51 protein-coding genes and 9 pseudogenes (1 of these 60 only partly in view) are annotated in these 56,100 nt (G+C 61.4%); 27 read left to right on the top strand and 33 right to left on the bottom strand.

The window, feature by feature from the left end; translation table 11 throughout:
* A protein-coding gene (gene ligD, locus E2I15_RS01715) for a non-homologous end-joining DNA ligase (protein ID WP_137482899.1) crosses the window boundary here: on the top strand, positions 1–850 show its 3' portion. The gene continues 74 nt to the left of window position 1, outside the view; the window shows 850 of its 924 coding nt (coding positions 75–924); its start codon lies off the left edge, out of view; the stop codon is at positions 848–850.
* A gap of 415 nt (positions 851–1,265) precedes the next feature.
* On the opposite strand, the gene E2I15_RS01710 is transcribed toward ligD, so the two are convergent.
* Positions 1,266–2,273, bottom strand: a complete 1,008-nt coding sequence (locus E2I15_RS01710) for a PAS domain S-box protein (RefSeq protein ID WP_137482901.1) — start codon at positions 2,271–2,273, stop codon at positions 1,266–1,268.
* A 154-nt stretch (positions 2,274–2,427) separates the two neighbouring features.
* Between E2I15_RS01710 and E2I15_RS01705 the strand changes: the two are divergent.
* Positions 2,428–2,971: pseudogene (locus E2I15_RS01705) on the top strand (ATP-binding protein); the annotation flags it as partial.
* Positions 2,972–3,143: 172 nt separating this feature from the next.
* On the opposite strand, the gene E2I15_RS01700 reads toward E2I15_RS01705, so the two are convergent.
* The 3 genes from E2I15_RS01700 to E2I15_RS39075 form a co-directional block, all read right to left on the bottom strand.
* Positions 3,144–4,406, bottom strand: a complete 1,263-nt coding sequence (locus E2I15_RS01700) for an alkaline phosphatase family protein (protein WP_246668354.1) — start codon at positions 4,404–4,406, stop codon at positions 3,144–3,146.
* 811 nt (positions 4,407–5,217) lie between these two features.
* Entirely contained in the window at positions 5,218–6,165 is a 948-nt protein-coding gene (locus E2I15_RS01695) for an NAD(P)/FAD-dependent oxidoreductase (protein WP_210241907.1), read from the bottom strand.
* Between the two features lie 2,191 nt (positions 6,166–8,356).
* Entirely contained in the window at positions 8,357–9,613 is a 1,257-nt protein-coding gene (locus tag E2I15_RS39075; protein ID WP_246668355.1) for an adenylate/guanylate cyclase domain-containing protein, read from the bottom strand.
* Positions 9,614–9,676: 63 nt separating this feature from the next.
* Here E2I15_RS39075 and E2I15_RS01685 point away from each other — a divergent pair.
* A pseudogene (locus E2I15_RS01685) lies at positions 9,677–9,796 on the top strand (IS110 family transposase); the annotation flags it as partial.
* 1,005 nt (positions 9,797–10,801) lie between these two features.
* Here E2I15_RS01685 and E2I15_RS38580 read toward each other — a convergent pair.
* Positions 10,802–10,969: a hypothetical protein gene (locus E2I15_RS38580; RefSeq protein WP_170991754.1), complete on the bottom strand. Its 168-nt coding sequence runs from the start codon at positions 10,967–10,969 to the stop codon at positions 10,802–10,804.
* A gap of 514 nt (positions 10,970–11,483) precedes the next feature.
* Between E2I15_RS38580 and E2I15_RS01675 the strand changes: the two genes are divergently transcribed.
* A complete protein-coding gene (locus tag E2I15_RS01675) occupies positions 11,484–11,666 on the top strand; it encodes a hypothetical protein (protein WP_155262170.1) in 183 nt (60 codons plus the stop codon).
* Positions 11,667–12,607: 941 nt separating this feature from the next.
* Positions 12,608–13,420 (top strand): thioredoxin domain-containing protein, encoded by an 813-nt coding sequence (locus tag E2I15_RS01670; protein WP_137482905.1) that lies wholly within the window; start codon positions 12,608–12,610, stop codon positions 13,418–13,420.
* On the opposite strand, the gene E2I15_RS01665 is transcribed toward E2I15_RS01670, so the two are convergent.
* From E2I15_RS01665 to E2I15_RS01640, 6 genes are read right to left on the bottom strand one after another with little or no spacing between them, the layout of a single operon-like run.
* A complete protein-coding gene (locus E2I15_RS01665; RefSeq protein ID WP_137482906.1) occupies positions 13,368–14,459 on the bottom strand; it encodes a hypothetical protein in 1,092 nt (363 codons plus the stop codon). The two genes, E2I15_RS01670 and E2I15_RS01665, sit on opposite strands and share 53 nt — an antisense overlap.
* A complete protein-coding gene (locus E2I15_RS01660) occupies positions 14,456–14,926 on the bottom strand; it encodes a c-type cytochrome (RefSeq protein ID WP_502707166.1) in 471 nt (156 codons plus the stop codon). Before E2I15_RS01660 ends, E2I15_RS01665 begins: the two co-directional genes overlap by 4 nt.
* A 56-nt stretch (positions 14,927–14,982) precedes the next feature.
* Positions 14,983–15,513 carry a DUF3341 domain-containing protein gene (locus E2I15_RS01655; RefSeq protein WP_137482908.1) on the bottom strand — a complete coding sequence of 177 codons (531 nt, stop codon included), beginning with the start codon at positions 15,511–15,513 and terminating at the stop codon, positions 14,983–14,985.
* Positions 15,506–16,861 (bottom strand): NrfD/PsrC family molybdoenzyme membrane anchor subunit, encoded by a 1,356-nt coding sequence (gene nrfD, locus E2I15_RS01650; protein ID WP_137482909.1) that lies wholly within the window; start codon positions 16,859–16,861, stop codon positions 15,506–15,508. The genes E2I15_RS01655 and nrfD overlap by 8 nt, the downstream gene beginning before the upstream one ends.
* Positions 16,858–19,764 (bottom strand): TAT-variant-translocated molybdopterin oxidoreductase, encoded by a 2,907-nt coding sequence (locus E2I15_RS01645; RefSeq protein ID WP_137482985.1) that lies wholly within the window; start codon positions 19,762–19,764, stop codon positions 16,858–16,860. Before E2I15_RS01645 ends, nrfD begins: the two co-directional genes overlap by 4 nt.
* Positions 19,761–20,417, bottom strand: a complete 657-nt coding sequence (locus E2I15_RS01640; RefSeq protein WP_137482910.1) for a cytochrome c3 family protein — start codon at positions 20,415–20,417, stop codon at positions 19,761–19,763. The genes E2I15_RS01645 and E2I15_RS01640 overlap by 4 nt, the downstream gene beginning before the upstream one ends.
* Positions 20,418–20,534: 117 nt before the next feature.
* Here E2I15_RS01640 and E2I15_RS01635 point away from each other — a divergent pair, with 117 nt between their 5' ends.
* From E2I15_RS01635 to E2I15_RS01615, 5 genes are read left to right on the top strand one after another with little or no spacing between them, the layout of a single operon-like run.
* On the top strand, positions 20,535–20,888 hold the full coding sequence (locus E2I15_RS01635) for a hypothetical protein (RefSeq protein WP_137482911.1): 354 nt from the start codon (positions 20,535–20,537) through the stop codon (positions 20,886–20,888).
* 40 nt (positions 20,889–20,928) lie between these two features.
* Positions 20,929–21,867, top strand: a complete 939-nt coding sequence (gene coxB, locus E2I15_RS01630; RefSeq protein ID WP_137482912.1) for a cytochrome c oxidase subunit II — start codon at positions 20,929–20,931, stop codon at positions 21,865–21,867.
* Positions 21,864–23,471: a cytochrome c oxidase subunit I gene (gene ctaD, locus E2I15_RS01625; protein WP_137482913.1), complete on the top strand. Its 1,608-nt coding sequence runs from the start codon at positions 21,864–21,866 to the stop codon at positions 23,469–23,471. The genes coxB and ctaD overlap by 4 nt, the downstream gene beginning before the upstream one ends.
* Complete coding sequence (locus E2I15_RS01620; protein WP_137482914.1) at positions 23,464–24,108, top strand: cytochrome c oxidase subunit 3; 645 nt, start codon at positions 23,464–23,466, stop codon at positions 24,106–24,108. The genes ctaD and E2I15_RS01620 overlap by 8 nt, the downstream gene beginning before the upstream one ends.
* A complete protein-coding gene (locus E2I15_RS01615) occupies positions 24,105–24,380 on the top strand; it encodes a cytochrome C oxidase subunit IV family protein (RefSeq protein ID WP_137482915.1) in 276 nt (91 codons plus the stop codon). The genes E2I15_RS01620 and E2I15_RS01615 overlap by 4 nt, the downstream gene beginning before the upstream one ends.
* 2 nt (positions 24,381–24,382) lie before the next feature.
* Here E2I15_RS01615 and E2I15_RS01610 read toward each other — a convergent pair whose 3' ends face one another.
* The 4 genes and pseudogenes from E2I15_RS01610 to E2I15_RS01595 all read right to left on the bottom strand — a co-directional run bounded on the left by E2I15_RS01610 (position 24,383) and on the right by E2I15_RS01595 (position 28,919).
* The gene (locus E2I15_RS01610) at positions 24,383–25,612 is read right to left on the bottom strand and encodes a c-type cytochrome (RefSeq protein WP_137482916.1); all 1,230 of its coding nucleotides are present in this window, start codon (positions 25,610–25,612) and stop codon (positions 24,383–24,385) included.
* Complete coding sequence (locus E2I15_RS01605; protein WP_137482917.1) at positions 25,605–27,383, bottom strand: GMC family oxidoreductase; 1,779 nt, start codon at positions 27,381–27,383, stop codon at positions 25,605–25,607. The genes E2I15_RS01610 and E2I15_RS01605 overlap by 8 nt, the downstream gene beginning before the upstream one ends.
* Positions 27,384–27,393: 10 nt before the next feature.
* On the bottom strand, positions 27,394–28,080 hold the full coding sequence (locus E2I15_RS01600; protein WP_246668357.1) for a gluconate 2-dehydrogenase subunit 3 family protein: 687 nt from the start codon (positions 28,078–28,080) through the stop codon (positions 27,394–27,396).
* Positions 28,081–28,776: 696 nt separating this feature from the next.
* Positions 28,777–28,919: pseudogene (locus E2I15_RS01595) on the bottom strand (CsbD family protein).
* A gap of 171 nt (positions 28,920–29,090) precedes the next feature.
* Here E2I15_RS01595 and E2I15_RS01590 point away from each other — a divergent pair.
* From E2I15_RS01590 to E2I15_RS01570, 5 genes and pseudogenes are all read left to right on the top strand, one after another.
* Positions 29,091–29,579: a YciE/YciF ferroxidase family protein gene (locus tag E2I15_RS01590; RefSeq protein ID WP_137482919.1), complete on the top strand. Its 489-nt coding sequence runs from the start codon at positions 29,091–29,093 to the stop codon at positions 29,577–29,579.
* Positions 29,580–29,590: 11 nt separating this feature from the next.
* Complete coding sequence (locus E2I15_RS01585) at positions 29,591–30,127, top strand: DUF4142 domain-containing protein (protein ID WP_137482920.1); 537 nt, start codon at positions 29,591–29,593, stop codon at positions 30,125–30,127.
* 102 nt (positions 30,128–30,229) lie between these two features.
* A complete protein-coding gene (locus E2I15_RS01580) occupies positions 30,230–31,435 on the top strand; it encodes an MFS transporter (RefSeq protein WP_246668358.1) in 1,206 nt (401 codons plus the stop codon).
* Between the two features lie 77 nt (positions 31,436–31,512).
* Positions 31,513–33,300 carry a thiamine pyrophosphate-requiring protein gene (locus E2I15_RS01575; protein WP_137482921.1) on the top strand — a complete coding sequence of 596 codons (1,788 nt, stop codon included), beginning with the start codon at positions 31,513–31,515 and terminating at the stop codon, positions 33,298–33,300.
* Between the two features lie 122 nt (positions 33,301–33,422).
* A pseudogene (locus tag E2I15_RS01570) lies at positions 33,423–33,578 on the top strand (DUF72 domain-containing protein); the annotation flags it as partial.
* A 368-nt stretch (positions 33,579–33,946) separates the two neighbouring features.
* On the opposite strand, the gene E2I15_RS01565 reads toward E2I15_RS01570, so the two are convergent.
* Both E2I15_RS01565 and E2I15_RS01560 read right to left on the bottom strand, forming a co-directional pair.
* A complete protein-coding gene (locus tag E2I15_RS01565; protein ID WP_246668369.1) occupies positions 33,947–35,239 on the bottom strand; it encodes a PQQ-dependent sugar dehydrogenase in 1,293 nt (430 codons plus the stop codon).
* A 50-nt stretch (positions 35,240–35,289) separates the two neighbouring features.
* The gene (locus tag E2I15_RS01560; RefSeq protein ID WP_246668359.1) at positions 35,290–35,763 is read right to left on the bottom strand and encodes a DUF2231 domain-containing protein; all 474 of its coding nucleotides are present in this window, start codon (positions 35,761–35,763) and stop codon (positions 35,290–35,292) included.
* A gap of 252 nt (positions 35,764–36,015) precedes the next feature.
* Here E2I15_RS01560 and E2I15_RS01555 point away from each other — a divergent pair, with 252 nt between their 5' ends.
* The 3 genes from E2I15_RS01555 (at position 36,016) to E2I15_RS01545 (ending at position 37,002) form a co-directional block, all read left to right on the top strand.
* Positions 36,016–36,231, top strand: a complete 216-nt coding sequence (locus E2I15_RS01555) for a hypothetical protein (RefSeq protein WP_137482923.1) — start codon at positions 36,016–36,018, stop codon at positions 36,229–36,231.
* A gap of 37 nt (positions 36,232–36,268) precedes the next feature.
* Complete coding sequence (locus tag E2I15_RS01550; RefSeq protein WP_246668360.1) at positions 36,269–36,466, top strand: hypothetical protein; 198 nt, start codon at positions 36,269–36,271, stop codon at positions 36,464–36,466.
* Positions 36,467–36,798: 332 nt separating this feature from the next.
* Positions 36,799–37,002: a cold-shock protein gene (locus E2I15_RS01545; protein ID WP_038383590.1), complete on the top strand. Its 204-nt coding sequence runs from the start codon at positions 36,799–36,801 to the stop codon at positions 37,000–37,002.
* Between the two features lie 326 nt (positions 37,003–37,328).
* Here the strand turns inward: E2I15_RS01545 and E2I15_RS01540 are convergent, their stop codons facing one another.
* From E2I15_RS01540 to E2I15_RS01530, 3 genes are all read right to left on the bottom strand, one after another.
* Positions 37,329–37,520 (bottom strand): hypothetical protein, encoded by a 192-nt coding sequence (locus E2I15_RS01540; protein WP_137482925.1) that lies wholly within the window; start codon positions 37,518–37,520, stop codon positions 37,329–37,331.
* A gap of 329 nt (positions 37,521–37,849) precedes the next feature.
* Positions 37,850–38,158 carry a response regulator gene (locus E2I15_RS01535; protein ID WP_338134497.1) on the bottom strand — a complete coding sequence of 103 codons (309 nt, stop codon included), beginning with the start codon at positions 38,156–38,158 and terminating at the stop codon, positions 37,850–37,852.
* Between the two features lie 138 nt (positions 38,159–38,296).
* Complete coding sequence (locus E2I15_RS01530) at positions 38,297–38,659, bottom strand: PRC-barrel domain-containing protein (protein ID WP_137482926.1); 363 nt, start codon at positions 38,657–38,659, stop codon at positions 38,297–38,299.
* On the opposite strand from E2I15_RS01530, the gene E2I15_RS01525 reads away from it, so the two are divergent.
* The gene (locus tag E2I15_RS01525; RefSeq protein ID WP_137482927.1) at positions 38,652–39,173 is read left to right on the top strand and encodes a hypothetical protein; all 522 of its coding nucleotides are present in this window, start codon (positions 38,652–38,654) and stop codon (positions 39,171–39,173) included. The genes E2I15_RS01530 and E2I15_RS01525 overlap by 8 nt on opposite strands.
* 20 nt (positions 39,174–39,193) lie before the next feature.
* Here E2I15_RS01525 and E2I15_RS01520 read toward each other — a convergent pair whose 3' ends face one another.
* From E2I15_RS01520 to E2I15_RS01505, 5 genes and pseudogenes are all read right to left on the bottom strand, one after another.
* The gene (locus E2I15_RS01520; RefSeq protein ID WP_137482928.1) at positions 39,194–39,598 is read right to left on the bottom strand and encodes a hypothetical protein; all 405 of its coding nucleotides are present in this window, start codon (positions 39,596–39,598) and stop codon (positions 39,194–39,196) included.
* A gap of 18 nt (positions 39,599–39,616) precedes the next feature.
* Positions 39,617–39,818: pseudogene (locus E2I15_RS39070) on the bottom strand (hypothetical protein).
* A gap of 624 nt (positions 39,819–40,442) precedes the next feature.
* Positions 40,443–40,766, bottom strand: a complete 324-nt coding sequence (locus E2I15_RS01515; RefSeq protein WP_137482929.1) for a hypothetical protein — start codon at positions 40,764–40,766, stop codon at positions 40,443–40,445.
* 79 nt (positions 40,767–40,845) lie between these two features.
* Positions 40,846–41,298, bottom strand: coding sequence for an Hsp20 family protein (locus tag E2I15_RS01510; RefSeq protein ID WP_137482989.1), 453 nt, complete (start codon positions 41,296–41,298; stop codon positions 40,846–40,848).
* A gap of 181 nt (positions 41,299–41,479) precedes the next feature.
* On the bottom strand, positions 41,480–41,653 hold the full coding sequence (locus E2I15_RS01505; protein ID WP_155262169.1) for a hypothetical protein: 174 nt from the start codon (positions 41,651–41,653) through the stop codon (positions 41,480–41,482).
* A 707-nt stretch (positions 41,654–42,360) separates the two neighbouring features.
* Here E2I15_RS01505 and E2I15_RS01500 point away from each other — a divergent pair.
* Positions 42,361–43,380 (top strand): ATP-dependent DNA ligase, encoded by a 1,020-nt coding sequence (locus E2I15_RS01500; protein WP_137482930.1) that lies wholly within the window; start codon positions 42,361–42,363, stop codon positions 43,378–43,380.
* 105 nt (positions 43,381–43,485) lie between these two features.
* Here E2I15_RS01500 and E2I15_RS01495 read toward each other — a convergent pair whose 3' ends face one another.
* From E2I15_RS01495 to E2I15_RS01480, 4 genes are all read right to left on the bottom strand, one after another.
* Positions 43,486–43,710, bottom strand: a complete 225-nt coding sequence (locus tag E2I15_RS01495; protein ID WP_137482931.1) for a KGG domain-containing protein — start codon at positions 43,708–43,710, stop codon at positions 43,486–43,488.
* 401 nt (positions 43,711–44,111) lie between these two features.
* Entirely contained in the window at positions 44,112–45,386 is a 1,275-nt protein-coding gene (locus tag E2I15_RS01490) for a DUF892 family protein (protein WP_137482932.1), read from the bottom strand.
* 414 nt (positions 45,387–45,800) lie between these two features.
* Positions 45,801–46,883, bottom strand: coding sequence for an NAD(P)/FAD-dependent oxidoreductase (locus E2I15_RS01485; RefSeq protein WP_246668370.1), 1,083 nt, complete (start codon positions 46,881–46,883; stop codon positions 45,801–45,803).
* A 175-nt stretch (positions 46,884–47,058) separates the two neighbouring features.
* Positions 47,059–48,564 (bottom strand): FAD-dependent oxidoreductase, encoded by a 1,506-nt coding sequence (locus tag E2I15_RS01480; protein WP_137482933.1) that lies wholly within the window; start codon positions 48,562–48,564, stop codon positions 47,059–47,061.
* Between the two features lie 172 nt (positions 48,565–48,736).
* Here E2I15_RS01480 and E2I15_RS01475 point away from each other — a divergent pair, with 172 nt between their 5' ends.
* From E2I15_RS01475 to E2I15_RS01465, 3 genes and pseudogenes are all read left to right on the top strand, one after another.
* A complete protein-coding gene (locus E2I15_RS01475) occupies positions 48,737–49,252 on the top strand; it encodes a YciE/YciF ferroxidase family protein (protein ID WP_137482934.1) in 516 nt (171 codons plus the stop codon).
* A gap of 69 nt (positions 49,253–49,321) precedes the next feature.
* Positions 49,322–49,837 carry an inorganic diphosphatase gene (locus E2I15_RS01470; RefSeq protein WP_137482935.1) on the top strand — a complete coding sequence of 172 codons (516 nt, stop codon included), beginning with the start codon at positions 49,322–49,324 and terminating at the stop codon, positions 49,835–49,837.
* 506 nt (positions 49,838–50,343) lie between these two features.
* Positions 50,344–50,541, top strand: a pseudogene (locus tag E2I15_RS01465) (DUF6496 domain-containing protein); the annotation flags it as partial.
* Between the two features lie 74 nt (positions 50,542–50,615).
* Here E2I15_RS01465 and E2I15_RS01460 read toward each other — a convergent pair.
* From E2I15_RS01460 to E2I15_RS38575, 3 genes are all read right to left on the bottom strand, one after another.
* Positions 50,616–52,016 (bottom strand): carbohydrate porin, encoded by a 1,401-nt coding sequence (locus tag E2I15_RS01460; protein ID WP_137482937.1) that lies wholly within the window; start codon positions 52,014–52,016, stop codon positions 50,616–50,618.
* A gap of 170 nt (positions 52,017–52,186) precedes the next feature.
* Positions 52,187–52,597: an isochorismatase family protein gene (locus E2I15_RS01455; protein ID WP_246668361.1), complete on the bottom strand. Its 411-nt coding sequence runs from the start codon at positions 52,595–52,597 to the stop codon at positions 52,187–52,189.
* Between the two features lie 85 nt (positions 52,598–52,682).
* Positions 52,683–52,907: a phosphatase PAP2 family protein gene (locus tag E2I15_RS38575; RefSeq protein WP_170991755.1), complete on the bottom strand. Its 225-nt coding sequence runs from the start codon at positions 52,905–52,907 to the stop codon at positions 52,683–52,685.
* 701 nt (positions 52,908–53,608) lie between these two features.
* On the opposite strand from E2I15_RS38575, the pseudogene E2I15_RS01445 reads away from it, so the two are divergent.
* The 3 genes and pseudogenes from E2I15_RS01445 (at position 53,609) to E2I15_RS01435 (ending at position 55,693) form a co-directional block, all read left to right on the top strand.
* Positions 53,609–54,883 (top strand): annotated as a pseudogene (locus tag E2I15_RS01445) (NRAMP family divalent metal transporter).
* 22 nt (positions 54,884–54,905) lie between these two features.
* Positions 54,906–55,244, top strand: a pseudogene (locus tag E2I15_RS01440) (DUF3147 family protein).
* A 143-nt stretch (positions 55,245–55,387) separates the two neighbouring features.
* Positions 55,388–55,693 (top strand): hypothetical protein, encoded by a 306-nt coding sequence (locus tag E2I15_RS01435; RefSeq protein WP_246668362.1) that lies wholly within the window; start codon positions 55,388–55,390, stop codon positions 55,691–55,693.
* Here the strand turns inward: E2I15_RS01435 and E2I15_RS01430 are convergent.
* Positions 55,683–55,853: a DUF2934 domain-containing protein gene (locus tag E2I15_RS01430; RefSeq protein WP_137482938.1), complete on the bottom strand. Its 171-nt coding sequence runs from the start codon at positions 55,851–55,853 to the stop codon at positions 55,683–55,685. The genes E2I15_RS01435 and E2I15_RS01430 overlap by 11 nt on opposite strands.
* Positions 55,854–55,998: 145 nt before the next feature.
* Between E2I15_RS01430 and E2I15_RS39060 the strand changes: the two are divergent.
* Positions 55,999–56,100: pseudogene (locus tag E2I15_RS39060) on the top strand (non-homologous end-joining DNA ligase); the annotation flags it as partial.

The following is a 56,100-nucleotide window of genomic DNA, read 5'->3' as shown; positions in this document are numbered from 1 at the left end:
GGCATCGCCGATCGATAAAGTGCCGAGCGGCACACGCTGGATTCATGAGATTAAGTTCGATGGCTACCGGGTCCAGACTCACATCGCCAACGAAGAGGTGAAGATCTACACCCGGCGTGGCAACGACTGGACCAGGCGGTTCAAGAAGGTTGCCGACGACGCCTGGCACATTTCCGCATCGTCGGCCATCATCGACGGCGAGATCGTTGTTCCCTCGGCAGACGGTACGACCGACTTCGCGGTGCTGCAGAACGAGCTGCGCGGCAAGTCGACCAGGATCGTGATGGTGGCCTTCGATCTTTTGTACCTCAACGGCCGCGGTCTCCGGAAGCTGCCGCTGGTCGAGCGCAAGACCGTGCTGAAAAAGCTGATCGCTGGCACCGCCTTCCAGTTCAGCGAGAGCTTCGAGGTCGACGGCCCCAAGATGTTCATCCATGCTTGCAAGCTTGGCTATGAGGGCGTCGTGTCGAAAGTGGGCAACGGCGTCTATCCCACCGGCATCCGCAGCCGAGACTGGGTCAAGAAGACCTGTGCCCAGCGCGAGACCCTGACCGTCGCGGGCTTTGTGCTCGACGGCAATGAATGGGACGGCATCTATGTCGGTCGGCGCAAGGGTGACGACTTGATCTATGCCGGTAAGGTCGACCACGGCTTCGATAAGGCCTCGGTCGCCGACCTCCGCAAACGCCTGACGCCGCTGATCCGCAAGACGCAGCCCTACACCAAGCGCATTGCACCCAAGGCGATCTGGGTCGAGCCGAAGTTGCTTGCCGAGATCGAGTACCGCGCCAAATCCGCCGAGGGCAAGGTACGGCACCCGTTCTTTCGTGGTGTACGGGAGGATCTGTGACCGAGCCGGCTTGCAAGCTTTGCGACGATACCGGATGGGTCTGCGAGAACCATCCGGACCAACCGTGGACTGGCAATCACGCATGTAGGTGCGGCGGCGCCGGCGCGCCTGCCCGAAGTGCAATAGGCCGAAACCGGATGATGAATTTCCGCGGCTGCCCTTATGGCGGGGCGATGTTGCGGTCGTAAAACCTCAGCGTCGCAACGGGGACTACGTGAAGATTTGGACCAGCGCCAAGGCGGCCAACCGTCGTTCCGCTTCCCCCTCCACCGAATCGGCACCCAGAGCCCTCATTAGGAAGCGGGCCGGCGCTGCCTTCCGTGAATCGCGGTCCAACGCGTAGGAGGTTTGCCCCTCGAACTGATGCCGCCCAATCGTTGCAGTCAGCACAATTGACGAACCTCAACTTCTTATCTTACCCAGTCGAGGTCTTGTTGTGCCCGCGTGAGACCGGGAGTGCGATTTCGCAAACAAGTCCGTCTTTGCGCCAATCAAAGCGAACTTTCCCCTTTAGCTGAGTAATCATTGCATCAATGATACGGCTACCGACACCCTTTCGCGTAGGTGTCTGCGCGGCCGGACCGCCTGTCTCTGTCCAGCGAAAACGCAATTGACCGTCAGCCGTGTGCGCCCATTCCAGATGGACATGGCCTTGGGATTGGGACAAAGCACCGTACTTTGCGGCGTTGGTGGCCAGTTCATGCAGCGTCATTGCCATCGCCTGAGCTACGCCCGGTTCTAATACGATTTGCGGTCCGTCTATCAGCACTTGCTTCCCGGAATAGGGAGCCAGTTCCTGTGTCGCGATTGCCGATAGATCGGCACCGATCCAGCGCGTCGCGACAAAGAGTGAGCAAACATTCGCAAGCGCCTCGATGCGCCCAACGATTGTCTGTTTAAGGTCATCCGACGAAGTTGATTGAGTAAGATTAACCGCAGCCAGAACGCTCGAAAGCATGTTTTTGCTACGGTGCTCTGCCTCGCGTGCCAATGTCGCGATCAGCTCCTGATTTCTCTTTTGCTCAGTAATATCTCTCGCAATCTTTGATGCGCCGACGATTGTGCCGTTGGCATCCTTGACGGGAGAGACGGTTAGCGAAACGACGATCAGGCTGCCATGCTTAGTCCGCCGGAGAGTCTCAAAATGGTCGATGCGATCACCTCGTTTGATGCGCGTTAAAATCTCGCGTTCTTCGCTTTGCCGGTCCCCTGGGATAACAAGCGTAATGGGCTGACCAATCGCTTCGCCCGGTGAGTAACCGAAAATGCGCTCGGCACCTCCGTTCCAGCTCGTAATAATGCCATCGAGGGTTTTGCTTACAATCGCGTCGTCGCTGCACTCGACTATGGAAGCAAGCCAGCGCAATCGCTGCTCACTTTCGTGAAGCGCAGTCTCAATCTCAAGCGCGTTCTTCCGTTCCATAGTTCCTACGACTGTGTTACGTCATTAGGATGTAGATGAGCCCGGCCTAGCCAGATCTGCGAGAGATAGAAGTAGAGTGTATCGCGGCTCACGCTCGATCCGTCTTCGGGCGAACCGAGCGTACGGCACAAATTGAATATAGGCCATAAAGAAATTGGTAATTGGGGGCAGGACATCCGATGATCGCCCCAGCAATCCTGCCGAGAACAAGCGCCAGCACGAACCCCAGCGCATCGTCGGCGATCTGCTCAACGCCGAGATCAACGAGAAGCAAGCCCGGTCGATCAAGTACCAGTCACCATAGCCAAACCACCACTCGCCAAGGATATCGCCGACTTGCGGTTCGACGGCACACCGATCAAACAGACGCTCGTCAATGACCTCGCTGGCGGCGGCTTCGTCGCTCAGCAACGCAACGTCGTTCTGGTGTCGGCGGCACCGGCATCCGCAAGACCCACCTTGCCATCGCAATCGCAAGGAACTGCATCAGATCCGGTGCCCGTGACCGCTTCCGGCGGCCAGCTGCTGTTCCATCTCGTCAGCAGGCTCTACGAGTGCGCCTCCGTCATCGTTACCACCAACCTCGCCTTCGGCGAATGGCCGGGCGTGTTTGGCGACGCCAAGATGACCACCGCCTCGGCCGGCTGACCCATCACTGCGACATCGTCGGCAACGAAGGCTGGCGATTCAAAAGTCGCGACGACAATCATATAGCTGCCGAACCGACGGCTCGCGAGAGTCCGCTGTGCTCTGGCAGCGAATCAAATTTCGCATCGCTGCGAAATGACGCGATGGGACCATCAGGAGGCATGCCGATCAACTCGGTTTCTGACCTGCAGCATGATCAATCGCGGGAGCTACGCTAACGAATCAGTGGGCGGGTCCGTACAGATCGAGGCTGTTGAGCAGGTCGTTGGCGCGGGCGTCGCGCTCGCCAAGCGGCGCTAAGTTGTAACGGGTCTCGATCATCTTCAAGATCGAGGTGGTGTCGTAGAACGTGTGATCCACGAAGCCGTGCCGAGCGAACGGAGAAATGATCAGGGTTGGCACGCGCAGTCCGGGTCCCCACCGATCCACGACGGGAGGCGGCACATGATCCCAGAAGCCACCGTTCTCGTCATAGGTCACGACGATTACTGTGCTGGACCACATCGGACTTCGTTCGATCTTGGAAATAATGTTCGCGACGTGCTGATCGCCCGACAGGACGTCGGCGTAGCCGGGATGCTGGGTCTTGGGCCCGATCGGCTTGTAGAATGCGACAGCCGGCAGGTTATTGCTCTCGATGGCCTTCATTAGGTCCACCTCATCCTTTAAGTGTTCACGTTTGGCCTCGGTGCCGTCCGCGTACTGCTTGAAGTAAGCAAAGGGTTGGTGAGGGAACTGAAATAGTGGGTCCGCGTTACCCGCCAGGGCATCATTCCAGCCACTGGAGTACCAGGCCCAGGAGATGCCCTTTTCCGTGAGGCGGTCCCCGACGGTCGGCATGGTCTCAGGGGGCATCAGGAGACTGATATCTTTCACAGTAGCGGGATGGGGCGCATTCACCGAGAAGACCGTGAACACGACCCGGCCGTCCGGCGTCACCGCGCCGTCCTTGACCAAGTTGCCCTTCTCATCCAGCACCGCTCGGATGGCGGGCGGCGCGTTGTCGAACCGCGGTGTGCAAGCGCAGATCAGCCAAAAGTGGTTCAGCAATGAGCCTCCGAACGCTGCGTGGAAAAAGTTATCGCACAACGTGTGGTGCTCGGCATAGCGGTACAGGGCCGTCTGACTGATATCATGGTAACCCATGGTTAGGCCCGAGCCGGAAACGGCGACAAAGCGATCCATCTTTCCACCATGGATCTGCTGTTGCTGCCTATAGTAGCTGCGAACTAGATCATCCGCATGCTTCTCGTGGATCGGCACGTAACGGTCTATAAGAAACGGCGCGTTCGGAAGGTTCGCGGGAAAGCGCTTGTCGGGCTCAGGCGGCTTGGTGCGATCGCTCATTACCGGCGGAAGAGTGGCGTAAACCTGCCCTTGGGAATCGGCCTGCATTGCCGACTTGCTGGCATCATGCAGTCCGTTGGCCCCGGGGAAATGGCCGTACAGGTTATCGAAGCTGCGGTTCTCCAGATAGATGACCACAATGTGCTCGATCCGCTCTGGCCCCCGGGTCTGCGGGTCTGCCGCCCACGCCCATGGGTCTACAGCGGCTAGCAACGCGAGACCTAGCGTCGGACCGATGAGGGCCCATCGCGTTAGCATTATCGATCTCATGTGCGTCCCCTCCCTTTTTCGAGAGATTAGGAAAGTCACGCAAGTGAAAGAACGAATTGCAGCTAAAGGATACCATATCGGCCACGGTGATCTAGGGGCTTGAAATAGGTGGGGAGGCTGCAATGAGCTCTTCTGCGCGCCGCGTGTCGGTTTAGGGTCACGAGCGTCGCCTCTGCAACAGATGGCCACTGTCAACTTCCGCTTTACCCCGTTTACGACCGAGGTCGCGCGGCGGCGCAATATGTCGCGAAGGCACATGAACAGACATCGTGATCTCCTGATGGGCGCCGAACAGAAATGGGCTTTCTTCGAGATTGGAAGGAAATTGAAAATCCCGGCCGACTAGCGCGTCGCGTCAATAGTGCTGGGTTGATTGCTTGTGCGTGGCACCGAGCGCATGGCGCGCGTTCACCCACAATGCGCGCGCCAACGCATCGGGGCGGAGAAATCGGCTGACGCCGATGCAACGGCTTCCGAATGCCGCGAAAGTGTCAGCGCAGACCGGATCGCGTGCCGCAGCCGAAAACGCCAAGCGTTCGAGGAAATTGAATCGACGCCCGGTGGAGAAGTCGCCGATCAGGAACTGGTATCCGGCCAGTTCCGACCGGTGCCGTTTTGCATATGCGGACAGACCGCGATCGAGGTCAGGCGGACTTGTCCATGCGCGGCCAACGGCTTCTTACAGCCACTCGGCGGATTGCAACGCCCAGCCACACCCGACACCCCACAACGGATCGCTCGATAAAGCTGCGTCCCCGATCAGCGCCAAACCGGGTTTGGACACGCCGCGGTGAAGGTTCGGATACTCGATCATTCCCATGAATGGGGTCACTCGCTGCGCCTGCGGCAGGGACGGCGCGCGCGGCAAGCGCTCAAACAGGCGCGTCATGGCCGCTTCCGGATCCGCCTTCCATTCCGCAGCCTTGGCGCGCGCAGGCATTGCTGCCACAAGCGTTACGCCGTCGTCGTTGGGAAAGGTGTAGGCGACGTCCGGGTCCAGGAACCAGAGTTGCGACCGTGTGCCACTCGCTAGCGGCAAATTGCGGTAGTGCGCGAAATAAAAAATGCGACCGTTTGGCGTCTCTTTGGCAGGCAAGCCAGCAAGCTCTGCAACACGCGAATTTCGTCCGTCCGCGCCGACGACGAGCTTTGCCACAATATCCAGTTTGGAGTCGCCTTCTCCTTGCGCCGATACGCCGCAAATTCGTCCTTGATCGGCCCGCAATTCTCGAGCCGAGAGCCCTCGCAGGAATTCGACGCCACCTGTTTGTGCCGCTGTCTTCCGCAGCATCGGGTCCAGCGTCGAGCGTCGGATGTTGTACCCATAGGCGGGGCGACGGATCGTCTGTTCAGAGGGCGCAACTATCCATCCCCAACGCGTGAAGACTTCCGCATCGTTCCGAACGCCACCGGCGTCCTCGATTGCCCTCGCAAGCCCCAGCCTCTCCAATGTCGGAGTGGCGCTTGCCTGAATGTAGTGGGTGCAGAGTTTCTTGTAACCCGCGGGATCGCCATCACGCTCGATCAGCGCGACGCGGGCGCCGGCCCGGCCGAAGAATATCGCCGCCGCGCACCCGGCAATGCTCGCTCCAACGATTGCGACGTCGTACTGGGAGTGTGAAGGCATAGTTTATCTCCGCTAGGCCCTCACGGGCGCTTCTTCGGCTCGGGGGCCATAAGCTGACGTTCCACGCTGGCCGCAACCACAAGCATCCCCATCACGCTAGCTCGTCGAGTAAGGCCTTGGCCTGCTTCAAGTCCAACGTGTCGAGGCCCTCGGTAAACCAGCCGTAGACCGGCGCGAGGAGATTGCGCGCTTTGCCATGTTTGCCCTGGTCGCGCCAGAGAAGGGCGAGGCTGTACGCTGCGCGCAGCTCCAGCAGGCGCGCATTTTGGCCGCGTGCGATTTGGAGCGCGTGGCGGTAACTGCCTTCCGCCTCGGCAGCGTTCCGTCCGCCAGTGCCAGCAGCACGTCGCCGTAACACCGATGCACCTGGGCATCGAAAACGCGCTCCTCGGATCGTTCGATGCACGCGAGAGCCTCCGTAACGGCCGCGAGCGCATCGTTAGCCTGTCGCGCTCTCAAGCATGCCTCGGCCAACACCACGAGATGCATGGGCATGAGCAGCGCCGCTTCGGCTGCTCGCCATTTGGCAAGTCCGTCACGCAGCTGTTTCAGCCCGGCCTCGACGTCGCCGCCTTCCACCTTCGACCAGCCGGCATAAATGCCGCCGCCCGCGAGCCAAAACGCGAAACCCTGTTTCGAGCATTCGGCGATCAGGGCCGCCGCGCGTTGGCCGAGCAGCCGTTCGTCGCGACGGAAGAAATGGCAATAGCACGCGTGCAGCAACGCAAATGCCGTGCTGGGGCGATGCGACAGGGTTTCGGCATGCGCGACCGCCTCGTCAATTCTCCGGAGCGCCTGATCGAGATACCCCATCTGCGTCAGCGTGAGCGACGCCAGATAACCTTTGCACGCGACCAGCGGATCGTAAGCGTATCTAAACGCGAGATCGCGGTGGGTGGCAGGGTCATAGTGTCCGATCGCCTGCTCTAGATGCTTGCGCGCCGCGTCAAGTTTACCGAGATGGATCAGACTGATGCCCACCGAGCGGTGGCCAATCACCAGCGCGGTGGCATCGTGCGTGCGTTGCGCGGCGCCGAGCGCCTTCTGGGCCACCTCGTGGCTCGCTCTTAATTCGGCTCGAACGAGGTGAAACACGTATTGGCCATACAGCGCTGGGAGAAGCTGAGACGTATCCCGAAGCCGTTCGCAAAGCTCAAGGGCACGCGCGAAAGCTGATCCGGTCTCAGGCGCCGCCCAACCTCTGGTCGCGATCAGAGTGCCGCCCAACGCGACTTGAAGATCGAGTTCCAACCGAGGACGCTCCGGCGTCTCCAGCAAGGTGCCGAGAAGCGACAAAGCGCGCGTCAATTGGGTCCGCGCCTCGACCATTGCCGATCGCCGGATGGCCAACTGGGCCGCCTTGCCCAAGTACACAGCCGCCTCGTCGATTGCTCCCGCTTCGGCGCAGTGATGAGCGAGCAATTCTGGCCGCGCCTCGACCTTCTCCGGGAACCGCTCCGCCAAACCTCGGGCAACGCGCGCATGGAGGTCCTGCCGCGGTTTTCGCAACAGGGTAGCGTAGACCGCATCCTGCAGCAGCGCGTGCTTGAAGAGATAGGTGGCCTGCGGCGGCGCACCTCGCCGAAACACCAGCCCGGCATCGGCGAGCTGATCGAGCGCGGCATGCAATTCGGCGTCGCTGCGATCCGCCACCGCTGCGAGCAGCTCGTAGGAGAAATCCCGGCCGATCGTGGCGCCGATCTGGGCGATCTCCTTGCCCCAGGGACCGAGCCGATCGAGCCGTGCCATCAGCGAGGCGTGCAGCGTCGCCGGGACAGCAAGCGCTGGGTGTGACGCTCTGGCTATGAAGCTCACGCCATCGTTCGCGCCGCTTTCGAGCGCCGACTTTGTCAGCTCCTCGACGAACAGCGGGACACCGTCGGTTCGTTCCACGATCTCTGCCACGATTTCATCCGGCAGTTCCTTGTTGCCCGCGATCCGCCGCACCAGCGCGACGCTCTCTGCTCGATCCAGCCGATTGAGTGTCAGTGTCGTGACGTGCGCCTGGCCAACCCACGGCGGCGCATATTCGGGGCGGAACGTGACGACTAGGAGAATGGGCAAGCCGCGAACCTGGTCGACGACGTGATCGAACAGCTCCCGGGAGCTCGGATCGCTCCAGTGCGTGTCCTCCAAGATCATCAGCACGGGGTGCTGGCGAGCCAAGCCCTCGAGTTGCCGGAGTAGCGCCTCAAACGTCTTCTCTTTTTTTTTCTTGTGGCGCGAGCGAAAGAGGCGGGAAGCGGCCTTGAGTCGGTAGTGACAGGACTTCGACCAGCAGCGCCTCTTCTTCTGGCGGCGGCGCGACAGGGGCAAGCAGCGCCGCCAACTTCTCAAGCTTTGCCTCGGGCGTGTCCTCACGCGCGAAGCCAGCAGCCCGTTCGAGCTGCGCCATGATGGGCTGCAACGCGCTGTCCTGATGGTGCGGTGAGCAGAAATAACGCAACCGCGTGTGCGGCTCGAAAGCAAGTCGTTCGACGACTGCTGCAGTGAGCCGTGACTTGCCAATGCCCGGTTCGCCGGAGAGCAACACCACTTGACCCTGGCCGGTCTTCGCTTTCGACCAGCGCCGCAGCAGCAGTTCCAGTTCTTCTTGGCGGCCGATGAGTTCAGTCAGTTCACCTGCGTGTAGGGCCTCGAAGCGGCCCTCGACTAAAGAAGGTCGTAGCGCTGTCCAAGCTCTGATGCGGCCCGGAATGCCTTTGAGTTCGTGAGGTCCAAGGTCCTTTAGTTCAAACAGATTGCCGAGGAGCCTTCGCGTGTTCTCGGCAACGATCACCGCGTTCGGCTCAGCCATGGCTTGTAGGCGCGCGGCAAGATTGGGGGTTTCTCCGATGATACCGCGCTCTTGTGCCTCCCCCGATCCGATCAGATCGCCAACAACCACCAGCCCGGTCGCGATACCGACGCGGGCTTGCAGCGGAACGGAAAATTTGAGCGCGCCCACTGCAGCAATCGCTTCCAGTCCTGCGCGCACGGCCCGCTCGGCGTCGTCCTCGTGCGCCTGCGGATAGCCAAAATAAATCGGCACGCCCTCGCCCATGTATTTCGCGACGAAGCCACCGAAGCGGCGCACACTATCGGCGACGCACGTCTGATAGGCGGAAATGATCCCCCGCAGGTCCTCGGGGTCCATACATGCGGAGAGCGACGTCGAACCGACAAGGTCCGAAAACATCACGGTGACCTGGCGGCGCTCAGCGGTGTCCCTAACGGCTTTGCGACTTTCCGGAGGAGCGTCGGACAGGGGCGCCGGTGCGCCCGCTTCAGCGCGCAAAGCGGCGATGGCGTCTAGCAGCTTACGGCGTTGCCCGACAAATCCGACACCAAGCTCCTTCAAGTCCTCAGCGGTCAAATTCGGCAGGACCGTGTCGTCGATTTCATTGTCGCGGAATACGGCCTCATACTGTTCGAGGCCAAGCCTCCGTAGCCAACCTCCGACGTCCATGGCGGCCGCCCTAGTTCGCCTAACGCTGCATGATCCCTCAGGCGAGACCACCTGTCTAGGGTTCAGATCCGCGCCTTCCTGCTGGAGCGGAGTATTGTAGTCCGGCAAGGGCTGCGTTTCCTGCGCGCCGAGCTGCCAGGCCTCCTGGCGACGCGAACCGATGTCCTGTCGCCCCGCATGGTGCGCTCCTAAGCCGTCCCTACCGGCCAAGCTGGAGACCCAGCTTGCGTATTTTCAAGATTCCGCTCTACACTCTTAGACAGCATAGAATCTCTGCTCCTGTGACCGGCTCAGGGCTCTTTAGTTGCCTGCGTTGCGGGACGCCAGTCCACCACTGGGCAGAAATTTACAGTTACACTGATTGGAAACGCGTGGCGCACGTCGGAGATGGGAAAGAGCGCTTGCACAGACCTGAAACAGCCCGCACCCCTAAAGTCGATGCTAAGATTTCACATAGTTCAATTGACGCGCACGCTGATGGGAGGCTCAATAAGCGGATTGCGAACTGCCGCAGAGGTCACCAGTGAATTACGTTGTGCAAGCCAGATTCCTCGTTCGAATGGGGACTACTGGCTGGATGGTTTATGATCGAGAACTCAAGGGGCCAGCGCTGATCAACAACAGCCATTGGGCTGAGAAGCTGACCAAGGAACAAGCCGAATCCATAAAGGAAAGACTGACAAAGCAGTTCACCGCCCGGTCGTAGGTCCGCTGACCGATTTGAAAATCGCGGCGATCACTACGAGCCTTGGCGACGACGTTACCGTACGACATCCGCCAAGGCACAAGCTAACCCGTGCCCATTTCAGGCGGCGCGTCGACCGATCGAACGATCGAGCCCCGCCTTTCAGAGGCCCTGCAAGTGAACCGCGGCTTGAGATCGGACAGACGCATCTCCTCCGGCCATCTCGCTGCCTCTAGCTGGACATTGTGGGAGCGCTACGCGCGATTGCACCGCTCGCTGCAGCTGCCCGCAATCCCGCGAGCGCTGGCGCATGGGCGGCAGCCTGGCGCACAAGACGTCGGTCAGTCCATCATTGCACTCGCCCCGGCGATGCAGACCAATAAAATTTCAGCCACCGCCCATCCGCCAACGTGGCGGCCGGAAGAGCGTTAGCTTCTGTATACCTCCGCGGCAGTAATCCGCTTGGAAGATGAACCATGGTGCCAAAACCGGGAGCGGGTATTTTAAGCTTGGCGGCGTTGTCGTAGTTTCATGCCAATGCCATGCCGATCAACCGAAAGCCGCTGGAAATCCCGCCCGAGGTCGCCCGCCGGTTCGCCGCGGACATGAAGGCTTATCACGCAGAACAGGACGACATCCAACGCGATCGGATCGCGGTCGGCAGCAGGCATATGCTGCTTGGGCATATGCCTGCGGGCACCAAGCTGCGGTCGAGCTCAAGGAATTGTTTGAGTTAATGCGATGAACCGTCTGGATCTAGACGGACACGGCCAAGTCCGCGACGAGGACCACGTCAAGGCCCTTGCTACGATCGAGGCCACAAAGAAATGGTTTGAGGACCCCCCCAGGAGGCGTGGCATTTAGATACGTTGTCATGGAGTGAAAATGGCAAGCGCCTTGTTGCTGTCATTGCAACTGTCGCATTGGCTGATAATCGCAGGAGCCGCGCTGGTAGCGGTCGGCCCGATTGGCCTTGTGATCCGCCGCCGGCGTCGGGCCAACGTCCAGGGCGAAGCAACAGAGCCAAATTCCGAGCCGCGTCCCCAATTGTCGCCGCTGCCGGATATTCTTGACTCACGACCACGAAAGGATCGGCGTGAGATTTAAGAGCTGCACGGGTAAAAAGATGGAGGTGGGGCAGGATCACTGGCTTGTAGCTAGCCGCCATCGGCGCATAGTCAACGAATGATCGAGCAGCGACCAGCTTTCATGGCTTGCAAAAATCCTGGCACCGGCTGGAGGATCGACATTCTGTGGCCCGATGGCGAAACGGAAGTCATCAAGGGTTTTATTACTGAGCACGACGCCGCGAAGTGGATTTCAGAGCACTCGAAGACTTGGCAAGAAAATCCGGACCAGCCGCGCTAGAGCGGTTCGCTGGCGTCCACTCATCGCGACCTCTAGCGGCTTCTTTCAGCGTGCGATCGGCCCGATTGATCGACGCAGGCCCTGGCGTCCGCCAACTCGCGGCGCGGCTTTGGCTAAAGAGCGGATACTGCTTTAGCTTCGGAATGAAGCCTCATCCCCGTCGGCATTAGGTTTTTCGCTGGGCCTCCCTCGCTTATTGAGCAAGCCGGCTTTCTCGCGACCGGCGGCGCATCCGTAAATTCACGGGTCGCGACCTTAACGTTAAACCGAAAAACGATAACCGCGCCTGGCATGGCGTCCTTTAGCTTCTGAGATATTTCATTCCCTTCGTCAAAAGCCATTTCCAAAGTTCAGCGATTTGTATCAATGGTCCTGGAATTCGGTATCGTGACCACGATCGTTGGATCTGTGCTCGCCTTGTATGCAAGTCGGCATCGTTCGATCATCTTGAAGGCGTGCGCAGGCGTGCTGCTGATTGCTGGCCTTACCTGCATTGGCGCGGGGCTCCCGCGTGTGTGACCACTCCGCAAACAGCCAGCGCGTCGTACTCCGTCCGTCGGGTCACGCCCATTGGCCCTCAAGCAAACAGCGTAAATTCGTACACCGCATCCATTCGATCGCAGCAGACCGATCCGGGCGATGGTAACGTAATCGTCGCCCACTCACCGGCTGAAGAAGATGCTCCGACGGAGCCGCTCTTTGATAGTAACTGGGTGTTCTCGACTCCGGATGCCGGTCGCGTCGTAGACCGCGTTGGCGACTGCTGCGGGCCCAGCCGCAGATGCCGAGCTCTCGCTACGCCCTTGGCACTCATCGGCGACGACATCGGATCGGTCTCGTCGACCATGTATGCGGGATGTGGGCGTGAATCGGCGCCTCACGAGATCGTGGTTGGAACCTGTTGCGCCTTTCTTTGTTGATCGTTCGATCACGAGCCATCGATGCGCCCTTTCCATCTACGTTTCGCTATTGGTCCATTGGCATGCGCGTTTGTCGCGCTCTTATCCCTGCCCGAAGCGGGTTTCGCCGCACTGACCTCTTCGCAAGTCGACCAGGTTACTCTCCGGCCACGAACAGGCGATGGCTTGCCTCTGTCGCTTCGTCTCACGGACGAGTTCGACGCAACCAAACCTTTGAAGGAATGGCTGGGTAACGTCCCGACGGTTTGGATCGCTGCGGACTACACCTGCAAGAGCCTCTGCGGGCCAATGATATCGATCGTCTCGAGCGCGCTGGCCGATACAGGTCTGCAAGCCGGGAGCGCCTACCGGCTGATGGTATTCGGCCTTGATCCAAGAGACACGGCAGCGGATGCGCGCGCAATGAAGGCGGCACAAGTCAATCCTCGCGCCAATCTCGTAAAACAGTCGGTCTTTCTGAGAGCAGTTCCATCCGATGTCAGCGTTCTATTAGCAGCGCTCGGTATTGGGGCGGCCTATGATGTCGAACACGATCAGTTCGCCCACCCGGTTGCCGCGTTCGTGGTTACTCCCGAAGGGCGCCTTTCGCAGGTGGTTTCGGGCATCGCAATCGATCCCGGCAATCTTCGGCTAGCGCTCGTCGACGCCGGCCGCGGGCGGATCGGTACCTGGTCTGATCAGATTCACCTGCTCTGCTACGGCTTCGATCCTGCAACTGGCCTTTATACTTTGGCGGTCTGGCGGATATTGGCGGGTGCCAGTGTGATCACAATGGTCGCCCTCATCGTGCTGATGGCGCTTCTGATCCGGCGGGACGCCTCCAGGCCAAGTTAAAGGGGCGGCCATCATTCTCCAGCGTCCTGTCAAAAGTCAGCCATAACAGCGATCCAACGAATAGCACCGAGGCAGGCAACATCAGCGCCATCGTCAGCGGGCCAATATGGTGAACCGCTGGCAGGATTAGGATGGCGGCCTCCCAGCAACGCATCAGCAGGGTCAGCCCACAGAGCATCATCAGTGCGCGGGGGTCGGACCGCACCCTTGCGCTCAGCAGCGCGAAGAACGGCAGCACGAACTGTGCGAGCGCAAGCCCGGCAAGCAGATATTGCCACCCGTGGTCCGACCGCGCCTGATACCAGGACACCTCGTCCGGGATGTTGCTGGACCAGATGACGATGTACTGCATGGCATGAAGGTAGCCCCACAGCAGGATGAGCGAGAGCAACAGGCCGCTGTAGCCGGCGCTGCGGCCGATCCGGCGTCCCGCGAGGAGGCTGGTGCCGAGTAGGAACGCGAAGCCGCCGAGCAGCGTAAAGCTAAGGAAAAGCAGGCCGTAGACCGAGGAATGAAAGTCCGGCTCGAGCGACTCCATCCAGTCGATGCCGGCGAGCGATGCGGTCAAGGCGTAAAAGACCAATCCGGCCGACGCTGCACGCACCATGGCGGCGGCGTCGCGCCACGCCCGGCGCTGCCATTCCGCAAGCCCGATCCAGAGCCCGAAATAGACCGCGCCGCGCAAGACGAAGAACCATGGCGCGAGATAGTACGCCTTGAACGGCGGCAAGGCGGACGGCGCGGCCATCGCCGGATAGAGCTGGTTCATGAAAAGCAGGATCGGTAGCGACGCCAGGGCAATGACCGGCAGCGTTGCCGTCGCTGCGACGAATTGCCCGAAGAGGGCCTCGGTCCAGATGCGGCGGACGAGATAGCTCGTCATCCACAGTCCAAGCGCTCCGATCGGGACCGCGCCCCAAGTCACCCAAGCCACGAGATAAGCCGCCGTCGTCGTGCGGCCATCGAGGATGAAGCCCGCCGCTAGGATCAATCCCGTAACGAGAAGAACGATGATCCTGATGTCGCGGCGCGCTCTCACGGCTGCCCCGTCAGCTTGGCGCGCTCATCTGGCGGCACATCCTCGATCGAGGCGCGCCGGCTGAGCTGCAGGGCGCGGATATAGGCCACGACGGCCCAGCGGTCCTGTGGGTTCACACGTGCGGCGTAGGAGTACATCGCGCCATACCCGTTGCTGATGACCTCGAAGAGGTGCTGATCGTCAGCGGCTATCAGACGATCGTCATGGTAGCTGGTCGGGTGCGGCATTCCGCGATGAACGATGATGCCATCGCCGTCGCCACCCGCGCCGTGGCACGGCGAGCAGAAGATCGCATACCGCTGCCGTCCACGATCCAACAGCTCGGCGGACAGCGCCGGCTTGGTTTTCCCCGCCCTCTCCCGCTCCAGATCGCCTCGCGCCACGGTATTGACCGGCGGAGAACGCAGCATGCTGCGACGAAACAGCGGCGCGCGGGAGTACTCGCTGTATTTCGGCTGCATATCCATGTTCTGATCGCAGGCTGCGAGAGACAAAGCGAGTGCGACTGTGAGCACCAATCGGATCATGGCGGCACGCGCTCCACCGACGCGGCGCCCGCACTGGCGAGGAATGCCGCAGTGTCCTGGTCGTCGAACATCGGATCGTCGCTTCTGACACAGAGGAAGAAGCGATCCTTGCTGGCGAGATGGAAGCGCGGCGCCGCGAAGACGGGATAGTTGAGCCGCGGCAGGCCGTTCTGCCAGAGCATGGCAATCACCATCGCAAGCGCAGAGAACAGGATCGTCAGCTCGAACGTGACCACGGCGAAAGCCGACAGCGCGTAGATCGGCCGGCCGCCGACATTCAGCGGATAGTCGTAGCTGACGAACATTTGCATGAGAAGCGCCGCGCCGCCTCCTACAAGGGCCCCGGTCAGGCCGACCAGGGAGATCCGTGGGCGCGGAATCCTGAGGATGGACGCCAGGCTCCTGACGGGAAACGGCGTGAACGCGTCGAGCTCGCGATAGCCCGCCGCACGCGCCTGCTTTGCCGCCGTCAATAGCGCCTCCGGGCTGTCGAACTCTCCGAGCATTCCATAGGCATGCTCAGTCATGATGCCCTTCCTCCTTTTCCTCGTGGAGGAGCTCCTTGGTCTCGAAAATCGAGATCATCGGAACCAGGCGCACCGCGATCAGGAACGGCACCAGGAATAGGCCGATCGTGCCGAGATAGGTTGACCAGTCCCAGAAGGTCGGCGTGAACTTGCTCCACGAGGACACCAGGAAGTCGCGATAAAGGCTGGTGACCAGGATCATGTCCCGCTCCAGCCACATCCCGACCGCAACCGAGATCGAGATCAGCAGCATCGCCCAGCCGGAGCGCCGTACGCCCCTCCACCACAGCGCCTGCAGGGGCACAAAGTTGAAGAGCACGGCGCCCCAATAGGTCCAAGCATAGACGCCCGCGACGCGGTCCAGCAACGTCCGCATCTCATGCGCTTCGCCGGAATACAGCGCGTCGAGCGCCTCGAAAACATAACCGTAGGCCGTCATTAGCCCGGTCGCGAGCAACACCTTGCCGAGCACGTCGAGATGCTCATTGGTGACCAGGTTTCGGAGCCCGAACCAGGAGCGCAGCGCGACCGCGATGATGGCGACCACGGCAAAGCCGGAGAATGCCGCACCGAGCACGAAATAGGGCGGAAAGATCGTCGAATGCCATCCCGGGATCTGCCCAGCCGCAAACAGTAGCGATACCTCGCTGTGCACGGACACGACCAGCGGCACGGCCAGCGCCGCGGTCAGCCGATAGGCTTGCGACCAGCGCAGCCAGTGCACCGCGGAGCCGCGCCAGCCGAGCGAGGTGATGCCGAAGAAGATCTGCCAGCTGCGCTTGGTCGCGCGGTCCCGCGCGGCCGCAAGGTCCGGGATCAGTCCCGTATACCAGAACACCAGAGAAACCGTGAGATAGGTCAGCACCGCCCAGATGTCCCACTCCAGCGGGCTGCGAAACTGCGGCCAGACACCCATCGTCGCGGGGTAGGGAAACATCCAATAGACGTACCAGGGCCGGCCGAGGTGCAGGATCGGGTAGATGCCGGCGCAAAGCACTGCGAACAGCGTCATGGTCTCGGCGAAGCGGTTGAGCGAATTCCGCCATTCGCTGCCGGTCAGGAGCAGCAACGCCGAGATCAGCGTGCCGGCATGACCGATGCCGAGCCACCAGACGTAATTGTGGATCGCAAACGCCCAGTTCACGGGAATGTTGATGCCCCAGATTCCGACGCCGCGCGTGAAAAGCTCGCTCACCGAGACCATCAGCAACAACAGCAGAGCGCTTGCAAACGCCATCGCGATCATCCAGCGACGCTGTGCCGGGAAGTGTAGCGGAATGCCGGTGAGCTGGTCGGCGATGCCCCCCATGCTCTGGCGCCTCGGCAGGATATCGGAGTGATCGCTCATCCCTGCCCGCTCCCCGAACCGTCATCCCGCCAGCGCGCCAGGTAGGTGGTGCGGGGCCGCGTCCCGAGCTCCTCGAGCAGGACGTAGTGCCGGCCATCGCGCTTCAGCCGCGCTACCTCCGAGTTTGGATCCTTAATGTCTCCGAACACGATCGCCTTGGTCGGACAGGCCTGCTGGCAGGCGGTCACGACCTCGCCGTCGCGCAGCGGACGGCTCTCCTTGTCGGCTGTGACATGCGCTACCTCGATGCGCTGGACACAATAGGTGCACTTCTCCATCACGCCGCGCGAGCGCACGGTCACGTCCGGGTTGTGCGCAGCCTGCGTCGGGGAATCGGCAGGCGCCCGGTAGTCGAAGAAATTGAAGCGCCGCACCTTGTAGGGGCAATAGCTCGAACAGGTTCGGGTACCGATGCAGCGATTGTAGACCATCTGGTTAAGCCCTTCCGGGCTGTGCGTGGTCGCATGCACCGGGCATCCCATCTCGCATGGTGCATCCTCGCAGTGCATGCATGGTACCGGCTGGAAATAGCTCTTCGGCTCCTCAATGCCGCCGTCGTAATAGCGGGCGATCCGCAGCCAGTGCATCTCGCGCCCGACCTTGACCTGGTCGGCGCCGACCACGGGAACGTTGTTCTCGGCCGTGCAGGCTGCGACACAGGCATTGCAGCCGATGCAGGCATCGAGATCGATCACCATACCCCAGGCGTTCTCTGATGACTCCCATTTCGGATAAAAGCTCGCCTGCTCCGCCGATGTGGGCTGCGCTGCCTCGCCGGGCCTCATCTCGCGAACAAAATCAAAGCCTTCCATGCGGTGATGCAGCTGCGTCACCGCGAGTGTTTCGGTCACATCGATCTTGCGCAGGCTGCCCTTGGCGAGCGACGGCTGATCTGCCGGCCGCACCTGGTAGGCGTCATAGCCAAGGCCATCTCCGACGCGCCCCGCCCGCGTCCGGCCATAGCCGAGATAGAGCGCAACCGTGTTACCGGCCTGGCCCGGCACAATCCAGACCGGACCGGTGACGCTGCGCTTACCAATTCGTACCTCCACATGATCGCCGTTGGCGATCGGGATGCGCTTCGCCAGATCGGGAGCGATCGCGACGACATTGCTCCATGTGACTGTCGTTAGAGGCTTCGGCAGTTCTTGCAGCCAGCCGACATTGGCGAACTGGCCATCCCAAACCGTCGGGTCTGGCCGAAACACGATGTCGACCGCACCGTGCGTCGACGGCGCAGTGACCGCTGCGCTGCCGGGCCTGGCGTCCACAAAGGCCGCAGCGCCCTGAACGAAGCCATCATGGAGCGCCTGCTCCCAGCGCGTCGAAAATGCCTCGCCGAAGGTGGCCTGCCAGGTCTCGCGCACGGCTGTATCGGATGCGGGATCGATCTCGCCGAGCAGCATCGCGACGATCTGATGGATGGTTCTCACATCGTAGAATGGCGCGATCACGGGCTGAAGGATGGTTGTCGTTCCGTCGACCGCGCGGGCATCGCTCCAGCTCTCCAGCGCGTGCGCGAGCGAGAGCTGCCACTCGCAGAGCGCGCCGGTTTCGTCCCGCTGCAGGCCGAGATGAAGCGACGTCCTCACGCGCTGCAACGCTTCCGCTGTCTTGAGTTCGCCGGGGGAGTTGTACGCCGCATTGCAGTCGATCACGATCACAGAATGAACTTGTCCGGCGTTGATGTTGGAGACCAGTTCTGCAAGCGTCCCCGCGCCCGCCGGGCCGGCGACCGGGTCCGTGAACTTCAGCGTCTGCCCGGCATTGCCAAGAGCATCATTGATCTTCGCGCTCCAGATCGCCGCTGCCTCGCCCCCGACCGGGCCGGCGACAACCAACGACCTGCCGCGCGCTTTGCTGCAGGCGTCAGCTGCACGCCTGATCCAGTCACGCTCACGCTCCGTAAGTTCCCCCGCAGCCCGCCCAGAAACGCCCAGCGCATTTGCCAGCGCTTCCGCCAGAACAGGCATGCGCGAGGCGTCGGCGATCAACCTGTTGCCCGCCACCGCGCCGGTGGCCGACGGCACGCTCTCCGCCATGAACAGACGATTGCCGGGACGATCGGCAAACCGGCGCCGGGAGGTAACCCAGCCACGCGCATTGCGTACCTGATTGAGGCCTGGGCCCAGAATGTCATCGTCGAGGCTGACAATGACGTCGCATTGCTCGAGTGCGTAGTGCAGGTCCACCGGTTTTCCATACGCGGCGGTCGCGAATGGCCGCTGGGACGAGTCGGCTGTCGGGGCATGGAGATGAACCCGTGCTTTGGGAAACTGCTTCAACAACGCATCGAGCTGCCGCAGCAGCGTTGGCGACGTGATCGGGCCGACCAGTAGCCGCAATCCCTTTCCTCCGTCACTGGCCCATCCCTCGCGGAGGACGCCGATTGCCGCAACCACGTCCTTCCAACTCACGGGTTCGCCGCGGCGTGTCGGTGCCTGAGCGCGGTCGGGGTCATAGAGGCCAAGCACAGCGCTTTGCATGAAGACATCGCTACGCCCGCCGGTGACGGGATGCTCGGGATTGCCGTCCAGCTTGGTCGGACGCCCCGAATAGGTCGTCGCGAGCACCGGCTGCGCATACCCGTCAAAGACCGTCGCGGTGGCATAGGTACGTGGAATTCCGATCGTTGCATCGTCCGGTTGATCGACGTAGGGCAATGCGGCCACGAACGGGCTCTTCTCGCAACCGGTAAGACCAGCGAGCGCGAAGGATGCCCCCATCAGCTTGAGAAACTCGCGCCTGGCGGTTGGCGAAAACTGTTGCGCAGCGGGATATTCCGCATTTACAAAGGCCTGGAACGCGGGATCGTCAGACAGCTCCTCCATACCCGACCATTGGCGTCGCCCGCCTTCCGGCGGCGCGACTGGATTGCGTTGCTGTCGAGCGTCGCGCTTCATCGGTGACACACGGTGCAGTGGGTGAGTTCGCCAAAGCGGATCTTTTCGTGCGCGGCGATCGCCTCGCCTTTGGCGCGCGCATCGGCCGGCGGCATCCACGCCATATCGGTGACGTGTTCGGGCGGCCGCAGCCTCGGTGCCGGATCGCGATGACAATCCAGGCAAAACTCCATGGTGAACGGTTTGGCGCGATAAGTCAGAGCCATCCGGTCGATGCGGCCGTGACAGCTTTCGCAGCCGACGCCTTTGGCGATGTGGATGTCATGGCGGAAATAGACGTAGTCCGGCAGCTTTGCGACGCGCGTCCACTCGATCGGCGTGTGGTGAGCGAGGCTTTGCCTGACCGGTTCCAGCATCGCGGCGTTGGTCCAGATCTGGGAGTGGCAGGTCATGCAAGTTTCCGTCGGTGGCAGGCCGGCCTGGGGGCCTTGTTCGACATTGCTGTGGCAGTAGCGACAATCGATCCCGAGCTCGCCCGCGTGGTGACGATGGCTGAAGGGCACCGGCTGCTGCGGCCGGACGTCGGTCGAGGTCATGTAGGCGGACCGCGCGAAGCCGATGATGCCAACCGTGCCACCGGCCATCAGCGAAAGACTTCCGACGAGGAACAACCGCATCCACGTATCGGCGACGGGTGAAAAGAGCTGAGCCATCCGAGCCGACCAGCTGGCGGATACCTGATCGACAATCTCGCCTCGGTCGATTGGTTCCTAGCCGAGGAACGCCCAGACCGGCTCCGCATTGACCATGGGCGCGCAAGGACCCGAAACATGGCTCAGACGGGCGGCTTCGACTTCGAACGGTCGGATATCGCGACCAATGCGATCGCCTGGATCGCCGCCGGTCTCGGTACCTTCGTGCTGGTAATTCCAGTTGTGATGCCGCTGATCTTTCCGCAATCGTTGCGCTACGCCAGCCCCGCCGCGCGACCGGCGCTGAGCTCCAGCGCTCCGCCGCTCGAAGTCGCGCCGTCCGACGAACTCGAGCGCGCGCGCCGCGACGATGTCGAGATCACGGGCACCTATGGTTGGGTCGACCGCAACCGCGGGATCGTGCGCGTGCCGGTCAAGCGCGCTACCGAAATGCTGCTGCGAAAGGGTCTGCCGGAATGGCCTGCCCCGTGAATTACGATCGCTCCGCCAGGCCGTCGGCGGTGACCTGAGCATGTGGCGCCAGTGGATTCCGTTCTGGCACCCCGGCGTGTCCCCGGAAGGCGGCGACATCGATTTGCTGTTCACCGGCCTTCTGATCGCCAGCGCACTCGTGCTGGGTCTGCTATTCTTCCTGATCGCGCTGTTCTGCGTCCGCTATCGCGCCGGCAACAAGATCGACCGAGAGAACCACGAAGCCAAGAGCTGGCACTGGGAAGTCAGTTGGACGACGGCCTCCCTGCTCTGCTTTCTCGCCCTCTTCGTCTGGGGAGCGAGCGTCTACCTCGAAATCTACCGCAGACCGCCCGACGAGCTGACGACTTTCGTGGTCGCCAAGCAGTGGATGTGGAAGGTCCAGCATCCCGGCGGGCAATCCGAGATCAATGCATTGCATATGCCGGTCGGCCGTCCGATCCGGCTTGTGATGGCCTCGCAGGACGTCATTCACAGCTTCTTCATTCCTGCGCTCCGGCTGAAGCATGACGTGGTGCCCGGGCGCTATCAGGACCTCGAACTCACTGCGCAGAAGGCTGGGCATTATCATTTGTTCTGCGCCGAATATTGCGGCACAGCGCATTCCGGGATGACCGGTGAGATCGTGGTGATGGAGCAAGCCGATTTCGCCAGCTGGCTCGCGCAGCAGGCCCCCGCAAGTCCGCTTGCGGATGAAGGCGGAGCGCTGTTTCGTCAGCTCGGATGCAGCGGCTGCCACAGCGCGGGCAGCAAGATTCATGCGCCACAACTGGAAGGGGTTTACGGACGTCCGGTGCCGCTGTCCGACGGCAGCACCGTGATTGCCGACGACAAATACATCCGCGACTCCATCCTGCTGCCGCGCAGCAAGATCGCCGCAGGTTACGAGCCGCTGATGCCATCCTTCGAGGGTAAGGTCACCGAGGATCAGCTGCTGCGTCTGGTTCTCTACATCAAATCGCTGGGTCGACAGCCATGACGGAACCCGATTACCTCAACACCAACTACACGCTTCGCTCGTGGTTCTTCACCACCGACCATAAGCGGATCGCGATCCTTTATTTCGCAAGCCTCACGCTGTTCTTCTTCATTGGCGGTACGGCGGCGACCGCGATACGGATCGAACTCGCCACGCCACAGGCCGATCTCGTCAGCGACGACATCTATAACCGCCTGTTCACCATGCATGGCATCATCATGGTGTGGTTCTTCCTGATCCCTTCGATCCCCAACACGCTCGGCAACTTCATCGTACCGCTGATGATCGGCGCGCGCGATCTCGCCTTCCCGCGACTCAACCTGCTGAGCTGGTACATCTTCATGCTTGGCGGCAGTGTGACGCTGTTTGCGCTTCTGGCCGGCGGCATTGACACGGGCTGGACCTTCTACACCCCGTTCTCGACGCTCTATTCCAACAGCTACGTCATGGTCGCCGCCGCCAGCGTCTTCGTCGCCGGCTTCTCGTCAATCCTGACCGGCCTGAACTTCATCGTCACCATTCACCGGCTGCGCGCGCCGGGATTGACGTGGTACCGGCTGCCGCTGTTTATCTGGTCAGTCTACGCGACGTCGGTGATTCTCGTGCTTGCCACTCCGGTTTTGGCAATCACGTTGGTGCTGATCGCAGTCGAACGCTTCTTCGGCGTTGGCTTCTTCGACCCACGGATCGGCGGCGATCCTCTGCTTTTTCAGCACCTATTCTGGTTCTACTCACACCCGGCGGTCTACATCATGATCCTGCCCGGCATGGGCGTGATCAACGAACTGATCTCATGTTTCTCGCGTAAGCCGGTATTCGGCTACAAGTTCGTGGCCTGGGCAAGCCTTGCGATCGCCGCGCTCGGCTTCCTGGTCTGGGGCCACCACATGTTCGTGACTGGGCAATCCTTGCTCGCGAGCCTCGTGTTCTCTTTCATGAGTTTCGTCGTGGCGGTCCCCTCCGCGATCAAGGTGTTCAATTGGACCGCCACCCTGCATAAGGGATCATTGCGGTTCGACGCGCCGATGCTGTACGCGTTGGCCTTCATCGGACTGTTCACGATCGGCGGGCTCACCGGCCTGTTCCTCGCCTGCCTTGCCTTCGACGTCCACGCCACCGACACCTACTTCGTGGTCGCGCATTTCCACTACATCATGGTTGGCGGCATGGTGACTGCCTATTTCGGCGGACTGCATTACTGGTGGCCGAAGATCACGGGCCGGCTCTACTCAGAGTACTGGGCGCGGGCCGCGGCGATCCTGATCTTCCTGGGCTTCAATCTGACATTCTTCCCGCAATTCGTGCTCGGCGCGGAGGGCATGCCGCGGCGCTATCACGTCTATCCGCCCGAATTCCAGGTATGGAACGTGCTCTCGTCGGGCGGCGCCACCATCCTGGCCGCCGCCTACCTGCTGCCGCTATTCTATCTCGGCTATTCCGTGTTCTTCGGCGCTCGTGCGCCTGCCAATCCCTGGAATGCGCCGGGGCTCGAATGGCAGACATCGTCGCCGCCGCCCGAGCATAATTTCGACGTCCAACCCGTCGTGACGCGCGCGCCCTATCAATATTCGCGCAAATTCGAGGCGGAGCCGCAGAATGCCTGACAGCCCCGCCGTCGCTCCGCAGTTCGCCTCGGTCAGCCATCGCGATGAGACCGCCGAGCTCGGCATGTGGATCTTCATCGCCACCGAAATGCTGCTGTTCGGCGGTCTGCTGCTCGCCTACTTCGTCTACCGCCACGCCTATCCGCAGGGCTTTGCGACCGGGAGCCGCCACACCGAGATCGTGATCGGAACGGCGAACACCGCGATCCTGCTCACCTCCAGCTTCCTGGTCGCCTGGGCTGTCGAGATATTCTCGGCGGAGATGCGAAGGTTGACCGCCTGGCTGCTCGCCGGCGCGATCTGCCTCGGGCTAGCCTTCATCGTGCTGAAGGGCATCGAGTATCACGGAGAATACGAGGAGCACCTTGTGCCGGGCATCGATTTCCACTTCACGGGCGACCTCGCCAACGGCGTCCAGCTGTTCTTCATCTTCTACTTCATCGCGACCGCGATCCACGCCCTCCACATGATCATCGGCATCGGCCTGCTGGCGGTGCTGGCGCTGCTCTGCCGTAACGCCCCTTCGACACGGCACCGCGCGGCGCTGCACAGCGTGGCGCTGTACTGGCATTTCGTCGATATCGTCTGGATATTCCTGTTCGCGCTGATCTACTTGCCGGGAAGGTCGACCTCATGACGCAACGGCCCCCTTCGCTTCCGCTGATCGCCGCGTGGCTTGGCCTGCTGGGCCTACTCACACTGACCGTAACGATGGCCTATGTGCCGCTCGGGGCCGTGAACGCCCTGGTTGCCATCGGGATCGGCATCACCAAGGCGGCATTGGTTGCCGCAATCTTTATGGAACTGCGGCACCGGGATGCGCTGATCCTGCTGTTTGCTGGCGCCGGCCTCTTCTGGCTTGGCATCCTGCTCTGGCTCGGCCTGATGGATTTCCTGACCCGGACGTGAGGTTAGTTCGTTCTGGCGTGGAGCGCTGCACGTTCCGCCTTGACCTGCTCCTCGCTGACGGCGGGGCCCTTGCCCCAATGGTTGCGAACATAGGTCGCAACCGCAGCAACCTGTGCGTCGTTGAGTTGCCAGCCAAATGCCGGCATCGCCGGCCCTGTCGGCTCCCGATCGGTCGCCACGCTCTGCGCCCCCTGCAGGATAACCCGCAACACCGTCGTCGGGTCGCCGGTATCGACTGTGGCTGCGTGCGAGAGATCGGGTATCAGGTTCGGGACGCCGGCGCCGTCGGATTTGTGGCACGCAGAACAGAGGTCCTGATAGATCGCGCCACCGGCAGAGAGCACCTTTTGATCGGCCGAGCTGTCCGCGGCAGGCTTTGGCCCGCTGACATCCTTGAGATACGTCGCCATTGCCTTGACGTCCGCGTCACTCAGCTTCGACGTCGAGAGATCCACGACCTCTCCCATCAATCCTGCGGCGGCCGCAAAGCGATTATGACCGGTCTTGAGATATTGCGCGACATCGTCTGTCGACCATGATGCGAGCGGTCCCTCCCCGCTGGTGATGTCGGGCGCGACCCAGCCCTGCAACGTATAACCCTGCAAGGGAGCGGATTCCTCGTCGCCACCAAGCAGCGTCTTGGGCGTATGGCAGGCGCCGCAATGCCCCGGCCCCCGCACGAGGTACGCGCCCCGATTCCATTCGTCCGATTTCGAGGAATCGGCATGAAACTCGCCCGGCGTGAAGTACAGCTTGTCCCACGCGGCCATCATCAGCCTGATGTTCAGCGGGAACGGCAGCATGTTGCTGGTAACGGCATTGTGCGCCGGCGCGACCGTCGAGAGATAGGCCCGTATATCCTTGACGTCCTGGCGCGACATACGAGTGAAGTACGGGTACGGCATCGCCGGATATAGCCGCTTGCCGTCCCGGCGTATGCCGTGACGCACGGCCGCGTCGAATTCCTCGTCGCTCCAGGCGCCGATCCCGGTGTCGCGGTCGGGCGTGATGTTCGGCGCGACCAGCACGCCGAACGGCGTTTCGATCGGCCGCCCGCCGGCAAAGCGCTGTCCGCTGCCCGGCACGGTGTGGCAGCTTCCGCAATCAGCAGCGTTTGTGAGGTAGCGGCCGCGTTCGATGGCAGCAAAGTCCTGCAGTCCTGCGCTGACGGCCGCCCCGCCGCTGGCAACGAGCGCGGCAACCATCAGCGCGAGCTGCGGCCCTCTAACCATTGATCAACTGTCCCGGATTCTTGAGGTACTTCCCACGGATCGCGTCCGCGGCCCAGTAGGCCAACGCGGCGACCGTACCGGTCGGATTGTAGCCGGCGTTCTGCGGGAAGGCGCTCGCACCCAGCACGAACAGATTCGGCACATCCCAACTCTGCAAATGGCGGTTCAGCGCGCTTGTCGCCGGATCGGCGCCCATGATCGCGCCGCCACACAGATGCGTCGTCTGGTACTTCGTGATGTCATACGGCGCGTTGCGGTACTCCTTGTGCACCTGCCGCGCCCCCATCGCCTGGAAGATCTCGGCGAATTTGTCGGTCAAGAACTTGTTTTGCTTGATCTCATTGTCATGGAAATCCATCGTGATGCGGGCTAGCGGGCGGCCGAACCGGTCCTTGTAGGTCGGATCGAGATCGACATAGACGTCGCGGTAGCTGTACATGCTGCCGTGCACGCCGGTGCCGGGCTTTAAGGCACTCTGATAGTTCTCCTTGACCGCCTTCTTCCACTGCGCGCCCCAAAGCGGCGTTCCCGGCGGCACCGGCGTCGTCTCGATCGGCCGGCCATTGGTCTGCACCTGCCCCATATAGCCGCCGCCGACAAAGCCATGCGGCCCGTGATCGAAATTGTCGCCATTGAATTCGTCGATGCACGTCCCGATCGCTCCCGAGGCGATGAAGGGATTGAAGACGAATTTTGCCGGGTCGAAGAAGCTGACGACGTCTGAGATCGTCTGATGGGTGAAGTTGCGGCCGATCACGCCGGTATTGGCCTGCGGATCGTAGGGTTTGCCAATCCCGGACAGCAGCAGCAGCTGCACATTGAAGATCGTATAGGCGGACAGCACCACGAGATCGGCGGGTTGCTCCCATTCGTTGCCGTCGGTATCGACAAAGGTGACGCCGGTGGCGCGCTTGCCGGTGCTGTCGAGGTCGATCCGCACCACCTCGCTGTTGTCCCGCGCCGAAAAGTTCGGCTTGCGGATCAGCGCAGGAAGGATCGTGGTCTGCGGCGAGGCCTTGGAATAGTTGCCGCAGCCGAACCATTCGCAAAAGCCGCAATAGGTGCAGGGCCCGAGGCGAACGCCGAGTGGATTCTGATAGGCACGCGACATGTTTCCCGACGGCTGCGGGAACGGCTTGTAGCCGAGGTCCCGCGCAGCCTTGGCAAACAGCGTCGGACTGAATGGCTGGTCCTGCGGCGGATTTGGATAGGGCCTCGAGCGCGGCCCCTCGAAGGGATTGCCGCCCTCGATAATCTTACCCTTGACGTTGCCGGCCTGACCCGACGTGCCGCACAGATATTCGAACCGGTCGTAATGCGGCTCGAGCTCGTCATAGGTGATGCCCCAATCCTGGATCGTCATATCTTCGGGCAGGAAATTGGCGCCGTAGCGTTCGGTCAGATGTTTGCGAAGCATGAAATCGGAAGGCAGAAACCGCCAGGTCTCCGCATTCCAGTGCACACCACCGCCCCCGACCCCATTGGGCGGCATGAACGCGCCCCAGCTGCGGATCGGCAGCGCCGTCTGGCTCATCTTGTTGCGGAAGGTGAAGGTGGTTTGGTCAGGACGGAGGAAAAGCTCATGACGGATCCGGTAGCGCAGCTCGTCCGCGGCGTAACCGGGCGGAAAATCGGTCGCGGTGTTGCGCCACGGGCCGCGCTCGATCGCGACCACATCGAGCCCGGCCGCGGCGAGCTCATAGGCCATGATCGAACCGGTCCAGCCCAGACCGATGATCACGACATCCTTTTTTGACAACTTGCGGGCCATCGGTCGGCGCTCACGATTTAGCAGGGGTCCAGTCGGCGCGGCCGGCGATGCTGACAGGCGGATAGGGATAGCGCTCGTTGTGCCGCTTCACCCAGTCGCGGTAGTCGTAGCGAATGCCGGGGAAGCCGATCATCTTCCAGCCGACCATGTCGCGGTTGCCGCCATGGATCGGATCGGAAAAGAAGCCTTCCGGAACGTCCTTCAACAGTGCGCTGAAAAACCCCCGTCCATCGACGCTGTCGAGTTTGGCCTCGCCCGCCTCGACCTTCTTGAGGACTGCGTCCTGCTCGTCGGCGCTCAGCTCGGCAAACGGCTTGCCGCCATGGCTTGAGCGGCAGAATGCGTCGAGCCCGGCTAGTCCCTTACGGTAGAGCTCGGCATGCGAAAGCTGCGATTGCGGCCCCTGCTCCTTGGTGCCTTTAATGTATGGTCCGAACGCGTACAGACCCTCATTGGTGCCATAGCCCCCCTTGAGCTGTCGATCTATGAACACGGCGCAACCGGCATCCTTGCCGCCCGGCGTTTCGGGATCAGGCGGGATGATCCGGTCTACGATCGCCTCCATCGTACGCGCTTCGTCGGCGGTGAAGAATTGCCAGGGTCCCAGGCGCTTAATCTCCGGCGCCGAGTTCGGGTGCGTCGCCCACGGCATGTGATCGTGGATCAGAGCCGCTCGGCTCAGCGAGGTCGTGCTCACCAAGGAGGCTGCAAGCGAAAGCAGGAATGATCGACGCCGCATGGAAAAGCCTATTGCGCCACCTCCCGGCAACGTGACCAACGTTCACTAGTTCCTATGGCGCGTCCGTTACGCGACGACGCTTTCGGACTATGCGGATCCAAGTTCCGGACGCCGATCGCATCCAGCGACGACCCCAGCCGGCGGCACGCAGGAGGCGAGCGCGGGCACGAGCTCGATCAGCTCCGGATCGAGCCGCTCACCGGTCACGCATTCCCATTTCTCGTAATAAGCCTGTCAAATCTCTCGCGTGTCATGCTTCGAGCGCGGCGGAATAAAGCGGGCGCTCAACGCTATCGAGCGGAGCGTCCCCATGGGCGACAGCGTGATGCTATCGTTTGGGGCACCAGGGGCATGCCGCGCCAGCTCAACGATGCGCGGCAGCACGCGGTCCATCCACGGCGTTGTCCAGGGCGCCCCCGGCTCGAACAGCCCCTGCATGTCGATGCAGAGATGCACCGCATGGGGACCAGGTGGGCTGAGAAACGGTCCCATCGCTTCGACCTACTTGTACCGGCATCATCCGCCGCACATCGGCTCACGATCCGGCTCGGGCGCGGGTAAGCCAAAAGGGCTCGCCGAGGCCTGAGATGGGGGAAGTTACCACTTCTGGCGGCCGTACCAGTGGTTCACTTTTTTGGCGGCTTGATCCCTGGCTTAGCCTTAACGCTGCTGCAGGCGGCCTTCGAGTTGATCTTGCTGGCCTGCGATCACATCGAGGTCGTCGTCAGTGAGCTTGGCCCACTGCTCCTGACCTTGCCCTTCATCTGCTTCCAGTTTCCTTCACGATTCCAATCCATCGCCGTTCTCCCTTGAACGATGAGACCGTCAACGGACGCGCCGCCGCGACGTTCCTTGAGAGCCTTGCGGCAAAGCTAAGCAACGGTCCCCTGCGCACCATCGCAGATAGGAACGAGGATGTAGAGTGCCTATTGTGGGTACAGACCAACCCACGGTTACGGAGCAGACCCATGCCGGAGAAAGACCTCAGCGCCCTCTTCCTCGATACCCTCAAGGACATCTACTACGCAGAAAAGCAAATCCTCAAGGCGCTGCCGCGTATGGCCAAGGCCGCCGAGTCCGACGATCTGCGAGCCGCCTTCGAAAAGCACCATGACGAAACCGAAGGACAAATCGAGCGGCTCGAGCAGATCTTCGATCTGATGGGCAAGCCGGCGCGCGGCAAGAAGTGCGATGCCATCGAGGGAATAATCGACGAAGGCAAGGAGATCATGGAGGAGTATGCCGACACGCCGGCGCTCGACGCGGGCTTGCTTTCAGCGGCTCAGGCGGTCGAGCACTACGAGATCGCCCGCTACGGCACCTTGAAGGCGTGGGCCAACCGCCTCAGCATGAAGGATGCGGTCAAGCTCATCGACCAGACCCTGGCCGAGGAAAAGAAGACGGATGAAGCGCTCACCAAGCTCGCGGTCAGCGCCATCAACGCCGAAGCAGCCTGAGGAGATACGCGATGAAGCGAAGCATTCTAGCGATTGCAATCGGCTGTGCGCTGGCCTCGCCGGCGCTGGCGCAATCGGTCGGTGAGAAGAGCGGCGTCAATTCCGTGCTTGGCGTCGCGCCAAAGACGGAAGATTTCATCAAGGAAGCCGCAACCAGCGACATGCTGGAGATCGAGGCGCCCAAGATTGCGCAGCAGAAAGGCAATGCCGCCGAAAAGAAATTCGCCGATCAGATGGTCACCGACCATACCAAGACCACGTCAGAGCTGAAGCAATTGGTCAGCGGTGAAATGAAGTCAGCGTTGCCGAACGGCCTCGACGACAGTTCCCAGAAGAAGCTCGGCCGGCTGCGCGACGCCAAGGCGGGCGATTTCGCCAGCGAGTACGATCCGATGCAGGTCAGTGCCCACAAGGACGCGGTCTCGCTGTTCGAGCGCTACGCCAAGGGCGGCGACGATCCGAAGCTGAAGGATTGGGCTGGTAAAACCTTGCCGGCGCTGCAGCACCATCTCACCTTGGCGCAGGACCTGGACAAGAACCGCAAGTAGCCATCGACCGCCGGCAGCCGCCGATCCTGCTGCCGGCAATGCCTGGAACGAACGGCTCGATCATGGATTGCCTCGCTATTCCGGCTTTTTAAGGCAATTGGAATGGCGCAGCTCGCAGCCATGCGCACCCATCGGGTGGAACTTCGGAATACTGCGGCGCTCGCCGCGGTGGGGATGCTGCTTGCCACGGCCTTCGGCCTCAGCACCCTGATCACGCCACTGTACTTGATCTATCAGAAGGCCTTTGGCTTCTCGCAGGTCACCCTGACGCTGATTTATGCGGCCTATGCGATCGGCAATGTCGCCGCATTGCTGCTGATCGGCCGCGCCTCCGACCGGGCTGGCCGCCGGGCGACGGCATTATCGGCGATTATGGTTTTGATCGTCGCTGTTTTGGTCTTCCTATTTGCCCGCGGCGTTACCTGGCTCTATATCGGCCGCACCCTCAGCGGTCTCGGCATCGGGCTTGCCAGTGGCACCGGCAATGCCTGGCTCGCCGAACTGGTCGGCGAAGCCGACAATGGGCGCGCCGCGATCATCGGCACCAGCACCAACTTCCTTGGCCTCGGTGTCGCGGCCCTGCTGTCAGGGCTGCTGGCGCAATACGCCCCCTGGCCGCTGCAGCTGTCGTTCGTGGTCTATCTCGTCGTCGCATGCGCAGTTGCCGCGCTGATCTGGTTTGCCCGGGAAACCGTCCAGCATCCTGATGGCGGGCAGATCGAGATCCGCCCGAAACTGGCGTTGCCACGAAAGCTCCAGGCCCAATTCGTGGCCCCTGCCATCACCGGCTTCGGCCTGATGGCGCTGGTTGGCTTCTATGCCTCATTGATGCCGTCGATCCTGTCGCACGACCTTCACATCGAAAACCGCGCCGCCAGCGGGGCGCTTCTGTTCGAACTCGCCATGGTCGTCGCGCTGGTCATCGTGGCCACGCAGACGCTTGCCAGCCGAACCTCGATGCTTTGGTCGCTGGCGCTGATGATTCCCGCGGCCGCGGCAATCGTCGTCGCGCAGGTTTCGGCATCTCTTTGGGTCATGCTGGTGGCGACGATTGTCGTCGCCGTGTCCACCGGGCTCGGCTATCGCGGCAGCCTCCAGGTGGTCAATGAGATCGCACCTGCGGATCAGCGGGCCGCGGTGGTATCGACCTATTTCGTCTGCGGCTTCATCGGCAATGCGCTGCCGGTGATTGGCGTCGGCGTGCTGTCGGGCCTCACCAATACGATGGTCGCCGACATCGCGTTTGCCTGCACGATTGCAGCGTTCGCTGCAGTCGCGCTGACCTTTGGCCTGCTCTACCGGCGCTGACAAGGAGCCCGCCCCGTTAGGAACGGCTGGCCGAACGGGCCGTTCAATCGGAACGTCAGTCCGCAAGGTGAGCGCCCATGTCCCAGACCGTCAGCGATTTCATCGTTCATCGCCTCCATGATTGGGGCGTGCGGCACATTTTCGGCTATCCCGGCGACGGCATCAACGGCGTGTTCGGTGCACTCAATCGCGCAGGCGGCCGTATCGAGTTCATCCAGGCGCGCCACGAGGAGATGGCCGCGTTCATGGCGTCGGCCTACGCAAAGTTCTCCGGACGTCTCGGGGTTTGCATTGCGACCTCCGGGCCGGGAGCTACCCATCTCACGACCGGCCTCTACGACGCACTGCTGGATCACCAACCGGTGCTCGCGCTTGTCGGTCAGCAGGCGCGCAACGCGCTGGGCGGTCAGTATCAGCAGGAGCTCGACTTGGTCTCGATGTTCAAGGATGTCGCCAGCGCCTATGTTGCGCAGGCCTCCTCGGCTGCCCAGGTTCGCCATCTGATCGACCGCGCGGTGCGTATCGCGCTGGCAAAGCGCACGGTCACGGCGATCATCCTGCCGAACGATGTTCAGGAGGAGGCCTACGAAGACCCACCCCGCGCCCATGGCACGCTGCGCTCCGGAATTGGCTACACTCCGCCTCGTGTCGTGCCGCATGAGGCCGAACTCGATCACGCCGCGGATATCCTCAACGCCGGAAACAAGGTCGCCATGCTGGTCGGCGCCGGCGCGCTCGGCGCGACCGACGACGTCATTGCCGTCGCGGACCGGCTCTGCGCGGGTTGCGCAAAGGCACTGCTTGGCAAGGCTGTGTTGCCAGACGATCTCCCTTGGGTCACAGGCTCGATCGGGCTGCTCGGCACCGAGCCGAGCTATGACCTCATGATGAAATGTGACACGCTGTTGATGGTGGGTTCCGCGTTCCCCTACGCCGAATTCCTGCCCAAGGAAGGCAGCGCCCGTGGCGTTCAGATCGATATCGACGCCAGCATGCTGTCGATCCGCTTTCCGATGGAGGTGGGTCTGGTCGGCGATGCAGCCGAGACGCTGCGCGCCCTGTTGCCTAGGCTGAGGCAGAAGCCCGCGGACGGCTGGCGCAAATCGATCGAGGACAATGTTCGTGAATGGTGGACGACGCTTGAGGATCGCGCCCGGCAACCCGCCAAGCCTGTCAATCCGCAGCGCGTCACGTGGGAGTTGTCCCCCCGGATTCCCGACCGCGCCATCATCACCAGCGACTCTGGCTCCTGTGCCAACTGGTTCGCGCGGGACCTCAAGATGCGGCGCGGCATCGACGCCTCGCTCTCCGGCGGCCTCGCATCGATGGGAGCCGCTGTACCTTACGCGATCGCAGCCAAATATGCGGAGCCCGACCGCCCGGTGATTGCACTGGTCGGCGACGGCGCGATGCAGATGAACAACATGGCCGAGCTGATCACGGTCGCAAAATACTGGCGGGAGTGGAAGGACCATCGCTGGATTGCCTGCGTGTTCAATAACGAGGACCTCAACCAGGTTACGTGGGAGCAACGCATCATCAACGCAGATCCGAAGTTCGAGGCATCGCAGCGTATCCCTGATGTTTCCTATTCGCGCTTTGCGGAGATGATCGGGCTGCGCGGGATCTATGTCGATCGGCCTGACCTTGTCGGACCGGCTTGGGAACAAGCCCTGGCGAGTGACATCCCCGTCATACTGGAGGTGAAGACCGATCCGGAGGTGCCTCCGCTCCCGCCACACATCACGCTGGAGCAGGCCAAGAACTTCTCCATTGCCCTTGCCAAGGGTGATCCGAACGAGGTCGGCGTGATCCGCGGCGCGGCAAGGCAGGTGCTGGAAACGATACTTCCCGGCAAGAAATGAAGCAGCCCACGCCTCTTGGCCGCGGCCGCCGATCGCAGACCTGAAGCTTCGCGAGTTGCTCGTCGCGTCCGGCGTCGGCGCCCCCGGCGCATGCGGCCGGGAAGCTCAAAGTGCCATTAGTGATGGCACGCGTCCTGATTGGTACATCCGGCTGGCACTATCCGTCGTGGCGCGGCCCATTCTTTCCCGAAGGATTGCCGCTTAAGCGGCAACTCGACTACTACGCGAGCCAGTTCCGCACCACCGAGCTGAACGGGGTCTTCTATCGCGCGCCGACGGACCGTTACCTGTGAACCCGATGTCGACGTGATCGACGCGCTGCAAAATTTATCAAGCTGCGGCACTACAGCGGCCGGTTCCAGGAACCAGCGACGTCACGAATAACAATGCAGAGTGTAATTTGAGATTTCGTGGCGACCGCCACCGCTGATGACCTATCCGACCTTCTCTTAGGCGCGCCGATCGGAAGCGCCGGGTTGCGGCTGTTCGGCGTCCCAAGGGCCGCATGGCAACGTGTTGGCCGGACACGAGGCAAGTCTGGCCCCCTCTCGCTCTTCGGGGACGTGGCGATAGATACTTTCTTGATCGAGCTGTCAGTCATATGTCTCCAATCGCTTGCGCGCGGCGGCAAATGCCTGCGAGCCCATCAGAGCCGGCCCGAGGCGGTCACGCGCCATACCTTGTTGCCGACATCGTCGGCGATCAGCAGCGCGCCGGACTTGTCGATCGTCAATCCCACCGGCCTGCCGCGGGACTTTTTATCGTCGCTCAGAAAGCCGGTCACGACGTCCTGCGCGGGTCCGTTCGGGTGGCCGTCGGCAAACGGCACATAGACAACCTTGTAGCCGTTAAGCTGCGGCCGGTTCCAGCTGCCATGCTCGCCGATGAAGGCGCCACCGCGGTAGGGCGACGGCAACTTGTCGTCGGTGTAGAAAGCGAGCCCCAGCGGCGCGACGTGCGAGCTCAACGCATAGTCCGGGACGGTGGCTTTCGCGACCAGGTCCGGTCGTGGCGGCTGCACGCGTGGGTCAACGTTTTTGCCGAAATAGCTGTAGGGCCAGCCGTAGAAGCCGCCATCCTTTACCGACGTCAGGTAGTCAGGCACGAGGTTCGGGCCAATCTCGTCACGCTCGTTGACGACAGTCCATAGCGCATGGCTTTGCGGCTCGAAAGTCAAGCCGTTCGGATTGCGCAGCCCGCTGGCAAAGATCCGCGAGCGGCCGGTGACGCGGTCGACCTCGAGGATCGCGGCCCGGTTCTTCTCCGCCTCTATGCCATTCTCGGTGATGTTGCTGTTGGAGCCGACACCGACATAAAGCAACGCGCCGTCAGGGCTCGCCACCAGGCTCTTGGTCCAGTGATGGTCGATCGGCCCCCCTGGAAGCTGGGTCAGGGTCTGTCCCGGCCCGGTGATCTTGGTGTCGCCCTCATGATAGGGGTATCGGACGATCGCATCGGTGTTAGCGACGTAGAGGTCGTTGCCGACCAGTGCGACGCCGAACGGCGAATGAAGGTGGTCGAGGAAGACACTTTGCGTCTCCGGCTTGCCGTCGCCGTCTGCATCGCGCAGCAGCGTGATGCGATTGCTTTCGCCGGTATCGCCGCCGGAGGTCGCCCACGACTCCACCCATTTCATGATGAAGTCCTTTGGCCGCTTGATCGGCTCCGTTCCCGGCGCCTTGGATTCGACGACCAGGATGTCGCCGTTGGGAAGCACATAAAGCGAGCGCGGGTGCTGCAGGCCGGTAGCGAGCGCATTGATCTGCAGGGTGTCCGGCACCTTGGGTTTCTCGCCCTGCTTCCATCCGACCACGGAAGCGACGTGCATGGGCGGCATCAGATACTGCTCGAGCGCCGGCAAATCGGGACGCGCGCCGATCTGGGTCTTGGGGTCGGGCGCCGTCTCCTTGCTGCAGCCAGCAACGCACAGCGCAGCCATCAGTGCCACCGCGAGTTTCCCAGGGCTTGTGTGTGTCAGATCGATCCGCATCAGCCAGCCACTCCGACCCGATATCGATAGACCATCGCCCAACCGAGCCAGCCCATGCACAGCATGACGAGCACAGTCAGCATCGACAACACCAGCCCGGTAGGCACCACCGAGGTCCAGGCGTCACGACTGTGGACGAAGGCGTTGAACAGAGCGAGAAGCATCACAATCACGTTGCCGATCATATGAAACCATGCATATGGCAGGTCGCGGATCAGGCGATTGCTGAAGAAATCGATTAGCCCGGCGATCGCGGCGAACCCACCCATGATTAACCCCGCGAACAACAGCCAGGCGGAAAAATTGGCCCACTGCATCTCGGCCGTCTGCCAGTAGGCCACATCAGTCACCAGAGCGCCGACGAAACACGCGATCGGAAACGGCACCAGCATCGGATGAATGGGGTGCGTTCCTATCCTGGCCGTCGAGGCGGGATTGGCCGAATGCGTGGCGACTGTCGCGACTTCGTGCATTTGCGAACCTCCGAAAGAACTTCAACGGCGCGTTCGGAGCGTCGTTCCTAAGCGGATCGGGCTCGGCCCCAGCATAATTTCGATGCGTGCTGCATCAACTAAGAGGCGTGAGAATCTTGGCGACGACGTTGCGTGGACCACCTACGCCACGGTTCACCACACAACGGAATGCCGAAAAGCCGGCCCCCGCCAATAGGATCAAAAGCTAGCGCCACGGGTTGAATCGGTTGAGCCTGAGAAGGAGGTTCAGCCATGGTCAACATCCGAGAGCGGAGGAGCGCGCCGGCAGGCGCAGAAAGAGAAGCCCGCAGGGTATCCCGAGAGGCAGAAGCGAAGGACGCTTTGAGCGATTACGCAAAGGCGCAAAAAGCATTTCATGAAAACAGAGAAAGGCTAAAGGCGGAGCGCTTGGCCCGCGAGGCAAAGAGCGGCGGCCAACACTTCGGCAAGGCGAAACAGGATCATTGATCGAGAGTAACCGCGAACAATGTATAAGGATGCGATCATGGACGAGCTGAGACAGATCGAGCTCGATGTGGTCGAAGGAGAAAGGCGGCTCGCCGAGCTTGAGGCTCTTTTGGTCGAATTGAAGCGGCTGAATGAAGACACTACCAAGGCTCAAGCCGAGCTTGAGGCGATGCGTAGATATCAGCTCGACCGAGAGCAGCACCGCCAACGCCTGCTTTCGCTTCTGCATCCATAGTGCACAAAGGTGTTGCCTTTGACCCCACGAGAACGCCGCGACCTGCCCTGGATTATTGCGGCGGCCGTTTTAGCCTTCGTCCTAGCGATCGTGGCGGGAGGATTGACGTACTTGCATTAGCCCCCGGTGCGACTCGTGGCGGATAAGCTAATGCTCCGGCCGGCGAAACTTTGAAAAGCGGTATGCACTTTTCGAGGCCCCTTGCTAGAAAGCAGCGGGCCAGAAGCTGCGCTAATCCAAGCCGCCCAGCCCTCGCCTTTGCTGTTCGCGGCCTAAGCAACTCGTTAACAGGAAGGTGCCATTATGCGGCCTTTGAGCGGAGGAATACTGAAATGCCCAAGGGCATGGTCAAGCTGTTTAAGGAAGACAAAGGCTTTGGATTCATAAAGCCGGATACCGGTGGGGAAGACATCTTCTTCCACGTCACGTCCCTTCTGCCCGGAGTAACACCCAGGCCAGGTGATCGTGTGACTTTCGAACTCGGGGTTGATCGGAGAACGGGACGCAGCCGAGCTGACAAGGTTATGATGGGCTAAGACACGCGCTCCAACGCGACCACTCTGACTCGATCTACGCAAAAAATCGGAAGCCTCTATAATAACTTGCCGTGTACATTTCACGACTCGGGCATGGCGCACTCTTCTCCCATGAGTACGCATGGGCTTCGAGATCGATGACCGGGAACGGCGACAGGAAGTCGCGTCATCCTCGACGTGCCCACCTTCAAATCATTGATCGCTAACACGTGTAGAGTGATGGTCCGAGCGCGCGCGGCGCGCCTTCGTAACGGCGCATGCGTGCTCCTTGAGCTCGGCCCGGTGAGGCTGGCTGCCGCAACCCCCCAAGCAAGCGGTGCCTACAATTAGGTCTTTGGCTTCTGTTTCGCTGCCTCGCGAGCCATCCGCTCCGCCTTCAGGCGCTCGCGATTTGCATGGAATGCCTGCTGAGCGCGTTCATACTCGGACACTACTTTGGCGGCCGCGTCTCTAAAGACCTTTCGAGCTTCCAGTTCGGCCGCGATCGGCATCCGCCGCTCCGATAGGCGATTACTCATTGCTCCCTCCTCCGGGCGCAAACGGTCCTTGCGCTATTGTGCGCAATAGGACCGCCAACCTATTGGGTAGGTTTTCCTCCGGTTTGGGGCTTTTGGGGTTCGCCGGAGGCAAGGATTCGACGCGCGACCCACCCATTGGTTCCAATCCACCCGGTCGGCCCTACAAGGGCGTCTCTCTCGATCGAGCCAACTTCCCTGGCCTACCTGCTGTGAGGGCTTAATCGAAGGATCGGCCGCTCACAACGATCCCGATTGACCTGGCGAGGTGCCGATATCGAGTAGCTGCGACACGGCGGCAACCAATTGCGTCGGCGCAAAAGGCTTTTCGATCAGGACGCTGCCGTCAACACCCTGCGATCTCCAGTCAGGCGCGATGGCCTGGTCATGTAGACCACAGGAAAGTTCGGAGTGATTTCTCTGATCTGCCGCGCCAGCTCCCATCCGCTGATTCCACCACCGAGATTGATATCCGTCAGCAGCGCCCGACACCGCTCGCGGCCATCGCGAAAGGTGGACAGGGCCGCCTCCCCCGAATGGACCGAGCAGGACTCGAATCCGCTATCCGACAAGGCGTCCTCGGTGAAGCTGCGGATTAAAGCTTCATTCTCCACGACGAGAACACGAACGGCATTGCCCACTTTCAAATCTCCTCGGCGACGGAGGCGGCCATCTCGCGCGATGGTGCGAGGCGTTAGGCTGCCTGCCGCGAGCCTTCCCGGCCGGAAGGGCGCGACTCCGCCCTCAAGGCAGGTCAAGCACCACAGCGCCATGCCGCCTCAAGCCACCGGCACCCCGTAGTAGGCGTTCACAGAGCGCGTGGTTGCGGGATCGCTCCAATTCCAGTTGCTCTCGTCGGCATATTTGGGGGCGCCACGGAGCTGGTCCTGGGTGATGCCGGTGACGTAGCCGCCGAGGTTGTTGTCGTATTTCAGCGCCCGCCAGGGCAGCGGATAGTGATCGTCGCCGATGCCGAGCAGGCCCCCGAAGCTGAGCACTGCGTACGACACCTTGCCGCTCACCTTATCGATCATGACGCGCTCGATATAGCCGGCCTTTTCCCCATCGGCCCCGTACACGTTCGTGCCCTCGACCTTGTCGCTTCCGATCAGGCTGAACGTCTCGCGATCTTCCATGGCCATGTTGACCTCCTCAATTCTGTCTTGCGCAGTCAACCGGACCACGATGGCTTCGTTCCAGGCGGACGCCGCGGCGGGCGAGGCGCCAGCCGGTCACTTACACCATCGCTGCGGCGATCAACGCAAAGTCGCGCAGGCGACGCACAGCCGTCGCGCCAGCCGTCGAGAGGTTATCGCTTCGCGTAGCTGCACTGCGACAGCGGTTCGGACGGCCGAAAGTGGACGACCTCTGCCGGAGCGCGAAGCGCTGCGGTTGACTGGATCCACGGACCTACGCGTCGGCGAACGACGTGAGAGCCAGTTCACACGCCTCGCCAGCGACGTTCGCTACGATGCCCGTGCCCGCTCAATCCTGAAAGGATCGAAAAGATGGACGCAGAGGCAAGAAACCCCTGCCGTCCGCTCGAACGCCGAGGTCGACGAGTTCAAGCTCGTCGATATCTTCTGCGGCCTGGGACTGCTGCTCTCCCTCGTCGCCGCGCTGAGCTACGGCGTGGATCTGGCAGCCTCCTTCTGAACGGGCGCTGCGACGCAGGACTAAGAAGCGTTCGCCCGTGCGCGTTCGCGCGCCTCGCGTCGACGCTCACGACGCTCGTGTCGACGTCTCGCCCGCTCGGCGGGCTGCGGCAGCGGAGGCACTGGCGCATCGACCATTTTCGCCGGCACCGTCTCCATTGCCTGGTCAGCGCGCGGGCGTGCTTCCATGGATTCCAGGACGAGGCGTCCCTCGGCGGTGATCTTCCAGCCGCCGTCTTTGCGCGTCACGAGGCCTTGCGAGAAGATGTCGAGGTCCGGCACGCGGGCAGCCAACCGCTTGGTGCGGTCGGCCCAGTCCGGGCCGCTGGTTGCCAGGATGGCCATGTCACGCTTGAGGTCGGCCATCACGGCAAATCCATCCGGGTAGCTCACCAGGATCTTGAGCACGGTGACCTGGAAATTCACCTCCGCTTCCTCGGCCGGTCAGCGCCACATGGTCGGCGCTTGCGAGAGAGCTTGGCGACCGACCTGCTTGAGATGGTCTGGAGATATGTCGCCTCTGGTCGCGGCTTCCAGGATTTTCGACGCCACGTGGGTACGGGCACCGGTCTCGGTCCGGGAAACGTTTTCGCAGACCTCGTCCAGCACAGCGCGCAAAAAGCGCGGTGGTAGCAGGATCGAACATGGGGGACCCCAATAGAAAGAACTATCGTGACGCAATCACTTCGTCGTCGAATTGAAGCATGTTAATAATCTTTTGACTCTACATCCCGGCTCGGACTTGGCAATAGCAGAGCGACCAACAGGCGACGGGCGAGAAAGGCAGCCTTGGCTATCGGTGCGTGAGCGGCTCCGCGGCCGAAATTACACACGGCCGCAGCTATTTTCCGGTCTTCCTGTTCGTGGAAGTAAGCCACTCGGCCATGCATGACGCGCTTTCGGCGCGTCTTGCACGGCGCAGCAACTCGTCCCGCTCTCTGCCGGGTGGCAACTTCCGAGCGTGATCGCGATCGTTCCTGGCTTGCCGCGCGAGGCGCACTTCCAGTGGTACGGTCTGCTTGAAGCGTCGCCGCCTTTTCATCGGCTGCTCCATCGGTTGCCGGATCATGATGTGCTCGCCTGAACGTCCGAAAAGCGCGGCCGTCGTGACCGGCGCTCGACCGGAGTCCCGCTCTCTGTCCGGCGACGCGGCGCCGGTGATCTGGTGGCCTGCCAGGCGACCGCCTCGTGCTGAAGCTTTCGCGCCCACTTTTGCTCCAGCGTCTCGATGACGTGACGCGGCAAATTGAGTACTTCCATGGCTTCCCTCCTAAGCAGCTGCGCATTCCGCGATGGACCGCAGGCGCATCGGCTTGCCGCCGGGCGGGTGCCGCGGGCTTTCGTCGAGCGCGCAGAGCGCTTCCAGGATCTCGTCGATGGTCACGGGCGCCTTCAGCCCTTCAGGGGCTCGGAGCGACGGACAGGATGCGATCGCGGAAGCGTCGGAAGCCCATGAAGCCAGGATGGCGCGCTTCTCGGAAAGGCCGAGGCCCGGATGAGCGACCACGTCCCGCGGATGCTCGAACGCCGTGCCGGGATGAAGGAAAGAGTTGAAATCGACAATGTTGTCGTCGGGCGCGGTCGTCGGCCGCATGGTTGCCTCCTGATCTAGGACGAGTTGCAGTGTCCGCCGCGCGGGGCCCGCGCGGCGGCGAGGTCCAATTCCTGACCGGTCAGGCGGCCCGGGATTCGATCTGGGTCACGTTGCTCGGGGCGGCGCCGCTGATCGCGATCCGGCGCGGCTTCATCGCCTCGGGAATCTCCCGCTGCAGCTCGATGATGAGCAGACCGTTTTCGAAGCGGGCGCCCTTGACCTCGACGTGGTCGGCGAGCGTGAACTGGCGCTTGAAATTGCGCGCCGAGATGCCGCGATGCAGGAAAGTCTTCCCTTCCTTGTCGCTCTTACGGCCCTCGAGGGTCAGGACGTTCTGCTCGACCGTCAGCGCGACTTCGTCCGGGGTGAACCCGGCGAGCGCCACCGAGATCTGGAAGCGGTTCTCGTCGAGACGTTCGATGTTGTAGGGGGGATAGCTCTCTTCGGCGGTCCGCTGGACCTCGTCGAGGACGTCAAAAAGGCGGTCGAAACCGATGGTCGACCTCCAGAGGGGAGTCCAATCATACCTCATATCCAAATCCTCCTTGGAGCAAGATGGGTACGAGCAGGCTCCGGACACCGTCCGGGCGCCCGACTCAATCGCGGGACCCGAGGGCATCCCGATCGCCGTGATGGCGACGCCAAAAAAATTTGGAAGGCCGGAAATAGTTTCAAGAGGCGGCTGAAATTTTTTTTGGCAGAGGCTCGCCTGGTTAACACTTGTTTTTGCGCACAGCGCCCCAGCCTCGCGTGCGCTCGAGGGCCGCCTGCAGCCGCGCCCGCTCTTTGTCCCAACGGGCGTTCTCGGCCTCCAACTTCTTATCGATGGCCTCGCATTCGGCCTCGATCGCGGCGGTCGCCGAGATGCTCGGCTCGATCGGTGACACCTGCCCGAAACATTCCGCAGATTACGGCTGCCGCGATGGGCAGCGCAGAACCTCGTGCCGCGTTCCAGGTCGGCGAGATCCCGCTTGCGCGGACACCGTGGATGCGCGGCGCACAAGCTGCTTGGCGGTGCTCACCTCACTTTTAACCCCGTCAAGCTCGCCGCGGAGTCTTTCGAGGTTTTCGCGAAGCTCCCGCCGAGGCCCAGCGCTTCAATCGTACACCGGCTTTCGCTTCTCTGGGCGCGAGCGCGTGATACGGCTATTGCAGCGCGGTGCAATAGATCGGCCGGGTCTTTCCGGTCGGTACGCGTCGCGCTGCCAAAGAGCAGCAGGAAGAGAGCCCGTACCATGCCTCGGCACGTTTGGCCGCGCCGCCAACCGTGATGGCCTCGCCGGCTGGCGTAGAGCCGAATCATTTCCATGGTCGGCCTCGCGTTGTCAGCAAGATTTCGAATTCAGAAGAGCGGCCGCCGACTTGGTCGCGTCTTGCGGAGGTTCCGGCTACCGACGCCTGACTCGGTCAGATTTCACACGGACATATCGAGCTTACTGCCGTTGGCAAATAGCACTCCCGTCCGGGTTCCCCGCCAGCTCTTCGCAAAGGAGTGCTCCGGCTTCTTGCCTTCCATCGGAACATTTCCGGTCAGCTTCGTTTGTGAATCAAAAAGGGTTTGGTTCTGCAACGTCTCTGGAGGCTTGAACTTCGCATGCAACTCATGGAAGCCGAGTCCGTCGCCCAATTGCCGCGCGGAGCGCAATGGCAATATGAGCCGAAGTGGGATGGTTTCCGCTGTCTTTTGATCCGCGACGGCAGCCGGGTTAGCATGCAATCCAAAGGCGGTCGTGATCTTGTTCGCTACTTCCCGGAGGTTGCTGCCGCCGCTTCATCTTTAAGCCCGAAGACGCTAAGCCTTGATGGCGAATTGATCATTGAACTGGACGACGGCTATTCGTTTGACGCATTGCTTCAGCGTATCCACCCGGCGCCGAGCCGGATTAAGCGCCTCGCCGCGGAGACGCCCGCAATCTTTATGGCCTTTGACCTGTTGCGGTCCGGCAAGAGAGATCTTTCGGCCCTGTCACTTTTGAAGCGCCGTGCCGCTCTCGAAAAGCTTGGGCGACAAGCTTTCGAGGTCGGGGGTGTCTTCCGGCTGTCGCCGGCAAGCCGGAACTTTGCCGACGCGGTTGCCTGGCTCAGTACCGTGAATGAAGACCATGACGGCGTCGTCGCCAAGCGCCTCGATCTGCCCTATCGAGGCGGTACCCGAGACGGCATGCAGAAGATCAAGCATCTTCGGTCGGCCGATTGCATCGTCGGTGGGTTTCGTTACGCCGAGCAGAAGCAGGGCAAGCACAAGGTGGTTGGCTCGTTATTGCTTGGGCTCTACGACAAGGACGGCCTTCTGCACCATGTCGGATTTACGTCCGGCATCCGATCATCCGATCGACTGGCTCTGACCGAGCGCCTTGAGAAAATCGTCAGCTCGCAGAGCTTCACCGGCAACACACCCGGCGGCTCAAGCCGGTGGTCGACCAAGCGATCGGCTGAATGGAACGCCGTGCGACCGACTTACGTCGTTGAAGTGTCCTTCGACCATGTGACGGGCGACCGGTTTCGGCATGGCACGAAGATCGTCCGCTGGCGTCCGGACAAGAAGCCTTCGCAATGTCGCATGGATCAGCTTCGGCAGAAAGCAGCGAAGCGGCCGTTGAAGGCCACCGGATAACACAATTTGAGGACGGCTTGAGGGCGGAACGGCTCGCGGCCGCTTTCGAAAATTTCAGGCCAGGACATCTCGTCAACGTCCTGGCGTTGCTTGGTCAGTGGAGCCTTAGGACTGGCCGCCCTTGCGTCCGGCTTCGCTGGCCTTTTCGCGGTCATTGGCGAAGTTGCCCGGATTGTCGGTCGAGCTGCCGCCCTGCTGGCCGGGCTTGTTTCCAGCCTGCGTCTGCTGTCCCTGCTGGCCGTGGCTCTGGCCACCCTTCTTGCCGGCTTCCGATGCGCGCTGCGGATTGTTGGCGAAATTTCCGGAGCCACCACGTTGTTCGTCTGCCATCAATTTTCTCCTTGTTTGTTGCCCGGCCCATGAAGGCTAATGGCGAGATCAGCAGCTCGTTCCTGGAAGAAGGATTAAGGTTGGTCAGAGGTTGCTGGTTGCGCGTTCGCCTGTCGCAGGGCTTCGATGCCTGTGACATTATTCATCAGCGCAATCTCGCCTTCCCTCAAGCAAATCCATCACGATGGCCTCGAAGTCGCTGCCAAGGGCGGGCGCCCAACATCAGACAGCGTCCGAAGGCGTCACGCTTGTCTTCAACGAGATACATGTCTTGTTCGTTATGTTGAGGGACGATTGACGACATCACCAACTCCTCCGACACACAGCAAGGCACGGCGACTACACGCAGAAGCAAAGCTCCGGCAGTTACCGTGGCATGGCCGGGATCGCCCTTCATCTGCTTACTGTTCGGTCTGTTCGACGGCGGCCGGCATCTTGGCGACTGACATCAGGGACCGTGCGACCTGGTTGAGCAATTGGTCGGCGTTTTCTTCTTCCGCCAGCGATTTCGAGAGGAGGCTGACGATGGCGCTATGGCGTAGCTGCTGGGCGAGGTTGCGCGCCGTCGTGTAGCCGGCAATCTCGTAATGTTCGACCCGCTGCGCCGCACCGATCAGGGAGAGGTCCGCCGCGGCATCTTCCTTCTCTTCGCCTTCGGCCATGACTTCCTGACCTTCTTCGATAAGACCCATCATGCCCTTGCAGGGCTTGGCGCGTGCGGACTTGCCGAGCAGTTCAAAGCAGTCATTTATGCGTTCGATCTGGGTTTCGGTCTCGCCGAGATGCCGTTCGAACAGTTCGCGCAACTGGTCGAAACGCGCGGCTTCCGCCATCTTGGGAAGCGCTTTCGTCAACTGTTTCTCGGCGTGCAGAATATCGCGGAGCTCATCGATGAGCAGATCGCCAAGACCGGCCTCGTCGACCGGCGGTGAGCTCTCGGTGACGATAGTCGACGCGGGACCGGGATCTCCGGCCTGGATTGCCGGCGATTCCGTGAAGACCCATTCGCCGCCCTCGTTCCAGGGCCCGCGGGTGTCGATCTCGCCATGATCGCCGGTGCCCGTGGATTCGTTGAAGAACTGATCAACGAGGCCCGGGGTTGGCGCAAGGCGGCCAATGCTGAAGGCCGGCTTGCTCATGCTCTCGAGGGCCAGCGAGAATGCCTTCATGTGGGTAATTTCGCGGGTCATGAGGAACTGCAAGGCGTCCTTGGTGCCGGCGTCGTCGGTAAAACTGATCAGGCGTTCGTAGACGATCTTGGCCCGCGCCTCGGCGGCAATATTGCTGCGCAGATCAACATCGAGTTCGCCGGTGACCTTGAGGTAGTCGGCGGTCCACGCGTTGCCTTGGGAGTTGAAGAGGTTCACTCCGCCGCCACCTGCGATCGCGATCAGTGGATCGGCCTCGGCCGCCTGGCGATCGAACTTCGCCGGTTTGAGATGCATGCGTGCCAACGTACCGACGACTTCCAGATGGCTCAGCTCTTCCGTGCCAATGTCCATCAGGAGGTCCTTGCGATCGGGATCCTCGCAGTTGAGGCCTTGGATCGAATATTGCATGGCGGCCGCGAGTTCGCCGTTGGCGCCGCCGAACTGTTCAAGAAGCATATTGCCAAAACGCGGGTCCGGCTCGTCGACGCGGACGGTGAACATCAACTTCTTGACGTGGTGATACATGGAAGAGCCTCGGGCTTGAAGGGAGTCAACCCCGAACGGCCTGGCGCTGCGGTCGTTCCTATCAAGGCGAAGTGTCGCTGTGGCGAGTCCAAGGTTGGTCGCGCCAATTCGTTGCTCGGATTCGGCTTCCCGATTTATCGGCCAAAACGATCCGCACCTCATGCTTGCAGGAACGGATGGTTGCCCAGCACATTCATTGTGCGGGAGGCCTTCCGGAGGAGGATCAAATGGACAGCGAAGACGCCTTGGCGAAAGTGAAGGACGTTTCGGAAGGCGTGCGTGAGACCGCCCGCACGGTGCGGCAAAGCCTGGAAGAAGGGCAGTCGCCAGGCCAGGCGCTCGCAATGTGGCGCGAGAGGTCCCGCTGCCCTCGCTGCTCGTCGCCTTCATAGTGGGCTGCCTGATCGCGCGTCGTTAGCCGGGAATATCGCGGTCAATCGCAAGATCATCGAGCAGCGGCGAAGAGCCTCCGGCAAGCAATGCCGCCAGAAGTTCCGCCGCGAGGAAGCTGAAGGTAATGCCGTTGCCACCATAGCCAAAGGCGGCGAAGATATTCTTGCAGCCGGGCACCGCGCCGATCAACGGCAGGCCGTCACGGGTGGTATCGAAAGCGCCCGACCAGCTGAAGTCGACCCGGTCCGACGCCTGCGGCCAAAGTACATTCAAATAATCCTTGAGCGCATCAACCTTTGCCGGCGTGGCGTCATTACGAGCTTCAGGCTCGATCAGCGCATGATCATCCTCGCCACCAAGGATGATGCGGCCATCAGCAGTGGTCCTCGCATAATGGTAGTTCCGGCTCGCTTCCCAGATCAGCACCTGCTCTGGCCACAGATTGCCTGGCTGCCGCCGGGTCGCAATGGCCCAGCTGGAAGCTGGCTGGGCTGTGGGCTTCACGATGTCCGGTATCACATAGCCGGTCGCGAGGACGACACGGCACGCATCGATTGAAAGCCCGCTTTCAATGCCGACGGTTACGCTCTGGGCCGCGCTATCAAAGGCAACCGCATTGGCCTTTAGAAGGCGGGCACCGCGCCGAAGGGAGATATCAAGCAGACTATGCGTGAGCAACACCGGATCGGCATCAGCCGCGTCCCTTGACAAAAGGGCGCCCGCCCGCGCGGTGCCGAAGCGCTTCAGCAGCGCGGCATGATCGAGATAGAGGGATGGCAGATCGGCGCGGCTCCTCAGCGCATATTCATCCTGAACAAGTTTCGGACTGTCATCGACGGCGAGATAGAGCGAAAGACGTGGCCGCATCTCGCAGGCAATTCCATGCTGCGCAATCAGGGACAGCAGATCTCGCGCGGCGTGGTGGCTGGCCCGATAGCAACGCACCGCCTTCTCGAAGGCATAGAGCTGCGCGAGTTCGAACAGCGGCCGATCGATTTCCCAGAGCAGCATGGCGGTGCTGGCCACCGTGCTGCCGAGGCTGGGAAGCTCGCGATCGATAATGACAACCTGGTGGCCTTGCCTTGTCAGGCGCTCAGCCACCAGCGCGCCGGTGATGCCGGCGCCGATGATCAGAGCCTCGCAACGAAAGCTGTCAGTGATCGGTTCAATCGGCGGCGGCGGCAGGACAGCCCACGGTGTGCGCCGGCTGCGCAGATCGTCCTGCTCGATGTCATCGTCCCTCAAGGTGGAACGCTCCCTGAGCCTTGATCAGATCTCGCTATACCTTCACCGGGCGCAAAGCCGACACGGCCGGAGCATTGATCGGCTGCCCGTTGGGGGCAAAGATCGAACCGTGACACGGACAGTCCCAGCAGCTCTCAAAGCTGTTCCAGTGCAGATGACAGCCAATATGGGTGCAACTGGCTGAATGAAGATGCAGTTCGCCGGCCTTGTCCTTGTAGGCGGCGATCTTTTCGAGTCCCCGCCGCAGGATAGCGCCGTCGCCCGGCTCAAGCTCTTCGAGCGAAGCGATTTCACCCGGTGCCACGTACTCCGCGAGATTTTGCAGGATCGTCATGTTCTCGCGCAGGAAGTTCCGCGCCGCTGTGAGCGGCCTGCGATCCGGCGCATAGACAGACTTCCACGGATGATCTTCGCCTAGAATGAGCGCCGTGTTCAGCATCGCGCCCATCACGCCATGAGTCAGACCCTGGCCTGAATCTCCCATCGCGAGGCAGATGCGCTCGCTGCCGGGCTCGCGGCCGATGAAGCCGGCAAAGTCGATCGTGTCGAGAACCTGGCCCGACCAGCGATGGGTGATGCGGCCCAAAGCCGGGATCAGGTCGCGTGCCCAGCTTTCCAGCCGGGCAACGCGTTGGTCGGCGTCGTTGGCCTCGCCGCTTTTATGGTCTTCGCCGCCGACAAGAACAGAATCATGATCGTCCGAGCCGGTTTGCAGCCGCACATAGTGGTAGGGATCTTCGGTGTCCCAATAGAGCGCATCGGGAAGTTCGCCCCGTGCGATGGCAAACGCGACCACGTAAGTACGATAGGGGGCCACCTTCATGTGCAATTGAAAGCGATCGGCGATAGAGGCGTTGGTCGCGATCACCGCATGCGCGGCCGCGATCTGCCCTTGAGAGGTTCGCAGCGTGACAGCGCCGTCCTTCTCGGCAACTTCTTCCACCGAGCTGTTGGCAAAGAAACGAACGCCGCCGCTCGCGCAAGCGGCGGCAAGTCCCCTGAGGTATTTGAGGGGATGGAATCTTGCCTGGCGCGGATACCGAAGGACGTGCCGGTTCTCGCAGCCTTTGAGCGGTACGCCGACCAGCCGGTGAACGGGCGCGCCCACCTCGCGTAGCGCTTCCAGCTCCTCATCGAATATATCGGCCGGCATGCCGTTGCCTTGAAACAGATAGCCGTCGAGGCGAAGAAAGTCGCAGGCGATCTTCTCGCTGGCCTGAATCTCCTCGATCCGATCGACGGCAGCGGCTTGACTTTCGTAGAACAGCTTGGCGGCATCGGCGCCGCGCAGTTTTCTGAATTCGCTCATTAGATCATCGCAGAGCGGCGCAAGATGCGCCGACGTACGCGCCGTCATACCGCTTGCGATGCCTTTGCGATCAATGACGATAACCGATAAGCCGCGCTTCATGACTTCGTAGGCCGTCGAGAGCCCGGCGATGCCGGAGCCGACCACGGCGACATCGCAATGCACATCGCCTTTGAGCGCACCCGCATCCGGCAGGATTTCGGTCTCCATCCAGAGCGAGGTGCTGACCATCCTGAACTCCATGCAAAGAGGCAAAACGCGGGCTGTTGACGCGGGTTCCTGCGGACGCATGGGACGCCACCTCCCGCCTGTCTTCACGGATGATCGGTGCGCAACAGCCTGTTGGGCCGCGAGGAACAAAGCCGTTTCGCCGAAGTTCGCTTTGAGTTCGAGGAGCGACGTCATGGGACTATTCACCAAAGACATCAAGACGATGGATGACCTGCTGCTGCACGGTCTGCAGGACATCTATTATGCCGAGCAGCAGATCACCAAAACCCTGCCGAAAATGATCGATAAGGCCACGAACCGTGATCTGGCCACAGGCCTCAAAAGTCATCTCGAGGAAACCAACAAGCAGATCGAGCGTCTTGAGAAGGTCTTCGAGAAACTTGGCCAATCGCCAAGCGGCACGCAATGTCCGGCAATCGACGGGATCATCAAGGAAGCCGACGAGACGGCCGGTGAGATCGAAGACCAGACGGTGCTGGATGCGGCGATCGTCGCCAACGCGCAGGCCGTTGAGCATTACGAGATTTGCCGCTATGGCACGCTGATCGCTTGGGCGGAGGAGCTCGGCCACGACGATATCGTACGCTTCCTGACCACGAACCTGAACGAAGAGAAGGCGGCGAACAGCAAGCTGAACACAGTTGCATTGCGCAAGGGTGTCAACAAGAAGGCTTCCACCGCCGCCTGAGCCGGCAGAGCCTGGCGGACCGATTTTTCGTCAGGCCCGTTACTCCTTTCAAGGCTCAAGTCATCCGCCATGACCAACCTGACAAAACTGCCGAGCTGGGCCGACGATGACAATATCTTTGCCGTGGTTGAGACCCCGCGCGGCAGCTCGTGTAAGCTCGATTTCGATCCGAAACTCGGTGACTTTGCCTTGGCGAAGCCGCTGATGGCAGGCCTGACTTACCCTTACGATTGGGGGTTCATTCCCTCCACCAAGGCCGAGGATGGCGATCCGCTGGATGTGTTGATCCTGCATGATGCGCAGACCTATCCCGGCGTCGTGCTGCGCTGCCGCCCGATCGGCATTCTCGAAGTCGAGCAAAAGAAAAAGGGCAAGACCGAGCGCAACGACCGCATTTTTGCAGTGCCTGACCGGTCACCGCTCGAACCGGATCTCAAGGATGTCCGCAATCTTCCGTCCCACGCGCGCGATGATCTCGAACAGTTCTTTCGGGCGACGAATGCGCTGGAGAACAAGGGGTTGAAGTTTCTCGGATGGCATGGCCCGAGCCGGGCGGCCAAAACCATTAAGCGGCTGGCCCGCTGAATCGCGCTTGAACCAGGACAAGGACCCTTTGCGACGAGTCATCGCCTGACCAGAGCTTGCATTTTGCTCGACAAGCCGCCGGGTGGCTACGCTGATCCGCAGTGTGGCAACAATTTTCGGGATTATTTGCGGTTCAAGCTGACGGGCTGTCGCCTCCACCGACCATCCAGTCCTCGATATACCTTCTTCGTCTTCCTCGGTGCTAAGCCGCCGACCGCGTCGGCCGGCCTGGCCGGATGTCTGGTGCTTGAGCCGAATTCTGGAGCGGCGCATCGATCGAGGTTCTCCAAGCTATCAAGCGTGAAGTACCTGGCAGCGTTCCTATGCGGGCACCTCGTTCAGTGCATCCTATGCCGGATGCTCGGAACCGTGCGTTGGAACTTGCCCGCGCCATCAAGATTGTCGATGCGTTGAATGGGAGAGCCAGACGGCGCCGCCGAAGTCATGCTTCTCAGGTTGGCATAAGCAGCGTCTTTTATCGTCCTCACACGGAAAGAGAAAAACCCATGGCAAAGAAAGCCAAGAAGAAACGTCGCTACTCGACGAGCTCGGGCTCGGACGTCAAGAGCGAGATGCGACGGTACAAGAAGGGGACGGCCAAAAGTGGCCGTGGCGGAAAGGGCGGCAAGGTAAAAAGCAAGAAGCAGGCGATCGCGATCGGTCTTTCCAAGGCCCGCAAAAAAGGCAAGAAAGTCCCCAAGAAAAAGAAGTAATGGAGCCGATGTACGGTCACTGCGCTGTGACGCGTACACCTCCGCCACGTGCACCGGCACTCGGCCTAAAACTTCAGGGTAGTGCGTAGGCCAAGCACGGTTGCGTTATGTAGAACTTTGCCGGGCACTGCACTGGAAGGGCTGGTGGCACCTCCGCCCGGATGGATGATGTATTGCAGGTTGGGCTGCAAGGTCCACCCGTCCCTGATCTGATATTGATACACGGCTGTCAGAAGGCCTTCGAAACTTCGCATCGGCCAGGTTGGATCGACGAATGTGCGGTAGTCCGCATCCAGCGTCTGTGCGCGTTTGGATACATGCGCGTAGCCGGCCGCGATTCCGAACTTGTCGTCTGGACGGCTGTCGTTGAGACCAATGAATTCGATGCCGGCGTCGGCGTAGCGATCGATCAGATTGCGGTCGGCGGGCGCGCCCGAGACTCGCGCAAAAATGCCGATGCCGCGATCATCGCTTTTCGGCACGCGATAGAGCTTCTGCTCAAACACCATCCATCCCCCAACATCACCGGAGAGGAGCAAGGGCTCACCGCTGCTGGCGGGCGAAGCCAGCGAGACACCATTGGAGGCCAATCTCTGATCGGCGAAAGAACCAAAATGGCGCCAGCCGCCGAACTTGATTTGGCCGGCGGGATCGGGATCACCCTTTTTGTTGTTCCAGGCGTATTGGATCTGACCTAGCAGGAGCGGCGGATCATTGACGCGGAAGTTGACGCCATAACGGTTGCGCTCCTGCGGATCGCCGGGACCAGGCCCGGCTTGGTCGCCATCGAAGATGCCGCCAAGAACCGACAATTGGTCCGTGACGTTGACGTGGAGCCGGGCTCCCATCGCGGCCAAGGGAGGCGATGGCCCGCCGCTCGGCAGATCAAGCGAGGTGATCGCCGGCCAACCCATCGAGGCGTTCGTCAAGACGTCGGTGTATTTGGTGTTGAAGAACTCGCTATCGGCCGCGAGTTGCCCCACCTTGAGCGAGACTTCCTTGTTGCCCCACTGCCTTTCGAAATAGGCCTCGTAAAGACGCGTGGAAGGCAACGACTCGATGCCGCTGACGACGAAATAATTCTGTAGACTGCCGCGCGAGAGGCCGCCGCCATGGATCTGGAACACGTTGGCATGGAATGTCAGCTGATCGAGACCGGCAAGCTTTTGCAGATCAAGGTCGACGGCGAGATTGAGCCGCCCCTCATAGACTGAGCCCTGTTTCAGTCCACCGGAGGGATTGCCCAACACCTCGCCGATATAGGTGGCTGCGAATTCGACGCCGTATTTTTGCAAGGGATTGGGAAGGAGGCCAAGCGTCTTTTCCTCGACGGTACTTTCGCCAGTGTCGGGATCGGCCGGTCTGTCGTCGTCGGTCTTCTTGTCCTCCTGAGCGGCCGCTGTCGCCGCCGCATGCAGCGCGGCGGCAAGAAGCAAATGGCCAAGGCGCCTTTTTGTACGGCTCACAGTCGGGTCCTAATCGACGAGATGCAAGCACATCGAGCCATGTGATCGCTTTGAATTCAAGCCCGTTGACCGCGGCGTCCGCCGTGCGCTCAGAATCTAACCTATGTTAAGAAAGTAGAGAAAGTTCCCGGGACGCGTGCGCTTAGTCATCGACCGACCAACTCGCTAGACTACGCTGCACAGCGCGTCTTCGGCGAGTATAACGCGATAGCCAAATCGACCGCGGCAAGCACAGCGGCAAGCACACAGACACCAGTTTCCCCGCCGGAGACGATCAGCGTATCGACCTGATGGCCATCCAAAAACGCTTCCAGCTTGCCGTTGGCAAAAGTGCAATAGGCCTGCCGGTCGATCACCGCTGCCGGCACAAAGCGGGCCAGAGCCGGCACCAATTCAAGCAACGCCGGATCGAACTTGTCGCCTGTCACACATTCCCATTTCTCGTAGTAGGCCTTCCAGACGCCTCGCGCCTCGGACTTGTTGCGGACCGGAATGAAGCGCGTGAAGACGGTGCGCTGCGGCGCTTGCGCGATCAGCCTGACCGCCTCGGGTAGCGCACGTTCCATCCGGGCCTTGCCCATGGAACGCCCGGTGCCAACAGTCTCTGCATGTCAATACAGAGATAGACGGCATGCGGGCCAGGCGGTGAAAGCGATTGCCCCATGACTAGCGCGACCTTGCGAAGCCGGTCAGCCGCCGCATCAGGCGCCCGAGGACCGTGCCTATCGCCAGACCAGCAACCAGGTCGCTCGCCCAGTGTGCCAGCAACAGGATGCGCGTCGAGACGAGGATGGCACCAACGGCCCAGATGAGGTTTCTCTTGGCCGGCGGGAGTTCGGTCGCGGCGGAAGCAAGGACCCCGACATGCACGGCATGGCCTGACGGAAACACATCCAACGCCTAGCCCGAGAGTGGAATGCCGTACAGATGGCCGCGCACGGTCCGGCGATCGGACCGGACCTGATCAAACTGGGTCTTCAAAAGGTGCGGCAGCCTGACCGCGGCAAGCGTTGTCAGCAAAACATGGTCGCTTGCGCGACGCTGCGCGGGTGGTTTGGAACGCGACCAGAGTCACCATCCGACGGCAAGCGCCGTCAGGACATGGCCATCGGCTGCCCAGGTGATGATCGAAGACAGAGGCCGGGTGTCGCGCGCGATCATGTGCGAGCTCGGCGTCGGCAGTGGATTCGTATCGTCATCGCGAACCTTGACCTCCTGTCCCCGATTGGCCTGCCGCAATCGCCATAAAATAGCGATGGCAAGCGGAACAGGTCGCGGTCTCTCAATCAACAGCCGCGAAAACCGTTCCCGCCGAGGAACTGTGCGCCGGACGGTGGCGTTGAAAGCGTGGGACAGATGACCGGAGGAAAGAGCCATGGGTTTTGGACGAGGCGCATTGCTGTGGTTGCTGGGCATCCCGCTGCCAATCATTCTACTGCTGGCAATCTTATGGCACCATTAAGCTGGCGAGTCCCGTCCCCGGCGGCGCGGGCGCCGCCTATCGCGCATTGAACTCTGACCGGAGAAGTCCTCATTGCTTCTTGACGTAGCAACCAGGACGCTCGTCGGGCAGCCCTGATCCCGAGGAGCACATGGCAAAAGCGGAGGCCGCCAAAAAGCCGGATGAGAAGAATGGCCTCCTCCTGAAACGGCTCGGTCCTGGACTGATTACACGGGCATCGGACGACGATCCCTCCGGCATCGGCACTTACAGCCAGGCGGGCGCGCAACTTGGTTTTGGCATCGGCTGGACTATGCTTCTCAGCTATCCATTGATGGTAGCGATCCAGGAGATTTCGGGCCGGATCGGAAGGGTGACCGGCAATGTCTGTCGCAACTATCCCGGCTGGGTGATCTGGTCGCTGATCAGCCTTCTCTCTATCGCCAACACGATCAATGTGGCCGTCGATATTGGCGCCATGGCGGATGCCGCGAAATTGGTGATTGGTGGCTCGGCGATCGTCTATGTCGTTGCCTTTCGCGGTACTTGCGCAGATCTTCATCGCCTACAAGCGCTATGTCGCGATCCTCAAATGGCTGACGCTGGTGCTTTTTGCCTTTGTGATTGCGCTGGCCGTCGTCAAAGTGCCCTGGGCTGACGCGCTCAAGGGCCTATTCATCCCGAAGATCGAATGGAGCGGCGCCTTTCTCACGATGCTAGTCGCCATTCTCGGTACCACGATCTCGCCTTACCTATTCATCTGGCAATCCTCGCAGGAAGCTGAGGAACAGCGCATCCATCCCGACAAGAAACCGCTCAAGGATGACGCGCGTTCTGAAGAGCGCGAGCTTTGGCACCTCGACACAATGATCGGCATGGCGTTCTCGAACATCATTGCGATCGCGATCATCATCACGACGGCCGCCACGCTGCATCAGCGGGGGGGGTGAGCGATGTGCAGTCATCAGCGCACGCAGCTGCGGCCTTGAAGCCGATTGCGGGGCCTATAGCCGGACTGATTTTTGCGCTCGGCATCATAGGCACGGGTTCGCTCGCCGTTCCGGTGCTGGCCGGATCGACGGCTTATGCCATTGGCGAAGGCTGCAAATGGCCGGTTGGCCTCGCGCGCAAGCCGAAGCGAGCTGCGGCTTTCTATTCGGTGCTTGCCCTTTCGGTCGGCTTCGGCGTTGCGCTGAATTTCACGCCCATCGATCTGATCAAGGTTCTTTACTGGAGTGCGGTCATCAATGGTGTGCTGGCCGCGCCGGTGATGACCATGCTGATGCTGTTGGTCAACCGCCGTAATGTGATGGGCAAGCTTGTGATCGAAGGCTGGCTCTACTGGCTTGGCCGGGCATCCACGGCGGCAATGGCCCTTTGCATCGTCGGCACGGCCGCCAGCATGCTTATGCCGACAACATCCTAAAAGAGAGAAGCAAGGAAGTGTCGTGGACTACGCGTTGCGTTTCATCATCGGCGGCCTTGTGGTCTCCCTGTTTGCGGTTATCGGCGACGTGCTGCGGCCCAAAAGTTTCGCAGGATTGTTTGGCGCCGCGCCCTCCGTGGCGCTTGCTACGCTTGGCTTGGCATTCTGGAAGCATGGCGGCGACTGTGTTGCGATCGAAGGCCGCTCGATGATCCTCGGCTCGATCGCGCTGGCGGCCTATAGCATGATCGTGTGCCAGTTGCTGATGCGGGCCAACTAGTTGGCGCTCAAATCCACCCTCGCCGCTCTCGCGGTCTGGCTTGTGATGGCGGCGGGTCTCAAGCACGTCTTGATCGGGTGACGACCATGATTGTTCATTTCAAACTTGCGGCACTGAAGCTGGGACGACCTCACGAATATATTGTGCGGTTCGCCCTGGGCGGATTGGCGACTGTCGTTGCCGGTCTTGTGGCAGACTAGGCAGGGCCTGAGGCCGGCGGATTGATGCTCGCCTTTCCGGCAATTTTCTGTGCCAGCGCGACCTTGATCGAGAAGCATGAACGGGAGCGTAAGCAACAAAAGGGCCTGCCGGGCGAGCAGCGGGGCAAGGGGGCGGCCGCGCTCGATGCCGCCGGGGCCGGCTGGGGCAGTATCAGCATGGCCGGGTTCGTCCTAGTGATATGGCGGCAGGCACCCGATCTCAATCCAACGCTCTGCCTGGCTGCCGCCTCGCTGATCTGGTTCGCTGTCGCCGTGTGTATGTGGCGGCTGCGGTGGGCATTGCCAAAGACTAGGACTGCTACTCGGTAAAGGTGCCGGATTTCTCATCGGGATTATTGGCAGGATCCGTCCGAGTGAGCTCGCGCTCGGCTTCCAACCAGAACCGATCCTGCTGCCCTTCCGGCTTGCCGGCGACTACCCAAAGCTCGTGAGCTCGCTGACGTATCTGTTCATCCGTCGGCTTTTCCATGCTGTCCTCCCACCATATGATTATGCAGGCGCAACGCGATCGTTGCTTGTGGGTTCCAACTTAGCAACCGATTAGGCGTTCTCCATCCGAGCGAGGCGGATTATGTTTCGCTACTGACAGCAATGCCACGAAAGATCGGCCGCGGATGAGCCGGACATCGACCCTGCCTAAGCGCCTGCAGCCGATGCTCGCGACGCTCATCGATGCGGCGTTCGACGACCCCGGCTGGGTCTTTGAGGACAAATTC

Source organism: Bradyrhizobium sp. BR2003 (assembly GCF_009720285.1).
GTDB classification, from domain to species: Bacteria; Pseudomonadota; Alphaproteobacteria; order Rhizobiales; family Xanthobacteraceae; genus Bradyrhizobium; species Bradyrhizobium elkanii.
The sequence above is the reverse complement of the archived record's forward strand: the minus strand, read 5'-3'. Positions and strand labels throughout refer to the sequence as shown.

What these genes read in the sequence shown, in the direction of transcription:
- E2I15_RS01565 (WP_246668369.1), bottom strand. Translation starts at nt 35,239, where the DNA reads ATGGCTGCGCTGTGCGTTGCTGGCTGCAGCAAGGAGACGGCGCCCGAC.
- E2I15_RS01695 (WP_210241907.1), bottom strand. Translation starts at nt 6,165, where the DNA reads ATGCCTTCACACTCCCAGTACGACGTCGCAATCGTTGGAGCGAGCATT.
- E2I15_RS01430 (WP_137482938.1), bottom strand. Translation starts at nt 55,853, where the DNA reads ATGGAAAAGCCGACGGATGAACAGATACGTCAGCGAGCTCACGAGCTT.
- E2I15_RS01585 (WP_137482920.1), top strand. Translation starts at nt 29,591, where the DNA reads ATGAAGCGAAGCATTCTAGCGATTGCAATCGGCTGTGCGCTGGCCTCG.
- E2I15_RS01560 (WP_246668359.1), bottom strand. Translation starts at nt 35,763, where the DNA reads ATGCACGAAGTCGCGACAGTCGCCACGCATTCGGCCAATCCCGCCTCG.
- E2I15_RS01620 (WP_137482914.1), top strand. Translation starts at nt 23,464, where the DNA reads ATGCCTGACAGCCCCGCCGTCGCTCCGCAGTTCGCCTCGGTCAGCCAT.
- E2I15_RS38580 (WP_170991754.1), bottom strand. Translation starts at nt 10,969, where the DNA reads ATGCCTGCTGCCGACCGCGATCCGATCGCGTTGGATGTCGTCCTGTTC.
- E2I15_RS01655 (WP_137482908.1), bottom strand. Translation starts at nt 15,513, where the DNA reads ATGACTGAGCATGCCTATGGAATGCTCGGAGAGTTCGACAGCCCGGAG.
- E2I15_RS01530 (WP_137482926.1), bottom strand. Translation starts at nt 38,659, where the DNA reads ATGGCCATGGAAGATCGCGAGACGTTCAGCCTGATCGGAAGCGACAAG.
- E2I15_RS01645 (WP_137482985.1), bottom strand. Translation starts at nt 19,764, where the DNA reads ATGAAGCGCGACGCTCGACAGCAACGCAATCCAGTCGCGCCGCCGGAA.
- E2I15_RS01605 (WP_137482917.1), bottom strand. Translation starts at nt 27,383, where the DNA reads ATGGCCCGCAAGTTGTCAAAAAAGGATGTCGTGATCATCGGTCTGGGC.
- E2I15_RS01590 (WP_137482919.1), top strand. Translation starts at nt 29,091, where the DNA reads ATGCCGGAGAAAGACCTCAGCGCCCTCTTCCTCGATACCCTCAAGGAC.
- E2I15_RS01610 (WP_137482916.1), bottom strand. Translation starts at nt 25,612, where the DNA reads ATGGTTAGAGGGCCGCAGCTCGCGCTGATGGTTGCCGCGCTCGTTGCC.
- ctaD (WP_137482913.1), top strand. Translation starts at nt 21,864, where the DNA reads ATGACGGAACCCGATTACCTCAACACCAACTACACGCTTCGCTCGTGG.
- E2I15_RS01545 (WP_038383590.1), top strand. Translation starts at nt 36,799, where the DNA reads ATGCCCAAGGGCATGGTCAAGCTGTTTAAGGAAGACAAAGGCTTTGGA.
- E2I15_RS01660 (WP_502707166.1), bottom strand. Translation starts at nt 14,926, where the DNA reads ATGGATATGCAGCCGAAATACAGCGAGTACTCCCGCGCGCCGCTGTTT.
- E2I15_RS01615 (WP_137482915.1), top strand. Translation starts at nt 24,105, where the DNA reads ATGACGCAACGGCCCCCTTCGCTTCCGCTGATCGCCGCGTGGCTTGGC.
- coxB (WP_137482912.1), top strand. Translation starts at nt 20,929, where the DNA reads ATGTGGCGCCAGTGGATTCCGTTCTGGCACCCCGGCGTGTCCCCGGAA.
- E2I15_RS39075 (WP_246668355.1), bottom strand. Translation starts at nt 9,613, where the DNA reads ATGGACGTCGGAGGTTGGCTACGGAGGCTTGGCCTCGAACAGTATGAG.
- E2I15_RS01515 (WP_137482929.1), bottom strand. Translation starts at nt 40,766, where the DNA reads ATGCGGCCGACGACCGCGCCCGACGACAACATTGTCGATTTCAACTCT.
- E2I15_RS01510 (WP_137482989.1), bottom strand. Translation starts at nt 41,298, where the DNA reads ATGAGGTATGATTGGACTCCCCTCTGGAGGTCGACCATCGGTTTCGAC.
- E2I15_RS01670 (WP_137482905.1), top strand. Translation starts at nt 12,608, where the DNA reads ATGCGCCCTTTCCATCTACGTTTCGCTATTGGTCCATTGGCATGCGCG.
- E2I15_RS01580 (WP_246668358.1), top strand. Translation starts at nt 30,230, where the DNA reads ATGGCGCAGCTCGCAGCCATGCGCACCCATCGGGTGGAACTTCGGAAT.
- E2I15_RS01575 (WP_137482921.1), top strand. Translation starts at nt 31,513, where the DNA reads ATGTCCCAGACCGTCAGCGATTTCATCGTTCATCGCCTCCATGATTGG.
- E2I15_RS01470 (WP_137482935.1), top strand. Translation starts at nt 49,322, where the DNA reads ATGACCAACCTGACAAAACTGCCGAGCTGGGCCGACGATGACAATATC.
- E2I15_RS01525 (WP_137482927.1), top strand. Translation starts at nt 38,652, where the DNA reads ATGGCCATGTTGACCTCCTCAATTCTGTCTTGCGCAGTCAACCGGACC.
- E2I15_RS01710 (WP_137482901.1), bottom strand. Translation starts at nt 2,273, where the DNA reads ATGGAACGGAAGAACGCGCTTGAGATTGAGACTGCGCTTCACGAAAGT.
- E2I15_RS01640 (WP_137482910.1), bottom strand. Translation starts at nt 20,417, where the DNA reads ATGGCTCAGCTCTTTTCACCCGTCGCCGATACGTGGATGCGGTTGTTC.
- E2I15_RS01490 (WP_137482932.1), bottom strand. Translation starts at nt 45,386, where the DNA reads ATGTATCACCACGTCAAGAAGTTGATGTTCACCGTCCGCGTCGACGAG.
- E2I15_RS01480 (WP_137482933.1), bottom strand. Translation starts at nt 48,564, where the DNA reads ATGGTCAGCACCTCGCTCTGGATGGAGACCGAAATCCTGCCGGATGCG.
- E2I15_RS01435 (WP_246668362.1), top strand. Translation starts at nt 55,388, where the DNA reads ATGCTCGCCTTTCCGGCAATTTTCTGTGCCAGCGCGACCTTGATCGAG.
- E2I15_RS01550 (WP_246668360.1), top strand. Translation starts at nt 36,269, where the DNA reads ATGGACGAGCTGAGACAGATCGAGCTCGATGTGGTCGAAGGAGAAAGG.
- E2I15_RS01675 (WP_155262170.1), top strand. Translation starts at nt 11,484, where the DNA reads ATGATCGAGCAGCGACCAGCTTTCATGGCTTGCAAAAATCCTGGCACC.
- E2I15_RS01495 (WP_137482931.1), bottom strand. Translation starts at nt 43,710, where the DNA reads ATGGCAGACGAACAACGTGGTGGCTCCGGAAATTTCGCCAACAATCCG.
- E2I15_RS01540 (WP_137482925.1), bottom strand. Translation starts at nt 37,520, where the DNA reads ATGAGTAATCGCCTATCGGAGCGGCGGATGCCGATCGCGGCCGAACTG.
- E2I15_RS01455 (WP_246668361.1), bottom strand. Translation starts at nt 52,597, where the DNA reads ATGGGCAAGGCCCGGATGGAACGTGCGCTACCCGAGGCGGTCAGGCTG.
- E2I15_RS01500 (WP_137482930.1), top strand. Translation starts at nt 42,361, where the DNA reads ATGCAACTCATGGAAGCCGAGTCCGTCGCCCAATTGCCGCGCGGAGCG.
- E2I15_RS01475 (WP_137482934.1), top strand. Translation starts at nt 48,737, where the DNA reads ATGGGACTATTCACCAAAGACATCAAGACGATGGATGACCTGCTGCTG.
- E2I15_RS01555 (WP_137482923.1), top strand. Translation starts at nt 36,016, where the DNA reads ATGGTCAACATCCGAGAGCGGAGGAGCGCGCCGGCAGGCGCAGAAAGA.
- E2I15_RS01635 (WP_137482911.1), top strand. Translation starts at nt 20,535, where the DNA reads ATGGCTCAGACGGGCGGCTTCGACTTCGAACGGTCGGATATCGCGACC.
- nrfD (WP_137482909.1), bottom strand. Translation starts at nt 16,861, where the DNA reads ATGAGCGATCACTCCGATATCCTGCCGAGGCGCCAGAGCATGGGGGGC.